General features: G+C 60.9%; 41 protein-coding genes (1 of these 41 running past the window's edge). 25 read left to right on the forward strand and 16 right to left on the reverse strand.

The features are described from left to right. Positions 1 to 203: 203 nt before the first annotated feature. The 3 genes from nfuA to K0H47_RS27390 form a co-directional block, all read right to left on the reverse strand. Entirely contained in the window at positions 204 to 788 is a 585-nt protein-coding gene (gene nfuA / locus K0H47_RS27380; RefSeq protein WP_003210817.1) for a Fe-S biogenesis protein NfuA, read from the reverse strand. Positions 789 to 847: 59 nt separating this feature from the next. Further along, on the reverse strand, positions 848 to 1870 hold the full coding sequence (locus K0H47_RS27385; RefSeq protein ID WP_177026419.1) for an acyltransferase: 1023 nt from the start codon (positions 1868 to 1870) through the stop codon (positions 848 to 850). Positions 1871 to 1951: 81 nt separating this feature from the next. Then, the gene (locus K0H47_RS27390; RefSeq protein WP_219273927.1) at positions 1952 to 4243 is read right to left on the reverse strand and encodes a fatty acid cis/trans isomerase; all 2292 of its coding nucleotides are present in this window, start codon (positions 4241 to 4243) and stop codon (positions 1952 to 1954) included. A 164-nt stretch (positions 4244 to 4407) separates the two neighbouring features. On the opposite strand from K0H47_RS27390, the gene metH reads away from it, so the two are divergent. Continuing rightward, positions 4408 to 8118, forward strand: coding sequence for a methionine synthase (gene metH, locus K0H47_RS27395; protein WP_219273928.1), 3711 nt, complete (start codon positions 4408 to 4410; stop codon positions 8116 to 8118). 39 nt (positions 8119 to 8157) lie between these two features. Here the strand turns inward: metH and K0H47_RS27400 are convergent, their stop codons facing one another. Further along, positions 8158 to 14790 carry an NEL-type E3 ubiquitin ligase domain-containing protein gene (locus K0H47_RS27400; protein WP_257626756.1) on the reverse strand — a complete coding sequence of 2211 codons (6633 nt, stop codon included), beginning with the start codon at positions 14788 to 14790 and terminating at the stop codon, positions 8158 to 8160. 141 nt (positions 14791 to 14931) lie between these two features. Here K0H47_RS27400 and K0H47_RS27405 point away from each other — a divergent pair, with 141 nt between their 5' ends. Continuing rightward, the gene (locus K0H47_RS27405; RefSeq protein ID WP_008432997.1) at positions 14932 to 15147 is read left to right on the forward strand and encodes a DUF2970 domain-containing protein; all 216 of its coding nucleotides are present in this window, start codon (positions 14932 to 14934) and stop codon (positions 15145 to 15147) included. A 6-nt stretch (positions 15148 to 15153) separates the two neighbouring features. Here the strand turns inward: K0H47_RS27405 and K0H47_RS27410 are convergent, their stop codons facing one another. Further along, positions 15154 to 16233: an ABC transporter substrate-binding protein gene (locus tag K0H47_RS27410; RefSeq protein WP_093209220.1), complete on the reverse strand. Its 1080-nt coding sequence runs from the start codon at positions 16231 to 16233 to the stop codon at positions 15154 to 15156. Between the two features lie 450 nt (positions 16234 to 16683). Here K0H47_RS27410 and K0H47_RS27415 point away from each other — a divergent pair, with 450 nt between their 5' ends. Together K0H47_RS27415 and K0H47_RS27420 are read left to right on the forward strand one after the other, a co-directional pair. Beyond that, positions 16684 to 18342 carry a nitrite/sulfite reductase gene (locus K0H47_RS27415; protein ID WP_063029445.1) on the forward strand — a complete coding sequence of 553 codons (1659 nt, stop codon included), beginning with the start codon at positions 16684 to 16686 and terminating at the stop codon, positions 18340 to 18342. Continuing rightward, complete coding sequence (locus K0H47_RS27420; protein WP_063029443.1) at positions 18326 to 18820, forward strand: DUF934 domain-containing protein; 495 nt, start codon at positions 18326 to 18328, stop codon at positions 18818 to 18820. Before K0H47_RS27415 ends, K0H47_RS27420 begins: the two co-directional genes overlap by 17 nt. 45 nt (positions 18821 to 18865) lie before the next feature. On the opposite strand, the gene K0H47_RS27425 is transcribed toward K0H47_RS27420, so the two are convergent. The 3 genes from K0H47_RS27425 to K0H47_RS27435 all read right to left on the reverse strand — a co-directional run bounded on the left by K0H47_RS27425 (position 18866) and on the right by K0H47_RS27435 (position 22552). Then, entirely contained in the window at positions 18866 to 20500 is a 1635-nt protein-coding gene (locus K0H47_RS27425; protein ID WP_218263502.1) for a SulP family inorganic anion transporter, read from the reverse strand. Continuing rightward, entirely contained in the window at positions 20490 to 21107 is a 618-nt protein-coding gene (locus K0H47_RS27430) for a ParB-like protein (RefSeq protein WP_201140283.1), read from the reverse strand. Before K0H47_RS27430 ends, K0H47_RS27425 begins: the two co-directional genes overlap by 11 nt. A gap of 167 nt (positions 21108 to 21274) precedes the next feature. Next, a complete protein-coding gene (locus K0H47_RS27435; RefSeq protein ID WP_008433015.1) occupies positions 21275 to 22552 on the reverse strand; it encodes a serine/threonine transporter in 1278 nt (425 codons plus the stop codon). 253 nt (positions 22553 to 22805) lie between these two features. Here K0H47_RS27435 and K0H47_RS27440 point away from each other — a divergent pair, with 253 nt between their 5' ends. The 9 genes from K0H47_RS27440 (at position 22806) to K0H47_RS27480 (ending at position 31582) form a co-directional block, all read left to right on the forward strand. Next, a complete protein-coding gene (locus K0H47_RS27440) occupies positions 22806 to 23189 on the forward strand; it encodes a tautomerase family protein (RefSeq protein WP_063029436.1) in 384 nt (127 codons plus the stop codon). 52 nt (positions 23190 to 23241) lie between these two features. Beyond that, a complete protein-coding gene (locus tag K0H47_RS27445) occupies positions 23242 to 23838 on the forward strand; it encodes a TetR/AcrR family transcriptional regulator (RefSeq protein WP_219273929.1) in 597 nt (198 codons plus the stop codon). Positions 23839 to 24053: 215 nt separating this feature from the next. Beyond that, entirely contained in the window at positions 24054 to 24590 is a 537-nt protein-coding gene (locus K0H47_RS27450) for a cysteine hydrolase family protein (protein ID WP_063029432.1), read from the forward strand. A gap of 131 nt (positions 24591 to 24721) precedes the next feature. Beyond that, positions 24722 to 25672 carry a 2-hydroxyacid dehydrogenase gene (locus tag K0H47_RS27455; RefSeq protein WP_219273930.1) on the forward strand — a complete coding sequence of 317 codons (951 nt, stop codon included), beginning with the start codon at positions 24722 to 24724 and terminating at the stop codon, positions 25670 to 25672. A 90-nt stretch (positions 25673 to 25762) separates the two neighbouring features. After that, positions 25763 to 27619 (forward strand): pilus assembly protein TadG-related protein, encoded by a 1857-nt coding sequence (locus K0H47_RS27460; protein WP_219273931.1) that lies wholly within the window; start codon positions 25763 to 25765, stop codon positions 27617 to 27619. 130 nt (positions 27620 to 27749) lie between these two features. Beyond that, positions 27750 to 28817, forward strand: coding sequence for a phosphotransferase family protein (locus tag K0H47_RS27465; protein ID WP_177070986.1), 1068 nt, complete (start codon positions 27750 to 27752; stop codon positions 28815 to 28817). 19 nt (positions 28818 to 28836) lie between these two features. After that, positions 28837 to 29604: an SDR family oxidoreductase gene (locus K0H47_RS27470; RefSeq protein ID WP_093209187.1), complete on the forward strand. Its 768-nt coding sequence runs from the start codon at positions 28837 to 28839 to the stop codon at positions 29602 to 29604. Between the two features lie 59 nt (positions 29605 to 29663). Next, on the forward strand, positions 29664 to 31097 hold the full coding sequence (locus tag K0H47_RS27475; RefSeq protein ID WP_093209182.1) for a PLP-dependent aminotransferase family protein: 1434 nt from the start codon (positions 29664 to 29666) through the stop codon (positions 31095 to 31097). Positions 31098 to 31180: 83 nt separating this feature from the next. Further along, entirely contained in the window at positions 31181 to 31582 is a 402-nt protein-coding gene (locus K0H47_RS27480) for a cupin domain-containing protein (protein ID WP_003210770.1), read from the forward strand. Positions 31583 to 31655: 73 nt separating this feature from the next. Here the strand turns inward: K0H47_RS27480 and K0H47_RS27485 are convergent, their stop codons facing one another. Beyond that, positions 31656 to 32285 (reverse strand): DNA-3-methyladenine glycosylase I, encoded by a 630-nt coding sequence (locus tag K0H47_RS27485; RefSeq protein WP_093209177.1) that lies wholly within the window; start codon positions 32283 to 32285, stop codon positions 31656 to 31658. A gap of 232 nt (positions 32286 to 32517) precedes the next feature. Here K0H47_RS27485 and K0H47_RS27490 point away from each other — a divergent pair, with 232 nt between their 5' ends. The 3 genes from K0H47_RS27490 to K0H47_RS27500 all read left to right on the forward strand — a co-directional run bounded on the left by K0H47_RS27490 (position 32518) and on the right by K0H47_RS27500 (position 35392). Then, positions 32518 to 33828 (forward strand): C4-dicarboxylate transporter DctA, encoded by a 1311-nt coding sequence (locus tag K0H47_RS27490; protein WP_063029419.1) that lies wholly within the window; start codon positions 32518 to 32520, stop codon positions 33826 to 33828. A gap of 158 nt (positions 33829 to 33986) precedes the next feature. Then, positions 33987 to 34691, forward strand: coding sequence for a FadR/GntR family transcriptional regulator (locus K0H47_RS27495; protein ID WP_063029417.1), 705 nt, complete (start codon positions 33987 to 33989; stop codon positions 34689 to 34691). 17 nt (positions 34692 to 34708) lie between these two features. Next, positions 34709 to 35392, forward strand: coding sequence for a GntR family transcriptional regulator (locus K0H47_RS27500; RefSeq protein ID WP_219273932.1), 684 nt, complete (start codon positions 34709 to 34711; stop codon positions 35390 to 35392). A 172-nt stretch (positions 35393 to 35564) separates the two neighbouring features. On the opposite strand, the gene K0H47_RS27505 is transcribed toward K0H47_RS27500, so the two are convergent. After that, complete coding sequence (locus K0H47_RS27505; protein WP_063029413.1) at positions 35565 to 40424, reverse strand: NAD-glutamate dehydrogenase; 4860 nt, start codon at positions 40422 to 40424, stop codon at positions 35565 to 35567. Positions 40425 to 41443: 1019 nt separating this feature from the next. On the opposite strand from K0H47_RS27505, the gene K0H47_RS27510 reads away from it, so the two are divergent. The 9 genes from K0H47_RS27510 to K0H47_RS27550 all read left to right on the forward strand — a co-directional run bounded on the left by K0H47_RS27510 (position 41444) and on the right by K0H47_RS27550 (position 51883). Further along, positions 41444 to 42634: a YcaO-like family protein gene (locus K0H47_RS27510; RefSeq protein ID WP_235616454.1), complete on the forward strand. Its 1191-nt coding sequence runs from the start codon at positions 41444 to 41446 to the stop codon at positions 42632 to 42634. Between the two features lie 36 nt (positions 42635 to 42670). Continuing rightward, a complete protein-coding gene (locus K0H47_RS27515; RefSeq protein ID WP_257626757.1) occupies positions 42671 to 44389 on the forward strand; it encodes an ATP-binding cassette domain-containing protein in 1719 nt (572 codons plus the stop codon). Between the two features lie 83 nt (positions 44390 to 44472). Further along, positions 44473 to 44829 (forward strand): hypothetical protein, encoded by a 357-nt coding sequence (locus tag K0H47_RS27520; RefSeq protein WP_063029405.1) that lies wholly within the window; start codon positions 44473 to 44475, stop codon positions 44827 to 44829. Positions 44830 to 45037: 208 nt separating this feature from the next. Next, positions 45038 to 45997: a MoxR family ATPase gene (locus K0H47_RS27525; RefSeq protein ID WP_003218556.1), complete on the forward strand. Its 960-nt coding sequence runs from the start codon at positions 45038 to 45040 to the stop codon at positions 45995 to 45997. A 5-nt stretch (positions 45998 to 46002) separates the two neighbouring features. Next, positions 46003 to 46935 (forward strand): DUF58 domain-containing protein, encoded by a 933-nt coding sequence (locus K0H47_RS27530; RefSeq protein WP_003218540.1) that lies wholly within the window; start codon positions 46003 to 46005, stop codon positions 46933 to 46935. Beyond that, positions 46932 to 47426, forward strand: coding sequence for a DUF4381 domain-containing protein (locus K0H47_RS27535; protein WP_003218539.1), 495 nt, complete (start codon positions 46932 to 46934; stop codon positions 47424 to 47426). Before K0H47_RS27530 ends, K0H47_RS27535 begins: the two co-directional genes overlap by 4 nt. Continuing rightward, a complete protein-coding gene (locus tag K0H47_RS27540) occupies positions 47419 to 48507 on the forward strand; it encodes a VWA domain-containing protein (RefSeq protein WP_063029404.1) in 1089 nt (362 codons plus the stop codon). The genes K0H47_RS27535 and K0H47_RS27540 overlap by 8 nt, the downstream gene beginning before the upstream one ends. After that, positions 48504 to 50246 (forward strand): tetratricopeptide repeat protein, encoded by a 1743-nt coding sequence (locus K0H47_RS27545; protein ID WP_219273933.1) that lies wholly within the window; start codon positions 48504 to 48506, stop codon positions 50244 to 50246. Before K0H47_RS27540 ends, K0H47_RS27545 begins: the two co-directional genes overlap by 4 nt. Then, positions 50243 to 51883 (forward strand): BatD family protein, encoded by a 1641-nt coding sequence (locus K0H47_RS27550; RefSeq protein WP_063029402.1) that lies wholly within the window; start codon positions 50243 to 50245, stop codon positions 51881 to 51883. Before K0H47_RS27545 ends, K0H47_RS27550 begins: the two co-directional genes overlap by 4 nt. A gap of 173 nt (positions 51884 to 52056) precedes the next feature. Here the strand turns inward: K0H47_RS27550 and K0H47_RS27555 are convergent, their stop codons facing one another. The 6 genes in view from K0H47_RS27555 to K0H47_RS27580 are tightly spaced (at most 35 nt apart) and all read right to left on the reverse strand, a layout consistent with a single transcriptional unit that may run on beyond the window. Then, positions 52057 to 53799, reverse strand: a complete 1743-nt coding sequence (locus K0H47_RS27555; RefSeq protein WP_063029401.1) for an ABC transporter substrate-binding protein — start codon at positions 53797 to 53799, stop codon at positions 52057 to 52059. A 35-nt stretch (positions 53800 to 53834) separates the two neighbouring features. After that, entirely contained in the window at positions 53835 to 54107 is a 273-nt protein-coding gene (locus K0H47_RS27560) for a DUF2160 domain-containing protein (RefSeq protein WP_010173082.1), read from the reverse strand. Positions 54108 to 54117: 10 nt separating this feature from the next. After that, positions 54118 to 54918 (reverse strand): carbohydrate ABC transporter permease, encoded by an 801-nt coding sequence (locus K0H47_RS27565; RefSeq protein WP_003218530.1) that lies wholly within the window; start codon positions 54916 to 54918, stop codon positions 54118 to 54120. 10 nt (positions 54919 to 54928) lie between these two features. Further along, on the reverse strand, positions 54929 to 55795 hold the full coding sequence (locus K0H47_RS27570; protein ID WP_219273934.1) for a carbohydrate ABC transporter permease: 867 nt from the start codon (positions 55793 to 55795) through the stop codon (positions 54929 to 54931). After that, positions 55792 to 56889 carry an ABC transporter ATP-binding protein gene (locus tag K0H47_RS27575; protein ID WP_219273935.1) on the reverse strand — a complete coding sequence of 366 codons (1098 nt, stop codon included), beginning with the start codon at positions 56887 to 56889 and terminating at the stop codon, positions 55792 to 55794. The genes K0H47_RS27570 and K0H47_RS27575 overlap by 4 nt, the downstream gene beginning before the upstream one ends. Further along, on the reverse strand, positions 56889 to 57671 hold the 3' portion of the coding sequence (locus tag K0H47_RS27580) for an ABC transporter ATP-binding protein (RefSeq protein ID WP_003218524.1). The gene runs 312 nt beyond the window's last position; the window shows 783 of its 1095 coding nt (coding positions 313-1095); the start codon falls outside the window, past its right edge — the gene reads right to left on this strand; the stop codon is at positions 56889 to 56891. The genes K0H47_RS27575 and K0H47_RS27580 overlap by 1 nt, the downstream gene beginning before the upstream one ends.

Consider the following 57671-nt stretch of genomic DNA (forward strand, 5'->3'; position numbering starts at 1 on the left):
GGCAAAGACCTTTTGGTTACTTTTGGGGCGTTTGCCAAAAGTGACCCGCTGTAAGAGCGGAACCCTAAGTGGCCGTTACCGCAGCAACGGATATGTACACAAACCCCCAACCTAAAATCTCACAAACACCACGCAACCCGCTGATTCAAAATAAAAAACGGCGCTCACGAGGCGCCGTTTTCCCACATCCGCAACAAACACCCTTAGTAGTAGGCGTTTTCTTTCTGCGTATGGTCAGTCACATCCCGCACACCCTTGAGCTCCGGAACCCGCTCAAGCAGCGTACGCTCAATCCCCTCACGCAAGGTCACGTCCGCCTGGCCACAGCCCTGGCAACCGCCACCAAACTTCAACACAGCAATACCATCATCCACCACATCAATCAGGCTCACCTGACCACCGTGGCTGGCCAGCCCGGGATTGATCTCGGTCTGCAGGTAATAGTTGATACGCTCGTTAATCGGGCTATCCGCATTAACGTTCGGCACCTTGGCGTTCGGCGCCTTGATGGTCAGCTGGCCACCCATACGATCAGTGGCGTAATCAACCACCGCATCGTCAAGGAACGCTTCACTGAACGCATCGATATACGCCGTGAAGCTTTTCAGCCCCAACGCCGTATCTTCAGGTTTTTCTTCTCCCGGCTTGCAGTAGGCAATGCACGTCTCCGCGTACTGGGTGCCGGGCTGGGTGATAAAGACGCGGATCCCGATGCCCGGGGTGTTCTGCTTCGACAGCAGATCAGCCAGGTAATCGTGGGCGGCGTCGGTAATGGTAATAGCGGTCATGGAAACTCCTCGCAGGCTTGCCGGCAGTTTACGCCAAATTATTACCGAGGTACAAAGTCCTAGTATTTTTGTCGGGAAAGCACCAACCGTTCGTCGCCATCGAACCAGCCTTTGAGCCGACGATAACTGCCCTTTTCCAACCAGTGATAGCTGGCCAGCGACCCAAGGGCGATCAGCACCACGCATACGCCGAGCATCACGTAGGCATTCACCCCGTAACGCTGGGCGACAAAACCGCCGGCGGACAACACCAGCACGTGCATCAGATAGACCGAATAAGAACAATCCCCCATCACCTTGAGCAGGCGGCTGCGCTCGAAATAGCGTTCCATCGAGATACAGGCCACCACCAGCACCGCACTCGGCAAGCCCCAGGTCAGGGCGCGAGGTGATGCCGGCCAGTGATAAATCGCCAGCAACGCACCGGCAATACCCGCCAGGGGCAGCCACAGGCCGGGGCGAATCCAGCCCTTGCGATACAGCATGCCGATGCCAATCCCGAGCAAGAACTCGTACACGATGTCCGAACGATAGAAGTCGCTGATCCAGCCAAACGACGTCCACGCCTGGCACACCGCGAACAACAATGCGCCCACCACCAGTACCCGCCACTGCCGGCGAAACAGCAGCGCCCAGGCAAACAGCACGTAGAAGAGCATTTCGTAGTTCAGGGTCCAACCGACATTCAACGTCGGATACACCCCATAACCGCCGGGATTTTCGGAGGGTATGAACAGCAAGGACATCAACACATGGGCCGCATCGACACTCTGGTCCGGCAACACCGGCCGCGCAAACACCACCAGCAGCGCCATCAATAGCGTGTAGAACCAGTACGCCGGCACGATCCGCAATAAGCGATACACCAGGAATCGCCAGGGCGGCAGCTGTTTGTTCTCGGTGGAAAGGAAGATCACCAGACCACTAATCACGAAGAACACATCCACGCCCGCCGCGCCCTTGTCGACAAACAGATGCCCCAGCGCCGAATCAGCCTGGAAACCAAAGAAAATCTGCATGAAGTGATGACCCACCACGGTCCAGGCCGCCAGGGCGCGCAGTGCCTGTACTGAAATCAACATCGTCGACCCGCTCTCCCAACCCTCGACACCGGTTATTCAGGTGCCTATGGCTTGGGACAGCCGTCGACGGTCAAAGGTCGATCAAAGATTCTCGTAGCGATTCATGTCCAGCACGCCCTCTTCCAGCGGCGTGGTTTCGTGGAGGTACTGCGACAGGTCGTGGAAGTACTGCCAGAACTGCGGATGGCTGCGGCGGATGCCCCAACGGTCGACAATCTTCTCGAAGCGATTGGCGTCCTTGGCGTTCTCCATGGCAGCCACAAACGCCGGCACCTGCTCCGCCGGGATGTTGAACATGAAGTTCGGATAGCTGCTCAGCACCCCGGGGTAAATGGTCACGGTGTCCAGGCCCGGCTGATACCGATAGGCCTCACCGAGCATAAAGGCCACGTTGCTATGGGCGCGGTTGCGCAACAGGCTGTACATCTCACGTTTGCCGCTGCGGGTTTCGATGCGCAGCATGGTCGCTTCCGGCAACAGGTCGATCACCTTGAGCCCCGCCGCCGGGCGGTTGGTCAGGCGGCTCAGGGCCTGTTCGGCGTCCTGCAGCGCCGGGTCGATGCCGGGACGCGAGCAATAGGCGCTGATGCAACGGTTGATCGGGTCCGGGCTCGCGTTCAGGTCGCCATAACGGGCCAGCAACTGGTTGGCGAAGTCGCGCTTGGGGTCCTTTTCATCGAGCTTGAGGCCCGTGGGCTTGTCATCGTCGATGGCTTCATAGTCCATCCACAGCTTGACCTTGCCGCTGTTCTGGTACCAATCGTCGAGGAAGTCATCCCGCGAGTCCGCCGGCATCAAGCGCAGGAAGTTCTGTTCGGCGCCGTTGCGGATCAGGTCGAAATACAAGCGCGTCTGGGCTTGATGGGAAACGTTGCCGAACACATCGAAATTCACCGCCAACTGGTAATAGGTGCGCTCCAGCAGCGGATAGTCGAACAACCACATCGTTTGCGGTACTTCGCCAATCAACCCCTTGGTCACCGAGGCGCTGTCAAAGTGGCGGAAGATGCTCAGCAAGGCGTTATCGTTGCCCGCCCACAGGGAAGCCCAGCTCGGCGGCGGCAGGTCGGCATAGCTGTCTCGGCGCAGCGCTTCGTATTCGTTGCGCTTGTCGCGGTATTTAAGCCACAGGCTGAGCACGCTGCCCACATCATCAATCTGCCCCGGCATCGCCAGCAACGGCGTGGCCTGGCCGCGGTAGCGGGCATCGGTGATGTACAGGTCGTGGTCAGGGTCCTGGAACAGAGTCCAGAAGTTGTCGCGGATCACATCCGTGGCGATCTGGCCCCGGCAGACCGGCCCGCGAATAAAGGTACGCACGAAGTATTCGGCGTTATCCAGCATGAACTGGTAGCGCGCCTTGGCCGGAATCGCCTCGAAGGTCTCGAACGGGTTGGCCCGCCGGCCCGGTCCGTAGCCCGGCAACGCGTTCACCTGCCAGTCATCGGTGTAGAACAGCGACTTGATCCGGGCCATTTTCTCGGCGCTGAACGGATAGGTGATGTGGGTCTTGTGCACGATCACCCCCTGCACCGGCCAAAGGCGGTAATACACCTGGGTACCTGGGTCGTCGTTGGGGCGACGGGTGTTGATCAGGTCGATCGGCTGCCCGCTCGGGGTGCGCGAGCGTACCCACTGGAAGAAATGCCCCGGCTCGCCGCCTTCAAAGTAGATGTGGGCGAGGAACAGGTGCTCGAACAACCAGCGCGCCACCAGGCTTTCCCGGGCGCCGGGCTGATTGAACAGGTTTTCCCACTGCTGCACCTGCAAAGCTTCCTTGGCACTTGGGGCCAGGCCTTGTTCGTCGATAGGTGCGCCGGAGGCCAGCCAGCGTTGCAGGGTCTGGTACTGCTGGTCGGTCAGGCCGGTGACGGCCAGGGGCATGCCTTCCTTCGGGTGGTTACCTGCGTAGGCGTTGAACTCCCCCGGCATCGGGCAGGTGTTTTCGCGGTTCAGGCCCAGCACGATGTCGTCGGGCAGCTTGGCGTTGGGCGCAAGCGGCGCGGTATGTCCCAGTTCCAGCATGCGCGCCATCAGTGCGGCCTGGCTGCCCTGGGCATCGAGTACCGAGTAGAAACCCTTTTGCTGCCAGGCGGCCTTGCCGGAGGCGTCATAAAACAAACGCGTCGGTTGGCTGGCCTGGCTGCGTTCGCCGTCATATACCGGCACTTTGGTCGCGCCACGTGCGGCGCCTTCGGCACTGCCCAGGTTGAGCTGGCAGGCCGAGTCATAGCAGGCGTGGCAGGCCACGCACTTCTCGGTGAAGATCGGCTGAATATCACGGGTATAAGAGATCGCCGAGGCGGGACCTTCTGCCTGTGCGGTAATAGCGACCAGCGAAAAAACGGCGCTGACGATGAGGCGAAGTGACATGTTCCCGGTCCCGATTCAATGCGTACGGTGAAAAACCTGGCGATTCTACCGATGTAACACCCCCGACAACATGAGCGATATTCATGCAAACCCGGCACATGCTCTAAAAGCGCACAGGTTTGTTATGATCTTCGCCCTCCGTAATACCTGACCAGAGTAGTCCCATGCCCGATCGTAGCGCTCGTCTGCAAGCCCTCCACCAAGCCCTCAAGGAACGCATCCTGATCCTCGACGGCGGCATGGGCACGATGATCCAGAGCTATAAGCTGGAAGAGCAAGACTACCGTGGCAAACGCTTCGCCGACTGGCCGAGCGACGTCAAGGGCAATAACGACCTGCTGGTGATCACCCGTCCGGACGTGATCGGCGGCATCGAAAAAGCCTACCTGGATGCCGGCGCCGACATCCTGGAAACCAACACCTTCAACGCCACGCGCATTTCCATGGCCGATTACGGCATGGAAGACCTGGCCTACGAATTAAACGTAGAAGGCGCGCGCCTGGCGCGCAAGATCGCCGACGCCAAGACCCTGGAAAACCCGGCCAAGCCGCGTTTCGTCGCCGGCGTGCTCGGCCCGACCAGCCGTACCTGCTCGCTGTCGCCCGATGTGAACAACCCCGGCTACCGCAACGTGACCTTCGATGAGCTGGTGGAAAACTACACCGAAGCCACCAAGGGCCTGATCGAGGGCGGCGCCGACCTGATCCTGATCGAAACCATTTTCGACACCCTCAACGCCAAGGCTGCGATCTTCGCCGTACAGGGCGTGTTCGAGGAACTGAACGTCGAACTGCCGATCATGATCTCCGGCACCATCACCGACGCCTCCGGCCGTACCCTGTCGGGCCAGACCACCGAAGCGTTCTGGAACTCGGTCAGCCACGCCAAGCCGCTGTCCGTGGGCCTGAACTGCGCACTGGGTGCGAGCGAGTTGCGTCCGTACCTGGAAGAGCTGTCGAACAAGGCCAACACCCACGTTTCCGCGCACCCGAACGCCGGCCTGCCCAACGAATTCGGCGAGTATGACGAACTGCCGTCGGAAACGGCGAAGGTCATCGAAGAATTCGCCCAGAGCGGCTTCCTGAACATCGTCGGTGGTTGCTGCGGCACCACGCCGGGCCACATTGAGGCCATCGCCAAGGCCGTGGCCGGTTACGCACCGCGCCCGATCCCGGACATTCCGAAGGCCTGCCGCCTGTCGGGCCTGGAACCGTTCACCATCGATCGCAGCTCGTTGTTCGTCAACGTCGGCGAACGCACCAACATCACCGGTTCCGCCCGCTTCGCCCGTTTGATCCGTGAAGACAACTACACCGAAGCCCTGGAAGTCGCCCTGCAGCAGGTGGAAGCCGGCGCCCAGGTGATCGACATCAACATGGACGAAGGCATGCTGGATTCGAAGAAGGCCATGGTGACCTTCCTCAACCTGATTGCCGGCGAGCCGGACATCTCCCGCGTACCGATCATGATCGACTCCTCCAAGTGGGAAGTGATCGAGGCCGGCCTCAAGTGCATCCAGGGCAAGGGCATCGTCAACTCCATCAGCATGAAGGAAGGCGTGGAGCAGTTCATTCACCACGCCAAGCTGTGCAAGCGTTACGGCGCGGCGGTGGTGGTGATGGCGTTCGACGAAGCCGGTCAGGCCGACACCGAAGCGCGCAAGAAAGAAATCTGCAAACGCTCCTACGACATCCTGGTGAATGAAGTCGGCTTCCCGCCGGAAGACATCATCTTCGACCCGAACATCTTCGCGGTCGCCACCGGTATCGAAGAGCACAACAACTACGCCGTCGACTTCATCAATGCCTGTGCCTACATCCGCGACGAGCTGCCGTATGCGCTGACTTCCGGCGGCGTGTCCAACGTGTCGTTCTCGTTCCGTGGCAACAACCCGGTGCGTGAAGCGATCCACTCGGTGTTCCTGCTGTACGCGATCCGCAACGGCCTGACGATGGGTATCGTCAACGCCGGCCAGCTGGAGATCTACGACCAGATCCCAGCCGAGCTGCGTGACGCGGTAGAAGACGTGGTGCTTAACCGCACTCCGGAAGGCACCGACGCCCTCCTCGCCATTGCCGACAAGTACAAGGGCGACGGCAGCGTCAAGGAAGCCGAGACTGAAGAGTGGCGCGGCTGGCCGGTGAACAAGCGCCTGGAACACGCGCTGGTCAAGGGCATCACCACCCACATCGTCGAAGACACCGAGGAATCCCGGCAGTCGTTCGCGCGCCCGATCGAGGTGATCGAAGGCCCGCTGATGTCCGGCATGAACATCGTCGGCGACCTGTTTGGCGCCGGCAAAATGTTCCTGCCCCAGGTGGTGAAATCCGCCCGGGTGATGAAGCAAGCCGTGGCCCACTTGATTCCGTTCATCGAGCTGGAAAAAGGCGACAAGCCGGAAGCCAAGGGCAAGATCCTGATGGCCACGGTGAAGGGCGACGTGCACGACATCGGCAAGAACATTGTCGGCGTGGTGCTGGGTTGCAACGGCTATGACATCGTCGACCTGGGCGTGATGGTCCCGGCCGAGAAAATCCTGCAAGTGGCCAAGGAACAGAAGTGCGACATCATCGGCCTGTCCGGGCTGATCACCCCGTCCCTGGACGAGATGGTGCACGTCGCCCGCGAGATGCAGCGCCAGGATTTCCACCTGCCGCTGATGATCGGTGGCGCCACCACTTCCAAGGCCCACACGGCGGTGAAGATCGAGCCCAAATACAGCAATGACGCGGTGATCTACGTCACCGACGCCTCCCGCGCCGTGGGCGTGGCGACGCAGTTGCTGTCCAAGGAATTGAAGCCGGCGTTCGTCGAGAAAACCCGCCTGGAATACATCGACGTGCGCGAGCGCACCTCCAACCGCAGCGCCCGCACCGAGCGCCTGAGCTACCCGGCCGCCATCGCCAAGAAGCCACAGTTCGACTGGAGTACCTACGCCCCGGTCAAGCCGACGTTTACCGGCGCCAAGGTGCTGGACAATATCGACCTCAACGTCCTGGCCGAGTACATCGACTGGACACCGTTCTTTATTTCCTGGGACCTGGCCGGCAAATTTCCGCGCATCCTCACTGACGAAGTGGTGGGTGAAGCGGCGACGGCGCTGTACGCCGACGCACAGGAAATGCTCAAGAAGCTGATCGATGAAAAACTCATCAGCGCCCGCGCCGTGTTCGGTTTCTGGCCGACCAACCAGGTGCAGGACGATGACCTGGAAGTCTACGGCGACGATGGCCAGCCGATTGCCAAGCTGCACCACCTGCGCCAGCAGATCATCAAGACCGACGGCAAGCCGAACTTCTCCCTGGCCGACTTCGTCGCGCCTAAAGACAGCGGCGTGACCGACTACATCGGTGGCTTCATTACCACCGCCGGCATCGGCGCTGAAGAAGTGGCGAAGGCTTATCAGGACGCCGGCGACGACTACAACTCGATCATGGTCAAGGCCCTGGCCGACCGCCTGGCCGAGGCTTGCGCCGAGTGGCTGCACCAGCAGGTGCGTAAAGAGCACTGGGGCTACGCCAAGGACGAAGTGCTGGATAACGACGCGCTGATCAAGGAGCTGTACAGCGGCATCCGCCCTGCCCCGGGTTACCCGGCGTGCCCGGATCACACCGAGAAAGCCCAGTTGTTCCAATTGCTGGACCCTGAAGCCCGCGAGATGCACGCGGGCCGCAGCGGCGTGTTCCTGACCGAGCACTACGCGATGTTCCCTGCAGCGGCCGTCAGCGGCTGGTACTTCGCTCACCCGCAGGCGCAGTACTTCGCGGTGGGCAAGATCGACAAGGACCAAGTCGCCAGCTACACCGCCCGCAAGGACCAGGACCTGAGCGTGACCGAACGCTGGCTGGCGCCGAACCTGGGTTACGACAACTGATACGCGGCAGGCCCGCTTCCGGGCCTGCCACGCTGCGTCTTATAGCCCCAGCGTCGCTCTCTCCTGTACGGACAGGCGAATCAGCAGGGCCTGGCGTTGATCAGTCCTTTGCCTGGCCAATACCACGGCTTCTGCCTCGTACTGCGCACCAAACTCCGGATAACGATCCTCAAGGGCTTCAGCCTTGAGGGCCTGGGCTTGTGCCAGCGTCGTAAAGTCGGTCGCGTATTGCTTCTGCAAGTAATCGACCCAGTACTGGCGCGCGATCAGATCGTCGGTGAACGCCTCGGTCACCTCCCTCGCGATGATGCTGGCGTAGGCCTGGTCGATATCGGCCTGTTTCACTTGGGAAAGGTTGCGGTACAGCATGCCGGACGGCTGGCGCGGCAACTCCAGGCGTTGGGCCAGGCCGATGCGATAGGCCAGGCGAATTTCCGCCGGGTCAACACTGGGCTTGAGGCTGATCACGCGGCTGGCGGTGGCTTCAGTCTGTTCCAGGCGGATCATGCTTCTGGCCAGCTTGAACAGCGCCGCGCCTTCTTTCCCGGGCTCCACGGTTTCCAGGGCCTTGAACTCATAGGCACTGACTTCAAGGTCGCTGAACAGCAGGATCCAGCCGTCACCGCAGGTCGCATTGATCCGCATGCCGCGAGCCTTGCCGAACAGTTGCTCGCGCAACGCCGGACGTTGCTCGGCAGCCTCCAGCACCTCCCATACCCGGCGCGTCAACTCAGGGCGGTCGGTGATGAAGTCCTGGGCGTTTTTCAGCTGGGAAATGATGTAGAAGAAATCCTCACTGTCGTCAGCGCTCTTGAGCGACTCCCAGACCGCGTGTTTGCTGGAATCGGCCGCCACGCCAGAAAACCATTGGGCTTTCTGTGCCTCGGGCGTCAGCAGCTCCGGATGCAGCTCACCGCTCAGCTCCGCTTCCTCGCGACTGGCATTGCGCAGGAAGACATCGAGTTGGTCATTAATTTGCTCCCGGGTATAACCCAGGCCAAAACCCGTTTCATCCAGGAACTCGCTCAACCGCTCGAACGCGCGCTCTTCCAGCCCGTTGTCCGTCACGTTGGTGTTGCTCATCAGGAGGTTGTGCCGAGGCAACAGGGCATCGTCCGGGATGGTCTCGATCTGGTTATTGCTGAGATCGAGTGTGCGCAGTCGGGGCAGTTCCAATACCCCCGTCGGCCACTCCTCCAGGACGTTATTGTGCAGGTCCAGGTTTGTCAGCCCGTGCAGGCCGCTGACGTCCAGGTTGGCCAGGGTGTTCTCGCCAAGGTCGAGCCATTCCAGTGCAGTTAACGGACCAAGCAGTGTCTGTAGCTCCACGGCGTCGCGCAAATCATTGTAGGTGGCTTCGAGGTGAGTCAGCGCCGTGTATCGGTTGATCACCTCCGGCAGGTGCGCCAGGCCGTTTTTATTGAGCATAAGCCAACGCAGGTGAGGAAAACTGCCCAGGAACCCATTGGAACCCTGCTCCGTCAGCTTCACCTCAGTGAGGTCGAGCACGCTGACGTGGCTCATTGACGCAGGCAACGCCGGCAGGTCGCCCACATACAGCCCGGACAGGTCCAGTACCTCGCGCCCGTCCACCGGCGGCAACTCGGGCCGGGCACGCAAGTTGTGGCGCCAGCTCTGAAGAATCCTGTCGGCCGCGCGCCGACGGTTGATGGCACTGACCCAGCCACCACTTTCGCGATAACCCTCGATGTCGATCCAACTGTTCAACGCCCTGCTCAAGCGCTGATGTTCGCTGTGTAGCTGCACCAGGCGCGTGTCGATGGCGGTGGCGCCGAGCCCGGCGGCTTGCCATTCCACGATGCGCTCCACCGCCTCGGCACTGCCAAGTGAAGGGTCCAACTGTTGCAGGCGTGCTGCCGGGGTGAGGCGCGCTTGCGCGCCGACGTTCTCGACCTGCAGCGGCAACAGCAACTGGCCGGGGTCGTCCGTCACCCGGACCGGGAAATATTCCGGATCGCCGCCGGTCCTGCCGATGCTCAACTGCGTTTGAGGAATGCCCAATGGCTTGTGCAGGTAGATATTCGGCCCCACCAGCGGCAGTAACTCAACGTCAACCCCCAATGGGTTTTCACGGAACGTGCGTTGCGCAAAGACCTGGATGTCGGCGCAAGTTCTTGGGGTAAGTCGGCAACCCCGCAGGTTGCTCTTGAGCATCAGTGCGTCGTGGCCGGTGAGTGCCTGGGGCGGCACGCGGGTGATTGCGCTGTAGCTCAGGTCAAGGCTTTCCAGCACGGGCAAGTCCAGCACGCCCAGTGGCCAGTCCGTGATACCGGTGTGGCTGAGGTTCAAGCGGCGCAAGGCGTTGAGGCCACGCACATCCAGGCTCATCACGCGATTGTATTGCAAGTCCAGCGTTTCAAGGGTGGTCAGGCGGCTCAAGCGTTGCTGGATGGCCGGGGTGACGTTCAGTTGGTTGTGGGAAAGATCCAACTGACGCAGGGCGGTGAAGTCATCCAGCGCCGAAGGCAACTGCGCCAGGTTGCCGCTACTGAGGTTCAACTCTTCAATGGCGCGGAATGCACCGAGAAAGTCGTTCAGCGTCTCAATGGAAATCTGGGTGCCACTCAGGTTTACCTGCTTCACATGGGCGAACGCCGGCGCCGGTAATCTCGGCAAGTCGCCGAGCACGCCACCTGACAGGTTCAGCGTGGTATTCGAAAGATTGGAACGGGCCGATCGGCCCGACAGCGCAAAACGCGGCCCCAGGCCTTCGCGCCAACAATCCAGGAGCCGCTCGGCGGCGCGCTGGCGGTAAAAAGCGTCCACCTGTCGCCGGTCAACCCGCAGTTCCCGGGCTGCCCAAGCCTCCAGGTCCTGGCTCAAGGAAAGCTGTTCGTCCAGCAACTGATGGGTGCGGGCCAGCATCTGCTCAACGCTCATGCCCTGCTGCCGTAACTGCAACACGACGTCTACGCCAAATCCCCAGCGCACATTTTTCAGCCGGTCCATCACACCCTCACAGTACCCCTCCGCCAGGGTTTGTTCATTGAGCAGGTGCGCCGGATTACCCCGCACATGTTCGTACACCGCCATAAATTCCCGGCGCTCAAACGCGGCCCACCTGAGGTTCAAACCGCGCCACAGGCGGTCATGCCCGGCGAGCATCGAGGTGGGCACCGAGCGAATGTTTGTTCGCCACAGGTCGAGCCTCTCAAGGTGCTCAAGTGACGTCACCCCCTGTGGCCACTCCTGCACCGAGCCCTCCATGCGCAGCACGCGCAAGTGCGTGAGGGCGCTGACGTCCAGGCTTTGCGAAACGCCCTCGATTGTCAGGTTCTGCAAACGCTCCATTCCCCCCAGGCGCTGCATGAACGCCGCGGGATAGGCCATATCCCGGCCGCTTAATGTCAACTGGGTAAGCCCGGTAAAGCGGTTCAGTCCGCCGACCAACTCAATGCCTGGCGTTGCCTCAAGGAGCACATCAAGGCGTTGCACGCGGGAAAACTGCTCAGCCAGCCTTGCACCCTGCTCACCCGATAACACCTCGGCTCGCACACTCAGCGAGTGCACATGGGAAAAGTCTGCGCTCAGCCGCGGAAGGTCCGTCACGCTGCCCAGCGACAGGGTGCTCAGGGGAGGCAGCTCGCGGTAAATGCCCTGGCGCCAGCAACCGATGATGTCGGCCGCTGCCCGTTGTTGCTGGCTGGCCCCGCCCGCCTGCCCGGCAGCAGCGGCGGTCCACTGATCAAGTTCTTCCTGCAACAGGTCAAACTCACGTTGGCGGTTTCCCAACAGGGTGAAGACCTGCTGGGCGCTTTCACCGGCCTGCAATCGGCTCAGGACGAACTGGCTGGCCTGTCCGCCGTTGAGGTTGGGATAGAGCGCCTGCACCCTCGCCGTCAGCGATGCATCCACTTCAAAGCCTTTGCCCCGACCGCTCAAAGGGTAACCCAGGACGCCCCCCGCCCCCGTCAACACGGGTCGCGAACGCGGTGCGCGCAGGCCGAGCACATTGAACATTTGGCTACGGCGGCGGGTGGCATAACCGGCCACCGCTTGTTGCAGTTCCCGGTCCAGGGTCGGCAAGGGCATCCCCAAGCCAGGTCGTGCCGCAGCGGGGATCGCATGCACGACCGATTGGAAGAAATTGCGCCGTCCAGTGGTCCGGCTGTTCAGCGCGACACCGCGCTCGTCGTAGGCCTGGAAGGTTTCGCCCTGCTTGACCAGGTATCTGCGCAGCGGGGCATCTTGCGGACCAATGCTGTCCAGCAATGGACCTTCGATAGCTTGAAACCGCACTTCCAGGCGCAGGTTAGTCGGCCATCCCGGCAAGTGTTGCAGGCAGTGCAGGGCCAGGCGGTCAGTGTCGACGCCAGCGTCAGCCTGACGATGCAACCCCCTCAGGGCACGGCTCAGGCGACCTTGTTGCACCGCACGGCGAGCGGCGTTATCCAGGCGCGCCGAGGTCCCGCGCTGACTGCGCAGTTGCAAGCGCTCCTGTTCGCTGGCGGTATCAAGGATTTCCCGGATGGCTCGCCTCGACAACCCGGGGAAGCGCCGTTGCAGCACCGCCTCTTCGCCAGCCAGCGGCGCCGTATCCGCCACTGGCTGGCTGCGGAACTGCTCAAGGGTATCGGCCAGCAAGGCGGGCAGCGGCCTGCCTTCGATATACGTCTTGCGTAACACGTGATCCTGGACCCCACTGATATCCCCGATAATACCCAGGGTCGTATCAGAGAATTCTTCAGTGGCAGGCCCCAGTCGTCGTAACAGGGTCAGGCGGTCCCATTTGAAAGGCTGCTCATGCGCATGCCGCCAGGCACCGGCGTTGTTGTGTTCAAGGATCGGTTGATAAGCCTCGGGATTATCCGGGTGTTTGATCCGCCACTTGCGGATTCGGCTGTCGAAGCCTTTTTCATGCAGGTTTTCACCGATACGCACGTAAATCTTGCCGCCTGTCTCGTACTGGCCCTGGGCATTGGGCTTGAGGGCCGGGTCCAGCACGACTTCGCTGCGGTACGGCGCCAGGTCCGGCTTCCAGAGGCGGGCCTCACCGCTGGGCAGTTTGACCGGTACCAGGCCATCCACCCATCGGGACACCTGGATCTTCGGCGCGCGGCTGGCCAGGGCCGTCGATCCGCCGAGGGCGGCCATGAATGCCACGTTCAGCGCCACCGATTCCAAATGCCCCCAGGCGGCATCCATGTCGCCTTCCTTCCACGACTCGATGCCATGGTAGACCTCCAGGCCCAGCTGCACCGCCGTGACCGCCAGCATCACCTCCCCCAGGCCAGGCACGACAAAGGCCGCCACGTTCAACACATTCAAACCAATACTCAGCCAATGTTCGTGGCGTTCCTGGGCAGCCTTGCGATCCGCCTCGGCGGTGGGTACGGCGAGCGTTCTGGCGTTATCTTTCAGACGTTGCAGGTGGTTGTCATAGAGCGCTCCGAACAGCTCGCCACTGATCAAGGTTTCGCGGCGGTTCAGGTCGATGTGCGTGTCGTAGACCTGCTCCTTGTAACCTCTGGAATTCCACTTATAGGTAAACAGCTTGGTTTTCAGCCGCTGCAGGAAAGCAGGCGCCTCGCCTTGCGGCACCAAGCTGGCGAACAGCCGTTGATAGGCTGGCGAGCGCAGTTGAGTTGCCAGGTCCGCCTCGAACGCCTTCATCGACGGGTATTCCTTGAGCGGGTACAACGGCGCACCGGGGATCCAGGCCACCAGCCGTTGGTCGGCCGCGGCAGGGACCAGCAAGTCCCCGAGCGAGGCGCCGGGCAACAATGCGGTGGCCAGGCCCAACTGCTGCCGCGCCTCTGCGATCGCGCCGACGCCCGGCCCGATCAGCACGACTTCACCCACCTTGCAGCCGAGAATCGCCAATTGGCTGCAGGCGACAGGCTTGCCATCCCACTGCGGCCGTTCGGTACCGGCCAGCAAGGCGTTGAGCATGGCATAGGCACTGTCGCTGATTTCGCTCTTCATCCGCGCCGTGTGCAGCCTGACGGCCAGCAGTTTCTTTTGCGCGTCGATCATCCGCTCCCGCACCACGGCCTTGGTGCCCGCGTCCTCGAACACTTGTTGCAAATGCGCCTGGTATTGCTGGCCCAGGTTCAGCTGGCGGCAGAGTGCGGCAAACTGGTCCGGGGTGATGGCGAGCTTTTCACGGTAGCGATAGCGGGCGCGGCGTGAATGGTCGGGCAATATTTCACCGTAGTACTCGGTGAACAAAGCCCCTTCGGGGGCCAGCGCGCTGGTTTGCTCAAGGGCAATATCGGCAAAGTCTTCATTGCCTTCAAAGTTGAGCAATGCCGCCTGCAACAGCGAATGCTGTTGCGGCACCTCGCGGTAGCGCAGGTAGTGCAACTGGTGTTGGTGGACGTCCGGTACCTCACCGAACCGGTTGCGCCAGGCCTCTTCCAGCAGCGGCTGGGCGAACTCGGTGATGCCCTTGAGGCCGTCGAGAGTCTTGGCCAGTCGTTCATGGGCGCGTCGACTGGCCAGCTGGCTGTCGGCGAATGCCTGGCGCAGCCCCGCAGGCGCGTTACTGAGCCAGGCAGGTGGTGCATCCTCGGAGACGCGCCCGGGCAGCAGGCCCGGCTTCAAGCGCCGGATGTCCGCAGCCGCGCTGCGGGCAATCCAGCCGGGCAAGCTGTTCTTGATCAATGCGGTGTGTAGCCCCTGTTCTGCCGGGGCGGGTAAGGTAGGCATGCGCTCGTTCCTGATGACTCTGTTAAGGAGTCCCAGTACAGCGAACGGGCCAACCGCCAGGGCGGTAGATAGCTACAGCCGATGTTTTGCGGGAACTTGGCTATCCTCATCCATGGGTTTGATCCCTACCGCGAGGCCTTTATGGACGATTCCAACAACAAGCCGCCGACTTTCTGGCAGATGCTTCACAGCGTGATGGCAGCCGCCTTCGGGGTGCAGAGCGGGAAGAATCGCGCCCGCGACTTTACCCATGGCAAGCCCAGCCACTTTGTCATCCTGGGTATTGTGTTTACCGCTGTGTTTGCCTTGACCCTGTTTGGCATCGTCAAGCTGGTGCTGCACTTGGCCGGTGTTTGAACCCGGTCAAGGCATCAGCAGTTGCAGGCTGAACGGGTAGCGATAGGTGGCGGGCTTGCCCTGGGCTGACAGCGCGCGAAAATCGACGCCGTAGTCCTCGCGCCCCTGCATCTCTAAAAGGCGCGTGGCTTGTGGCGGATCAATCAATCGAAAGAGCCCGAGCTTACGCTCGCGCCCACCGTACTGCGCCATGCCCAGCCCCCGGGCATCGTCATGCAGCACCACCATCGCCCAACCGCCAAGGGTGAAATGCCCGGCCACCAGCACACTCAGGCGTCCCTCAAGGCGTGCCTGCAACGCTTCTGGCGAACTGTTGACCGCGCTGAACAACACGTCCGTGCCCGGCGTGCGGCCACTGCCTGTGAGTGCATCCATTGCCCCCAGCGCCATTTCATCGTTGGCCGACCACACCAGTGCGGTCTGCGGGTAGCGTTTGAATAACTGCGTGGCCTGGTCGAAAGCGCGCTGGCGGCTCCACTCGCCATACACCAACTGGCGCAGGCGCACCTCTGGATGATCCGCCAGGGCGCGCTGCAAACCTTGCTCGCGCAGTTGGGCGGCGGGAGTGGTCTTGGCTCCGGAGAACGCGATCAGGTCGAGGGTTTGGTCGGGGGCGACAGGCCCATGCAGGCGCAACAACTGGGTGAGCATCAAGTAGCCCGCCTGCTCGTCGTCGGCGACCATGCTGCCGATCCAGTTGGGGTATTTGCCCGCGTCCAGCAGTTGAGTCTGATCCGCGGTCAGCGCGTTGTTGACGATCAGCAGCTTGACCCCGCTGCCTTGGGACAGGCGCAAGATCTGTGGGGCGATGTACTGCTCGTTGACCAGCACCAGGTAGTCCGGACGCTCGCTGCCTTGCAGGGCTTCACGAGCCTGCACCAGCGTGGCCTCAGGGTTGCGCTCGGAATAGCGCACACGCAAATCCAGGCCGAGGTCCCTGGCGGCGGCCTGCATGAATTGCGCGTAGCTGACCCAGAAGGTCTCGGTCGAATTGCCAGGGTTGAGAAACACCACCGACGTCGCCTGGGCGATGGCCCAGAACGGCATGCTCAGCACCAGCAAGCACTTGCAGAGAACCTTCAACATTGTTGCCTGAGCCCTTCGGAATGACGACCCATGATAATGGCATGGGGCCGCTCAATCTCGGTTAATTGCCGATTGTCGGACAACTCAGCTCGGGTAACACCCTTTATTGATGACTGACCCAGAACACGGCAGTGGAAACCACCAGAATAATCAAGAACAGAATGGCCCAGGCATCGACACTGCTGTCACTTTTGCGGGCTTTGGTCGGATTGCTCATAGCATCGCCTCTTGTCGGTTTTATAGGTGATTGCACAAAGACACGAGCACAGTAAAGATCATGATTGCCCGCATGACAAATGTGGGTATCACGATAACCGTTCTCATTAGGCGATTTGGTTATTTGCATATACTCAAACATCACTTTTGCGCATAAACGCAAACTGGTATCGTGCGCCGGCTCCGTTGGGAGTGCGCGGCCGTGCGCGCAGATTTGCCGAGAACAGGACCTATATGTACGTATACGACGAATACGATCAGCGCATCATCGAGGACCGCGTCAAGCAGTTCCGTGATCAGACCCGACGCTATCTGGCAGGTGAACTGAGCGAAGAAGAGTTCCGCCCTCTGCGCCTGCAAAATGGCCTTTATGTTCAGCGCTTTGCGCCGATGCTGCGGGTTGCCGTGCCTTATGGCCAACTGACTTCCCGTCAGACGCGCATGATGGCCAAGATTGCCCGCGACTTCGACAAGGGCTACGCCCACATCAGTACCCGCCAGAACGTGCAGTTCAACTGGCCGGCCCTGGAAGACGTGCCGGACATCCTGGCTGAATTGGCCACCGTGCAGATGCACGCCATTCAGACCAGTGGTAACTGCCTGCGCAACGTGACCACCGACCAATTCGCCGGCGTTGCCGCTGACGAGCTGATCGACCCGCGCCCATGGTGTGAGATCGTCCGTCAATGGACCACCTTCCACCCGGAATTCGCCTACCTGCCGCGCAAGTTCAAGATCGCCATCAATGGCTCGACCTCGGACCGCGCCGCCATCGAAGTGCACGATATCGGCCTGGAGCCAGTGCATAACGCCGCTGGCGAGTTGGGCTTCCGTGTGCTCGTCGGCGGTGGCCTCGGCCGTACGCCGGTGGTCGGCGCGTTCATCAACGAATTCCTGCCGTGGCAGGACCTGTTGAGCTACCTCGACGCGATCCTGCGGGTCTACAACCGTTATGGCCGTCGTGACAACAAGTACAAGGCCCGGATCAAGATCCTGGTAAAAGCGCTGACCCCTGAGGTGTTTGCCCAGAAGGTCGACGCCGAGATGGAACACCTGCGCGGCGGCCAGACCACCCTGACCGAAGCCGAAGTACACCGCGTTGCCAAACACTTCGTCGACCCGGACTACAAGGTCCTGAGCAATCAGGACGCCGCGTTGGCCGAGCTTGACCAGCAGCACCCGGGTTTCGCCCGCTGGCGCACCCGCAACACCCTGGCCCACAAAAAGCCGGGCTATGTGGCCGTGACCCTGTCGCTGAAACCTACCGGTGTTGCACCGGGTGACATCACCGACAAACAACTGGATGGCGTCGCCGACCTCGCCGAGCGCTACAGCTTCGGCCAACTGCGCACCTCCCACGAGCAGAACATCATCCTCGCCGACGTTGAACAGTCCCAACTGTTCACCCTGTGGGGCGAGCTGCGCGAGCAGGGTTTTGCCACGCCGAACATCGGCCTGCTGACCGACATCATCTGCTGCCCGGGCGGCGATTTCTGCTCCCTGGCCAACGCCAAGTCGATCCCGATTGCCGAATCGATCCAGCGCCGTTTCGACGACCTGGATTACCTGTTCGACATCGGCGAACTGGACCTGAACATCTCCGGTTGCATGAACGCCTGTGGTCACCACCACGTCGGCCACATCGGCATCCTGGGCGTGGACAAGAAAGGCGAAGAATTCTACCAAGTGTCCCTGGGCGGCAGCGCCAGCCGCGATGCGAGCCTGGGCAAGATCCTCGGCCCGTCCTTCGCCCAGGAAGCCATGCCTGACGTGATCGGCAAGCTGATCGACGTATACGTTGAACAGCGCACCGAAGATGAGCGTTTCATCGACACCTACCAGCGCATCGGCATTGACCTGTTCAAGGAGCGCGTCTATGCAGCGAATCATTAAGAACAACGAAGTCGTCGACGAAACCTGGCACCTGCTGCCCAAGGACGCGAGCTTCGATGGCATCTCCAACTGCGACGACCTGATCGTGCCGCTGGCCCTGTGGCGCGAGCACGCTCACGCCCTCAAGGCCCGCGACGGCGGCCTGGGCGTGTGGCTGGACGCCGATGAAGAAGCCGAAGAGATCGGTGAGGACGTGGAGCACTTCCAGGTCATTGCCCTGAACTTCCCGGCCTTCACCGACGGTCGCAACTACTCCAACGCCCGCCTGCTGCGTGACCGTTATGGTTACAAAGGCGAGCTGCGGGCGATTGGCGATGTGCTGCGCGACCAGTTGTTCTACCTGCGCCGCTGCGGGTTCGATGCCTTCGCCTTGCGCGCAGACAAAGACCCGTATGAAGCGCTGGAAAGCCTCAAGGATTTCTCGGTGACGTACCAGGCCGCGACGGATGAACCGTTGCCATTGTTCCGCCGCCGTTAAGCCTCGCGCCAATAAAAAGCCCCGACCCGTCGGGGCTTTTTGCATTCAGGCGGCGGGCTGCAATGCGAGTTGCACCGCACCATCAACACTCAACCCACTGATCAGCACCTGCGGTGCACACGCCTCTGGCAATGTCTGCAACACCTCCTGCGCCTCATGGCGTACGCGGGCCAGCACCAGGCACTTGCCCTCCCCTTGCACTTGTACGAAAAACGCCTGCAATGCCTCGATACTGGTGCCGTCCAGGTCCGGTGATTCTTCCAGGCTGAGCACCACCGTGTGCACCGGTAACGTAGCGTGCCGCATCAGGCTCAACACCGCCCCCAGCACCCGCTCGGCATTCGCGAAGAACAGCGCCTCACTGGGTCGAACGATCAGCACACCGGAAATCCGTTCGGCGCTCGGGTGATGCAGCAAGTCGACAAAATCATGCCCACCGTCAATGCGCCCCAACTCGCGGACATCCGCCGACGACATCTGGCGCAACATCAACACCACGCTGATCCCGACCGCCACCAGCAGGCCATCCAGCACGCCGAGCACCAACACCGCCGCTACCGCGCAAATCACTAGCAACCGGTCGCGCCGCCAGGAGAAATAGCGGCCCAGGGGCTGCAGGCTCAAGCCACGGCCCAAGGCATAAATGACGATGGCGGCAAGCACCGGCTCCGGCGTCAATGCCACCAGGGGCAGCACTGTCAGTACGATCGCCAACACCACCAATGCCGCCACGGCGCCCGCCAGCCGGGAGTTGGCTCCCGCCGCCTCGTTGGCCGACGTCGCGGAATAACCGGCGCCAGTGGGCATGCCCTGGAACAGCCCGGACAACAGGTTGGCCGTCCCCAGCGCCAGCAAGTCACGGTTGGATGACACGCGATCACCGTGCTTGAGGGCGAACGAGCTGATGGAGCCGTAGGACTCGGCGTAAAGAATCATCACCATGGCAAACGCCAATTCCCCCAGGCGCAGCCAGTCGGCGAACGGCAACACCGGAAGGTGCGCGAACTCCAGGCGCAGGTCGATCACACCGATCAACGCCACGCCATGGGCCTGCAGATCCAGCCACTGGCCGGCGGCAATCCCGAGGATCACCACCAGTAGTCCGCCCGGCAGACGCTTGATTCGCGCGCATAGCCAGAGCAGGAGCAACGCGACACCCGCTACGGCAGCGGCGGCCCAGTTCCAGCGCGGCAGTTGCTCCAGGAGTTGGGGCAGAAAGCGAATCAGGTTGTTATCGGTCAGGTGCACCCCCACCACGCTGGCCAACTGCTTGAGGATGATGGTCAGCGCCAGGCCAAAGGCAAAGCCACGCAACACGGGCTTGGCGATAAACGAGGTCAACCCGCCCAGCTTGAGCAACCCGGCCAACAGGAAAAACGCCCCGGTCACCAATACCAGGCCCATTGCCAGGCTCAGCCTGAGTGCCGGGTCGCCCCCGGCCAACGTCGCCGTAGCGGCCGCCAGCACCGCCGCCGAGGATGACGTGGCGGAGACAATCGCGAAGCGGCTGGTGCCGAACAGGCCGTAGCACAGCAACCCGGCGAACAAGGCGATCACCCCTGCCTGGGGCGGCAATGCCGCGATGCTGGAATAGGCCACGGCCTCGGGCAGCAGCAAGCCGGCGATAGACAGGCCGGCCAACAAATCCTGGACGCGGTTCTGTCGGGTTTCAGTGGTCAATCGGGCCTACCCATCCTGGCAAGTAACGGGCTTCCTGGCTGCGGGCCAGGGTCATGGCCTTGCCCATCAACTTGGGGCTCAGGTCGCCGATCAGGTCGCTGCCAATGCGGCTGCGGAAAAAGTCGGCCCAGAGAAACTCGCTGAAAGGCGCGGCGTCCTTGGCGTAGCCGCCAGCGGTACGCAGCAGGCCCGCAAGGCTGCGGTAGGGATCGTCCTGCAGTTCCGTAATCCGTCGGGGAATCGCGTCGTAGGAGCGACGAATACCCCGCGCATCATAAGGATGTACCCATTGGTTGAAGGTCATGACGTTCCAGAACGTAGTGCGCTCGACAAACGACAGGTCCTTGAGCACCAGCAACGACACGCTCTTGACCTCTTCCTGCAACAACGCCAGGCCGAAGTGATGATGGTCGGTGATGTAGTAACGCTCGTCCGGCCCAATCACACAGGGAAACCAGTGCTGGTCGAGTGCAGCCGCGCGCTCCTTGCGCTTGAGCTTTTTCCAGGCGTCGCGCTTGGTCGCGACCTCGGCGAGGCCCACCGTCAATTGGGTGGGGTGCAGCTTTTCCAGCTTGCCGGTGATCAACTGCGGGCGGGCGCGAGCCATGACAACCTCCAGGTAAGAATTCGACGTGCCCTGTCAGACACCCGCGACAAGCTTAGCCGTGATTGCCTGCCTGGCGTTGATACTTATCAGCCCCTTAGGGTTTGCAGGCACAAAAAAGGCCGACTCACCTGATGGGCGAGTCGGCCTTGCTCACAACGACCTGCGTATCAGGACATCAGCGAGTAAATCAACGCGGTGATCGCCACCAGGCCGACCGCCGTCACAAACACGTTGGACGCCTGGCCACGGTACTTGGCCATCGCCGGCACCTTGCGGATCGCGTACATCGGCATCAGGAACAGGATCGACGCAATGATCGGCCCGCCCAGGGTCTCGATCATGCCGAGGATGCTCGGGTTAAGGGTAGCGACGATCCAGCACACCACCAGCATGAAGGCGGCCGTCATGCGGTCCAGGGTCTTGGCAGCCGGGCGGCGACCGCTTTTGAGCACCAGGCCCTTGAGGCCTTCGCTGGCGCCGATGTAGTGGCCCAGGAACGACTTGGCAATCGCCACAAACGCAATCAGCGGCGCGGCGAATTCGATGGTCGGGTTGCTGAAGTGGTTCGCCAGGTACGACAGGATCGACAGGTTCTGCGCCTTGGCTTCGGCCAGTTGGGCCGGCGACAGGGTCAGGACGCAGCTGAACACGAAGAACAGCACCATCACCACCATCAGGATGTGCGCCCGCGACAGGATCTGCGAGCTGCGTTCCTCGGCGTGTTCACCGTACTGGCGCTTCTGGTCCACCGCAAAGGCCGAGATGATCGGCGAGTGGTTGAACGAGAACACCATCACCGGAATCGCCAGCCACAGGGTGTGCAGCAGCGCCGACGGGGCCGGCACGGTACTCGCGGTGCTGAGGATGCCGCCGTTCCAGTGCGGCACCAGGTACACGGCGAGGAACAGCAAGGCAACGATAAACGGATACACCATCAGGCTCATGGCCTTGACGATCACCTGCTCGCCGCAACGCACCACGGCCAGCAGGCCGAGGATCAGCACCAGCGACAGGATCGCCCGCGGCGGCGGCGCGATGTGCAGTTGATGCTCCATGAAGCTGCCGACGGTGTTGGTCAGCGCCACGCTGTAGATCAGCAGGATCGGGAAGATCGCGAAGAAGTACAGCAAGGTGATCGCGGCACCGGCCTTGAGGCCGAAGTGTTCCTCGACCACGTCGGTGATGTCCGAGCCTTCACGGCCCGAGAGTACAAAGCGGGTCAGGCCACGGTGCGCGAAAAACGTCATCGGGAACGCCAGCAGCGCGAGGATCACCAACGGCCAGAAACCGCCAAGGCCCGCGTTGATCGGCAGGAACAAGGTGCCGGCGCCGATGGCCGTACCGAACAGGCCGAGCATCCAGGTGGTGTCCTGGCGGCTCCAGCTTGTGAGGGTTGCAGGTGTCGTTGCGTAGCGTTCGTCGACGCTATTGGCCTGATCATTCATCCGTTCGGATCTCCGCATTCACTCAGTCGGGACGAGTCAGAAAAACCTGACAGGCAGCGCCACGACCGAAACAGGGGCGCGATTGTCCGGGATTCGCTTGAAGAAGCAAAGACTTAGCTGAGGAATGGTTGTGCGCAGCAGATGATTGGAGAGGTTTGATGAGCAGTATTTTTTAGATTTCGTTAAAAATCTATTTTATAAATTCCGGCTGTCATGTATTTTCAATGCCACGCCCCTCACTGGAATCACCGCCATGCCCATCGTGCGCATCGACCTTCGGAAAAACCCCGACGTCACCTACGCCAAGCGCGTCGGCGTGCTGATCTACAACGCCATGCACACGGCCATTGGCGTGCCTGAACACGACAATTTCCAGATCCTCACCGAGCACGATGAACACCACTTCATCTATGACCCCGAGTACCTGGGCATCCAGCGCAGTGACAACCTGGTGATTATCCAGATCACCCTGAACGAAGGCCGCAGCACCGAGCAGAAAAAGCTGTTGTACAAGACCATCGCCGAGAGCTTGAACCGTGAACTGGCGGTGCGCCTAGAGGACGTGTTTATCAGCCTGGTGGAGGTCAAGAAGGAAAACTGGTCGTTCGGCAACGGGATAGCGCAGTACGCCAGTTAAACGTTTTATGATGCCGCCCATCCCTGCCACCACCTGATCCAGAGAGTCATCGATGCCACGCGTGTCCCGCAAACAAGCCGAACTCAATCGCGAAATCATCGTCGAGGCCGCCACGCGGCTGTTTCGTGAGCGGGGCATCCATGGCATCAGCGTGTCGGACGTGATGGCGGCTGCCGGGCTGACCCATGGCGGTTTCTACGGGCACTTCGAGTCCCGCGAGGCGCTGGCCACCGAAGCCTGCAACCGAGCGTTCGAACAGTCGCGCCTGCGCTGGCAGGCCAGGGTCGAGCAAAGTCCGGATCCCGAGACCGCCCGCCTGGCATTGATTGATCCCTACCTCACGGCAGCCAATCGTGATAACCCCGGAGACAGTTGCCCGGTGGCGGCCTTCGCCGGGGAAATGTGCCACGAAGCTGCCGACAGCGCATTGCAGCGCACTTTCATCCGCGGTCTCGAAGAGTCGATGGGGATCCTGGGCGCCACCCAGGCCACCGGGAGCCCCGAAGGTGACCGGCAGGCTGCCATGGCCCAGTACGCAATGATGGTCGGTGCCATCACCCTGGCCCGTGCGACTAAAGGCAGCGGCCTGTCTGATGAATTCCTGGAAGCTGCCAGAAATCTGCTGATCCCGGAAAAAAACCTCGGCTGACGCGTTGACAGCCAAACGCCACCGCCAGCATGATCGGCCCATGAACATTTTTCAGCTGGCCCTCACCCGCACCACCACCACGACCGCTTCCGGCGGGTCGTGTGGTAGCTGTGAGTGGCGCACAAACTAAGCCACCCGGTTTTACCCAAGGCCCCGCCAGTAATGGACGGGGCCTTTTTATTGCTCCGCCCATGGCAACCACAAGGAGCAGTAACATGCCTGACATCAAGCGCCCCGCCCTGCTGGTCATCGACATGCAGACCGGTCTCTACGACGGCCCGGAAAAACCCTACGAGCGACAGCGCGTACTCGACAGCATCAACCAATTAATTCAGCGCGCCAGGCACGCTGGCGTGCCGATTTTCGCTGCACGTCACACCGGCCCTGCGGGCTCGCCCATCGAGGTGGGCAGCCCGCTCTGGCAGCTATGGCCAGCGCTGGAGGTTGATGGGGCTCGCGACACGGTTTTCAACAAAACCCGGCCCAGCTGTTTTCTCGGCACCGAGCTGGCGCAGCAACTGGCGGCGGCGCAGGTGAATGAGCTGGTGATCGTCGGGATGAAAACCCAGTACTGCATCGACACAACCTGCCGGGTGGCCGTCGAACTGGGGTTCTCGGTGCTGCTGCCGGAGGATGCCCATACTTGCATGGACACTCCGGCGTTATCGGCCGCATCGATTATCGAGCACCACAACGCGACCTTGGCCGGGGCATTTGTGCGGCGCGTGAAGGCGGAAGATATCGGCTTTTAACCTCCCACTTGGAACGCCCGCCGGAGTATCAATCCCCGGCGGGCGTCGGATTTTTCTTCGCCTGACGCGGGATTCATTCGGAAAAAATGTCGCATACTGAAGCCATCAAACCCTTCAGGAAGAGCCCTCGCATGCCCGTTACCGTTCTGGTCCTGGTTGAAACCATCAACGACTACCTGCCGATCATCGAAGGCAATGGCTTTCATGTGATTCTCGCGCCGACCCCGGCCGAACGCGCCAAGGCCATCAAGACCCATGGCGGGCAGATCCAGGCGGTGCTGACCCGTGGCCCGCTGGGCCTGTACGCCGAGGAAATCGCCGCGCTGCCGCAACTGGAGATCATCTGCGTGATCGGCGCCGGGTATGAACACGTGGACCTGCAAGCCGCCAGCAACCGTGGAATCGTGGTCACCAATGGCGCCGGGGTGAATGCACCGTCGGTGGCGGACCATGCCATGGCCCTGCTGCTGTCCCTGGTGCGGGACATTCCCCGAGCAGACGCGGCAATACGGCGCAGCGAATGGCCCAAGATCATGCGCCCTTCCCTGGCCGGTAAACAGCTGGGCATTCTTGGCCTGGGGGCCGTCGGCCTGGAGATCGCCAAGCGCGCGGCCCTGGGTTTCGGCATGGAGGTGAGTTACCACAATCGCCAGCCCCGCGATGATGTGGACTACACCTACTGCGCCACCGCCGTGGAACTGGCGCGGGCCTCGGACTTCCTGATCCTCGCAACGCCAGGCGGCGCCAGCACGCGGCATTTGATCGACCGCCAGGCCCTCGACGCACTGGGGCCCAACGGTTTCCTGGTGAACATCGGCCGTGGCAGCGTGGTGGTCACCGCCGACCTGATTGCCGCCCTGGAACAACGGCGCATCGGCGGCGCGGCACTGGATGTGTTCGACGATGAACCCAACGTGCCCGATGCGCTCAAGCGCCTCAGCAACACCGTACTCACGCCCCACGTCGCCGGCCTGTCGCCGGAAGCCGCCCACGACACCGTGCAGCGCGTGGCGGACAACCTGCTGGAATACTTCGCCGGCCGCCCTGTACTGACACCCGTGACATTGCCACCCAAAAAATAGTAGCCAATAGCCAGCAACCATCCAAATCCTGACTACACTGCTTGCGGGGATGCTCAGGACGTCGGCACTGGACCGGCAAAGGAACGCAGGATGGTTTGCCACGGACTCGGCCCGGCCCGGCAACGCGGCGCAATAGGACTGATGGGCGCGATGACCCTCGGCATCGCCCTGCTGTTTATGTTGTTGGTAGTCGATAGCGGCCGGCTGTACCTGGAGAAGCGCAAGCTGCAACGGGTTGCCGACACCGCGGCACTGGAAGTGGTGACCCGCGGCGGCGCCTGCGTCTCCCCGAACACCAACGCCGTGCAATTCGCGATTCAAAGCGCGACCCGCAATGACTTCCCGATCGACGACAACCGCACCCTGGCCACCGCCTGTGGCACCCTGGTCACCGGGGCTGACTTCATACGCTCCTTCAGCCCCAACCCCTCCAAGGCCGATGCGATCCAGGTCATCGCCACCCATCGCGTTGTCACCAGTATCGCCAACGGCCTGTTCATGCTGTTCTCCCCTGGCCCTTTCGAACCGACCATCCGGTTGCAGGCCGTGGCCGTGGCCGCCGTCCCCGCACCACCGGTGGCAACGCTGACCATTCGCAGCACGCTGTTGACCGTGGACAGCACCAAGTCCGCAGCGCTCAACGCGCTGATCGGCGGCCTGCTGGGGGGCAAATTGCAACTCAACGCGGTGGGCTGGGAGGGGTTGATCAACACCAACATCAGCCTGCTCAGTTATCTGGACGCCCTGGCCATCCGGCTGAATGTCAGCGCCGGCAATTACGACGAACTGCTCAAGACCGACGCCAGCGTCGGCGACTTGATCCAGGCCGCGATTGACGTACTCAAGCTGGGGAGCGATGCGGTCAAGGTGGTGATCAACAACCTGGAGGCGATCAAGCTGATTGCACCCGGCACCAAGATCCTGCACCTGGGGGACCTGTTGACCATCCAGAACGGCACCGACAAGAGCGCCCTCGACGTCAAGCTGCAACTGTTCAACCTGATCCAGGGGTTTGTGCAACTGTCGAACAAGTACAACGCCGTGGCGGTGGAGCTGCCGGTGGATGTACTGGGATTACTGAACATCACGGTCAAGACCAAGGTCATTGAACCGGCGCAGATATCCGCCATCGGCAACCCGAAGCTGATCGCCACCCAGCCGATCTACGTCAGGACCGCACAAGTCAGGACCCTGATCTCCGTGAACTTGCCCGTGGTCGGCGTGCTGAACGATGTGGTGGGCGGGGTGACAGGCCTGCTGGGGTTATTGCTCGGCAGCTCCCTGGACGCGAAAATCGGCACCCAACTCGACGTGGCCCTGGAAGCGGCCAGTGGCAGTAGCGAGGTGACCGGCTTTCGCTGCAACGGGCCGACGGACAAATCGTTGTCGGTGGTGGGTACCACTTCGGCCGTGCGGTTGATGGTCGGCCAGATCGATCCGAAAAACCTGTTTTCCTCCACCGCCCCGCTGAGCGTCGACGAGTTTCCATTGCTCGACCTGGGCATACAAACCTGCAGCAAGGGCGCTTGTGACCCTCGGCAACCCTACGCCGTCGGCGGCATCAGCCTGCGAGTCGACAGCAGCGTGGCCAAGACCACCAGGAACCACACCTATATGTCGCCGCCCGAGGTGAAGCAGCCCCCTGACTACTTCAGCTTCAGTTCCAGTAACGTGGTAGGCAGCTTGAGCAACACCCTCAGTGGCATCCAGTTGATCAACCATCCACCCACACAAGGCGGGCTCTTGGGGTTGGTGCTGAATTTGGTGGTCGGCCTGGTGACGGGTGTTCTCAATCTCCTCACCAGCATTATCTCCGGCGTGCTCAGCCCGCTCCTCGACCCATTGGTCAACAACCTGCTGACCGGCCTGGGCGTGGACCTGGCAAAAGTTGAAATCGGTGCCAACCTGTCCTGCAACCCCAGCGGGCGCGCAATTCTGGTGATCTGAGCACATCAAGCCCGCTGATCATCGGCCAACACGCTAACCTATTAAGCCGCCCCAACCTTGTGGCTGGGCGGCCGCGCACATTAGATTAGCCAATAGTCCAAGGCCTTAAGAATAAGCAGAAGGGATAAGCATGGCGCTTAATGACCAATCGACCCAGATTCGCCCCGGCGAAGAACTTGATGCCAGCCTCATCGATCCCTACCTCAAGGCCCATATCCCGGGCTTGAGCGGCAACGTCAAAATCAGCCAGTTCCCGGGTGGTGCCTCGAACCTGACGTACCTGCTGGAATACCCCGGCCAGGAATTCGTGCTGCGTCGCCCGCCCTTTGGCCACAAGGCCAAGTCCGCCCACGACATGGGCCGCGAATACCGGATTCTCAACCAGCTCAAGGACGGTTTCCCGTATTGCCCCAAGGCCTACGTGCATTGCACCGACGAGTCGGTGATCGGTGCCGAGTTCTACGTGATGGAGCGGGTCAACGGGATCATCCTGCGCTCGGACCTGCCGCCGGAACTGGGCCTGGACGCGACGAAAACCGAAGCCTTGTGCAAAAGCTTTATCGACAAATTCGTCGAGCTGCATCAGGTCGACTACACCGCCTGCGGCCTGGCCGACCTGGGCAAGCCTGAAGGTTATGTGGAGCGGCAGATTCGCGGCTGGAGCGACCGTTACGAAAAGGCCCTGACCCCTGACGCGCCGAGCTGGGAAGCCGTGCGTGCCTGGCTCAACGACAAGATGCCTGCCGACCACCCCACCTCGAGCATCGTCCACAACGACTACCGCTTCGACAACGTGATCCTCGACCCGCATAACCCGATGCAGATCATCGGCGTGCTGGACTGGGAGCTGACCACCCTCGGCGACCCGCTGATGGACCTGGGCAACACCCTCGCCTACTGGATCGAAGCGGCCGACCCGGCGCCGGTGCAACTGATGCGCCGCCAGCCGAGCAACGCCCCTGGCATGCTCACCCGCCGCCAGTTCGTCGACTACTACGCCGAACGCTCCGGAATCCAGATAGACAATTTCGACTTCTACTACACCTATGGCCTGTTCCGCCTGGCCGGCATCGTGCAGCAGATCTACTACCGCTTCTTCCATGGCCAGACCCAGGACAAACGCTTTGCGCAGTTCATTCACATGAACAAGCTGCTGGAGCAGATGAGCCTGAACGTCATCAAACAGTCTTCCCTCTGACCCTCTTCAAGGAAAAACCATGTCCAAGACCCAACTGTTCGACCTCGACGGCAAGATCGCTTTCGTTTCCGGCGCCAGCCGCGGTATCGGTGAAGCCATCGCCAAGTTGCTGGCCCAGCAAGGCGCCCACGTGATCGTGTCGAGCCGCAAGCTCGACGGCTGCCAGCACGTGGCCGACGCGATCATCGCCGACGGCGGCAAGGCCACCGCCATTGCTTGCCATATCGGCGAAATGGAACAGATCACGAACGTGTTTGCCGCGATCCGCGAACAGTTCGGTCGCCTGGATATCCTGGTCAACAACGCCGCCACCAACCCGCAATTCTGCAACGTGCTGGACACCGACCTGGGCGCGTTCCAGAAGACCGTCGACGTGAACATTCGCGGCTACTTCTTCATGTCCGTGGAAGCCGGCAAGCTGATGCGCGAAAACGGCGGCGGCAGCATCATCAACGTGGCGTCGATCAACGGGATTTCGCCGGGCGTGTTCCAGGGCATCTACTCGGTGACCAAGGCCGCCGTGATCAACATGACCAAAGTCTTCGCCAAGGAATGCGCGCCGTTCGGCATTCGCTGCAACGCACTGCTGCCGGGCCTGACCGACACCAAATTCGCCTCGGCGCTGGTGAAGAACGACTCGATCCTGAAAATGGCCCTGGCGCAGATCCCCCTCAAGCGCGTGGCCGACCCGAGCGAGATGGCCGGCGCGGTGCTGTACCTGGCCAGCGATGCGTCGAGCTACACCACCGGTGTGTCGTTGAATGTGGACGGTGGTTTCCTGTCCTGATTCGGCTGGCGGGTGACTTGCGGTAATCTTGCGGGTGATTGCTTGCCTCTGGATGAAACATGGAACTGCACGTCGTTATCAAGGGCCGCAAGGACCTGGCCGAACAGCTTTACCAGCAACTGCGCACGGCCATTGAGTCGGGACAACTGGTGGCCGGGTCGCAATTGCCTCCCAGCCGCCTGCTGGCCCTGCAACTGGGCGTGTCGCGCAAGACAGTCTCAGACACCTACGCGGCGCTGACCTACGAAGGGTTGTTGGTCGGCAAGATCGGCCGTGGCACGTTCGTCAACGCCTGGGCCACGCGCCGCGAACACCTGCAAAGTGCCGCCGACCTGGCCTGCGCCGCCAACCTCGCCAAATGGCAGGCCCTTCCCGCGCCCATGGGTCACCCCAACCGTGAAACCCGCCCGAGCCGGGACTTTATCGGCGGCGCCACGGCCCGCAGCCAGTTCCCCCAGGATGAATGGCGGCGCTGCACCCTCGACGCCTTGCGCCGTATCTCGCAGGACAGCGGCTTCTACAGCCGGCCGGAAGGCTTGCCGGCCCTGCGCAGTGCAATCGCCGGGCATATCGCATTTTCCCGTGGGGTCAGGTGCAGTGAAGACGACATCGTAGTCACCAACGGCGCCCAGCAGGCGCTCGACCTGATCGCCCGCGTGGTGCTGGAACCGGGCACCGTCGTCGCCATGGAAGACCCCGGCTACCCCCCGGTGCGACTGATGTTCGACGCCATGGGGGCGACCGTGGTGGGCGTGCCGGTGGACGAGCACGGCCTGCGGGTCGACTTGATTCCCGACGGCACGCGGCTGATCTACGTGACCCCGTCCCATCAATTCCCCCTGGGCATGCCCATGAGCGTGCCGCGCCGTGAGGCGTTGCTGGCACGTGCGCTGGCGCTGGGCGCCATCGTGATCGAGGATGACTACGACAGCGAATTCCGCTATGAGGGCCGCCCCACCGACTCTTTGCAAAGCATGGACACCCGCGGCGTGGTCGCCTACGTCGGGACCTTCTCGAAAACCCTGCTGCCGGAGTTGCGCCTGGGCTACACGGTGTTGCCGCCGGCGATTTTCGGCGCGGTGCTCAAGGCCAAGCAACTGACCGACCAGCACAGCTCCACCCTGCCGCAATGGGCCCTGGCCAAGTTCATCAGCGAAGGCTACCTGCTCAAGCACATTCGGCGCTGCCATGGGGTGTATACCGGACGCCGGGAACGGATTCTGCAGCGCCTGGCGGGGGACCTCTCGCCGTGGTTCAACGTGGTCCCCACCGTGGCCGGGTTCCATCTGGCCGCACTGTGCAAGGTGCCGGTGAATATTCCACAGCTCATCCAACGGGCGAGGGAGGCCGACGTGGGACTCTATCCGCTGAGCGTGTTTTTCCACGACACACCGGTACGCGAGGGGCTGAAGATCGGGTTTGGCGCGATCGAAACCCTGGACATTGACCCGGCGCTGGACGTGATGCGGGATATCCTGCGACAGATTGGCTGAGGGAATTTCCGCCGGATTGGCTATTGGTCAAATCCGGATCGGGGCCTAGGGTGAACGGGTCTCGACTCACTCGGAGCCTCACCATGAAAGTACTGCTCGGCACCACCCTGCTGCTGGCCTCGTTAAGCGCTTTTGCCCACGACCCGGTGTACAACCAGGAAAAGATCAACGTGTTGCAGGAACACGCCCTGGCCAACGTCCCCGGCAAGAAAACCGTGATGCTCACCGTGGATTATGCGCCGGGCCAGGCCACCGTGCCCCACAGCCACACCGGCACTGCCGTGGCCTACGTACTGGAAGGTGCAATCACCTCGCGGGTCAACGATGAGAAGGCGATCACCTACAAGGTCGGCCAATCGTTCTACGAACCCGCTGGCTCGCGGCACTTTGAATCGAGCAATGCCAGCCAGACCCAACCGGCCAAATTGCTGGTGGTGATGGTGATGGACGACAAGGCCGACGTACTCACGCCGCTGCCACACTAACCCGCGCCACCGCCCTCTCCTGTGGGAGCTGGTTTGCCTGCTCCCACAGTTTTAACCGCGCACAGTCAGTGGCTCAGGGTCGTTTGAAGTGGTGGCGCAGGTGTTCGATTCGAAGCCGGCAGGCACAGCCTTCAAGATGATCGTTGACCATGCCCATCGCCTGCATGAACGCATACATGGTGGTCGGCCCCACGTAGCTCCAGCCGCGTTTTTTCAGGGCCTTGGACAAGCGTGTTGAAGCGGCCGAGGTCGGGTTGGCCGTCCAGTATGCCAGGTCGACCTGCGCCGGGCGCTCGTCGGCGGACGGTTCAAACGACCACAGCCACGCCGCCAGCGATCCGGTTTCATCCACCAGCTCACAGGCCCGCCGGGCGTTGTTGATGGTGGAGACGATCTTGGCGCGATTACGCACAATGCCCGGGTCGGCCATCAAGCGGTCGATATCCTGTTCGGTGTACTGCGCCACCCGGCGAAAATCAAAGCCCTCGAACGCCCGGCGAAACGCCTCGCGCTTGCGCAGGATGGTGATCCACGCCATGCCCGCCTGAAAACCCTCCAGGCAAATCTTCTCGTACAGCGCAATGTCATCAGCCACCGGCACGCCCCATTCATGGTCGTGGTAATCGGGGTATTCCGCTGCTGCCGTGCGCCATGTGCAGCGCGTCAGGCCGTTCTCATCCGTCGTCAGTCCCGGGATATCCATAGCTCACCTGTTTGCCCAAGCTGCGGATGATAAGCGAAAAAAATTTCCCGCCGCCAACCGCTCAAGCACAGACCTTACATACCCACTGGTCAGACCGGGACCGGCGATCCACGTAATATTTACTTGCGACTTGAAAAAATCCGAGCGTAGACTGGCCCCGCACTGGACATACCGGTCAGACCACAACAATTAAGCCCTGGACCCACCAGGGCACCGAATAGAGATCCTTCCCATGCTCAGATGGTGCTCGCGTTCGATTTTCCTGCAAGTCGTGATTGGCCTGGTGATCGGCATAATCTGCGGCCTCACCCTCCCCGAATTCTCCTCGCAACTCAAACCCCTGGGTGACGGCTTTATCAAGCTAATCAAAATGCTGATTGGCCTGATCGTATTCTGCGTGGTGGTCAGCGGTATTTCCGGCGCCGGCGACTTGAAGAAAGTCGGACGCATCGGCCTCAAGTCGGTGATCTACTTCGAAGCACTGACCACCGTGGCCCTGGTGATCGGCCTGATCATGGCCTTCAGCACCGGGATCGGCACGGGCGCCAATATCCACCTGGAACAACTGTCATCTGCCGGCTTGAATGAACTGGCCGACAAAGGCCAGCACATCAAGGGCACCAGCCAGTTCCTGATGGACCTGATCCCCAACTCGGTGATCGGCGCCTTCGCGGACAACAACGTGTTGCAAGTGCTGTTGTTCTCCGTGTTGTTCGGCAGCGCACTGAACCTGGTGGGCGAAGCTGCTTCCGGGATCTCACGGTTGATCAACGAGTTGAGCCACGTGATCTTCCGCATCATGGGCATGATCGTGCGCCTCGCGCCCATCGGCGTGTTCGGCGCCATCGCCTTCACCACCAGCACTTATGGCCTGGACTCCCTGCAACACCTGGGCAGCCTGGTGGGCCTGTTCTACCTCACCTGCTTCCTGTTCGTCGCGGTGATTCTCGGCCTGGTGATGCGCCTGTCGGGCCTGCGGATGCTGCCGCTGCTCAAGTACCTGCGGGAAGAACTGTTGATCGTGATGGGCACCGCCTCCTCCGATGCAGTGTTGCCCCAGATCATGCGTAAACTGGAGCACCTCGGGATTGGCAGCTCCACCGTGGGCCTGGTGATTCCGACGGGGTACTCGTTCAACCTCGACGGTTTCTCGATCTACCTGACCCTGGCCATCGTGTTTATCGCCAACGCCACCGGCACACCGCTGTCGATGACCGACCTGCTGACCATCCTGCTGGTGTCGCTGATCACCTCCAAGGGCGCCCACGGGATTCCGGGCTCGGCACTGGTGATTCTGGCGGCGACACTGACCGCAATCCCGGCCATTCCCGTGGTGGGCCTGGTGCTGGTGTTGGCGGTGGACTGGTTCATGGGCATTGGCCGGGCGCTGACCAACCTGATCGGCAACTGCGTCGCCACCGTGGCCATCGCCCGCTGGGAGAAAGACATCGATATCCAGCGCGCCAACAAGGTGCTGGACGGGCAACAAGGGTATGCCTTCCAGGCCAAGAAGCCGGTCTTGCCGGCGCACCAGGAGTTCTAAGACAACACAAATCCAATGTGGGAGCTGGCTTGCCTGCGATGGCGGTGTATCAGTACATGATGGGGTGGCTGACACATCGCCATCGCAGGCAAGCCAGCTCCCACAATAGACCTTCGCTGGATTCACTACCGTATTTGCAACTTCAAGGAGACGTAGACGTGATCAGCACCTCAACCGTCGTCAATTCAGTGGTAGAAAAACTGCGCGCCGCCCTGGCGAGGGGTCAGTGGCGGCGCGGCGAGATGCTGCCCGGCCAGCGTGAACTGGCCGAGCAAATGGGCATCAGCCGCCCAAGCCTGCGCGAAGCAGTGATCGTGCTCGAAACCCTCGGCCTGGTGCGCTCCATGCCCGGCAAGGGCGTGGTGGTGCTGGAAACCACCCTCAGCGAATCCCAGGCCCAGGACAGCGGCGTGGCCGATGCCAGCCTCGAAGACATCCTGCAACTGCGATACACCCTCGAGCCGTTTATCGTAGGTTTAGTGGCGCAATCCATCAGCAGCAAGGAAGTCGGGCAACTACGCCTGACCCTGATGGACATGCGCGAAGCCCTCGACGCCGGCGACAGCGAAGCCGGGATGAACGCCTACATCGCGTTCCACGAAGAACTGTTCGCCCTGACCTCCAACCCGATCTTCCAGAACGTGGTGCAACAGACCAGCAACGCCCTCAAGCAAAGCGCTCAGGTGCTGCGCAATTCCCCTGAACACCTGGCGGAACGCTTGCAGGAAAACGACGCCGTGGTGCGCGCGATCCGCAACAAAAACAGCGCCCTGGCCAGCGCCGAAATGCGCCGGCACATCCTGCAGGAAGGCTTGCGCATGGGCATTCGCTTGAACATCCCGGATGACCATCTGGGTAGCTGACTTCCAGGAGACCGCGCATGACCGCTCACGCCCTGCACACCCCTTTCCCCTTTACGCCGTTGCGCCTGGTGGGCAAGCCGAAACTCTCGGTGGACGACATCTACCCGGCGTTGTTCGACGCCATCCTCGAGCAACGCATCGCCCCCGCCAGCCGTTTTACCGAGGAGAGCCTCGGGCAAAGTTTTGGCGTCAGCCGCAGCGTGATTCGCCGAGTGCTGGCGCGGCTTTCGCACCAGCAAGTGATCATCCTGCGGCCCAACCATCGGGCCCAGGTGGCGGCACCGGATGCACAACAGACCCAGCAGATTCTCGAGGCGCGACGCCTGACGGAAATCACCGTGGTGCAGTTGGCGTGTGCCCAGGCGAAACCGGCGCAGATTCGCCAACTGCGGGAGTTGATCGCACGGGAGCGCGACTGCATCGAGCGTGACGAACGTGGCCCGGCGATTCGCCTTTCCGGGGAATTTCACCTGCAACTGGCGGCGATTGCGGGTAACGCGCCGCTGGCACAGTTTCTCAACAGCCTGGTGCCGCTCACCTCATTGGCGATTGCGCAGTTTGAGGCCAAGGCTTGCACGTATTGCGCATGGCAGGAACATAGGGCGATTGTGGATGCGGTGGAGCAAGGCGATACCGGCAAAGCCGCAGCCTTAATGACTCAACATCTGGACCATCTGGAAGCCAAGCTCCTTATCACGTAGCAGCTGTCGAGCCTTGGCGAGGCTGCGTCGGCGGTGTGTCTGATACACCGCAAACGCAGCCTCGCCAAGGCTCGACAGCTGCTACGCAGAGCCAACCCTGTAAATGGCGCACACAAAAAAGCCCGGTATCTTTCGATACCGGGCTTTTTGTTTTAACGCTCAATCAGACCCATTACAGCACCGACTGGCCGCTCATCGCCAGGTCCAGCAACTCACGGTTGGCTACCGCGTACATGGCGTAGTCCGTACCGACCGCAGCACGAATCTCCACCATCATCGCGCGCCAGCGCTCCACCATGCTCGCGTTCTGCTCAAGCCATAGCGCCACGCGGGCTTCCATGTCTTCTGGCGCATCGGCCATTTGCAGAACCTTGATGGTGATCGCCCGTTGCTGCCAGTCCACGTCGTCGCGGAAGGCTTCACGAGCCTGGGCCTGCCAGTTGTTGCCCACCGGCAGATCGCTGATCTGCTGCAGGTACCACGGCAAGTCCAGGGCGCTGCCCACGGCGAAGTACGCCTTGGCCACGTCCGCCGCGCTCTGACCGGTCACGTCAGCGGCTTCGATGATCGGCAGCAAGGTGTACAGGTGGGTAGTGCCTGCCACCATTCGCGCCAACAGCTCCGGCACACCGGCTTCGACATAGGCCTGGTAACGGTTCTGCCAGCCTTCGCGGGTCGGACCTTCCAGCAGTTCGTCGAGCTTGAGGCCCAACGCCGCCAGGTGCGGACCGAAGTGCGCGACGTCACGGGCAGCATCCTGCTCGTTGCGACGGCTGCGCAGGAACCAGCGTGTGGCACGGCGGCCCAAGCGCATCAGTTCGTCCATCAACGCCAGTTGCACTTCAGCCGAAACCTGGTGGTCCAGGGCTTCGATCTGACGGAACCAGTGCGGGAGGTGGAAGATGTCACGCACGATCACGTAAGCACCGGCCACGTTCGCCGGGCTCATGCCGGTGGACTCTTTCAACCGCTGAACAAAGGTGATGCCCATGTGGTTGACCAGGTCGTTGGCGATCTGGGTGCTGACGATCTCGCGCTTCAGACGATGGCGACGCATGGCTTCGGAGAACTTCGCCACCAGGCTCGGCGGGAACGCGGTCTCCATGTCGCGGGTCAGGTAGTCGTCATCCGGTACCAGAGACTTGAGCAACGCTTCCTTGAGGTCGATCTTGCTGTAGGAGATCAGTACCGACAGCTCCGGACGGGTCAGGCCCTTGCCGGTGGCGGCACGCTCGGTCAGTTGATCTTCCGAAGGCAGGTACTCGATGGCGCGGTCCAGCTTGCCACGGCTTTCCAGGTCGCTCATCAGGCGCTTGTACTCGGCCGCTCGCTCGAAGGCTTTGCGGGCAGCGAGGGAAAGGGCCTGGGTTTGCTTGTAGTTGTTGCCCAACACCAGGCTGCCGACTTCGTCGGTCATGCTCGCCAGCAACTGGTTGCGCTGCTTGTCGGTCATGTCGCCGGCCTGCACCACTTCGTTGAGCAGGATCTTGATGTTCACTTCGTGGTCGGAGCAATCCACACCACCGGCGTTGTCGATGAAGTCGGTGTTGGAACCGCCGCCATTGAGGCCGAATTCCACACGACCCAATTGGGTCATGCCGAGGTTACCGCCCTCGCCCACCACCTTGCAGCGCAACTCGTTGCCGTTGACGCGCAGGGCGTCGTTGGCCTTGTCGCCCACATCGGCGTGGCTTTCGGTGCTGGCCTTGACGTAAGTACCGATACCGCCGTTCCACAACAGGTCCACCGGCGCCTTGAGCAAGGCGTTCAGCAGTTCGGTCGGGGTCAGCTTGTCAGCCTGGATGTCGAAGCGTTCTTTCATCTGCGGCGAGATGGCAATGCTCTTCGCGCTGCGCGAGAAGATACCGCCACCTTCCGACATGATGCTGGTGTCGTAGTCGGTCCAGGCCGAACGCGGCAGGTCGAACAGGCGCTGACGTTCAGCGAAACTGTTGGCCGGGGTCGGGTTTGGATCGATGAAAATGTGCAGGTGGTTGAAGGCCGCAACCAGTTGCAGCTTGTCGGACATTAACAGGCCGTTGCCGAACACGTCGCCGGCCATGTCGCCCACGCCCACCACGGTGATGCTGTCTTGCTGGACGTTGATGCCGCGCTCACGGAAGTGACGCTGCACACCCACCCACGCGCCCTTGGCGGTGATGCCCATTTTCTTGTGGTCGTAACCGGCAGAACCGCCGGAAGCGAACGCGTCACCCAGCCAGAAGCCATAGTCGATGGCGATGCCGTTGGCGATGTCGGAGAAGGTCGCTGTGCCCTTGTCCGCTGCTACTACCAGGTACGGGTCATCGTTGTCGTGGCGCACCACGTTCAACGGAGGCACCAGGACGCCGTCTTTCAGGTTGTCGGTGATGTCCAGCAGGCCGGAAATGAAGATGCGGTAGCAGGCGATGCCCTCGGCCGCGATCTCGTCCCGGCTGCCGCCCAATGGCAGACGACGCGGAAGGAAGCCGCCCTTGGCGCCCACCGGCACGATCACCGAGTTTTTCACTTGCTGGGCTTTTACCAGGCCCAATACTTCAGTGCGGAAGTCTTCTTCACGGTCGGACCAGCGCAGGCCACCGCGAGCGACGTTACCAAAGCGCAGGTGCACGCCTTCAACCCGTGGCGAGTAAACGAAGATTTCAAACTTCGGCACCGGCTTCGGCAATTCTGGAATGGCGTGCGGGTTGAACTTGAAGCTGAAGTACGACTTGTTCTGACCGTTGGCATCCGCCTGGTAGAAGTTGGTCCGCAAGGTAGCCTTGATCAGGTCCAGGTAGCGACGCAGGATGCGGTCTTCGTTGAGCACCTGAACGTCGTCCAGGGCCGTGAGAATCGCTTGCTCCAGACGTTGCTGCTTGTCTTCCAGGTCTTCGGCCGTCAGCTTGCGCGCCAGGTAGAAGCGGGTCTTGAACAACCGGGTCAACTCGCGGGCGATGTCGGTGTGGTTGTTCAGGGTGCTGGCGATGTAACCCAGGTCGAAGCCCAGGCGAATCTGCTTCAGGTAACGGGCGTAGGCTCGCAGCAGCGCCACATCGCGCCAAGGCAGGCCGGCGGTCAGCACCAGGCGGTTGAACGCATCGTTCTCGGCATCGCCGTTGACGATGTGCACGAACGCGTCCTGCAGGGTGTCGTTGAGCTGCTGGATATCGAGGTTCAGGCCTTCGGCGGCGGTGAACGCGAAATCGTGAATCCAGAACTCGCGGCCATTGGCATGACGCAGGCGGTACGGGAACTCACCCAGTACACGCAGGCCGAGGTTTTCCAGGATCGGCAGTACGTCGGACAGTGCCAGTGGGGTGTCGGCGTGATACAGCTTGCAGTGCAACTCGCGCTGACCGGAAACCTGGCCCAATGGCTGGTAGAAGCTCATCACCAGCGGGTTGGCTTCGGTGAGGCTGAGCAAGTGCTGCATGTCGACCACGGCCGAATGCGCCGCAAAACGCTCGCGATAGCCGGCCGGGAAGCCTTTCGGGAAGTCCGCCAGCACGTTGGTGCCGTGGGCTTCGCCGAAGCTTTCCACCACCAGGCTGGAGTAGTCGTCCTGCCAGCTGCGGCAGGCCTGCACCACTTCTTTTTCCAGTTGCAGCGGGTCGATGTCCAAGCGGTTCTTCGGGTCTACCCGCAGGATCAGCTGTACACGAGCCAGTACGGACTCGGAGAAGAAGGTCCAGAACTCGCAGTCCGAAGCTTTCAGGCGGTCCATCAGGACTTGCTGAATCTTCTGGCGCACTTCGGTGGAATAGATATCCCGCGGCACGTAGGCCAGGCAGTAGCAGAAGCGACCGTACGGGTCTTTGCGCAGGAACACGCGGATCTTGTTGCGTTCCTGGATCTGCACGATCGACATCACGGTGCTGAACAGCTCGTCCACCGGGGTCTGGAACAGGTCATCACGGGGCAGCACCTCGACCACCTGGGCCAGTTCCTTGCCCAAGTGCGCCTTGGCCTGGAAGCCCGAACGACGTTCGATTTCCGCAACCTTGCGACGGATGTAAGGAATCACTCGCACGCTTTCGCCGTACACCGAGGAGGTGTAGAGGCCCATGAAGCGGCATTCCTTGACGACCTTGCCGTCGGCATCGATCTGGCGGATCGACACGTAGTCCGGGTAGGCCGGACGGTGTACGCGGCTTGGGTGAGCAGCCTTGGCGAACGACAGCACAGCCGGCTCACGCAGGTAGTTCACTGCGTAGTCTTCGATGCGCAGGTCATCGGCCGTCAGGCCCGGGCGCAGCAGCTTGGTCAGACCGAGGAACGAGTGGGTGTCATATTCGATATGACCGCCATCCGCCTCGTCACGTACCACAAACTCTTCATAGCCGAGGAAGGTGAAGTGGTTGCCTACTAACCACTCCAGGAAGCTTTTGATCTCGGCTTTCTCTTCGCCGTCGATCACATAAGAGCTGGCGTCGATACCGGCCAGCAGCTCCTGGACCTTGGCTTTCATCGGTTCGAAATCGGCGACTGCAACGCGCACTTCGCCCAGTACCTGCTCAAGCTCCTTGCTCAGGACACTCAGCTCGGCGGCGTTGGCGCAACGGTCGATTTCCAGGTACATCAGCGATTCTTGCTGAACGTCTTCGCCCTGGGTGCCTTTCGGCAGGATTTCCAGCAACTCGCCCTTCTTGCCACGACGCACGCTGAGCACGGTGGTTTGCAGGGTATGGATGCTGTAGCCACGGCGGTTCAGCTCGGTACGTACCGAGTCCACCAGGAATGGCAGGTCGTGGTGCAGCACTTCGACCGCGGTGTGGGTCGATTGCCAGCCATGACGTTCGTAATCGGGGTTGTAGACCCGCACTTGCGGTTGGTTGTGATCAAAGCGCTCAAGCAGGCGCCAGGCAGACAGGGTGCAACCGGCCAGGTCGGACAAGCGACGCTGGGTCAGTTCATCCAGGGAAATAATGCCGAAAAATTGTTCAGCGAACAGCGCCACTTGTGGCAGTGCCTGTTCACTGATGTGCTGCGCCAGTGCCGCTTGCAGTTGGTGCTGGAAGTCGGCTTTGCTGGCTGCGGTGAAGAACGCCATCTGTGGTACTCCGCTTGGGCTTGTTATTGATGGAAGCGTCGCGTGTTATCCCCTTGCGGGGAGACCGTCAGCTCTGTTCGCGGTCTACAGTAACGAATTCAGAGTGACAGGTGGGTGAAGCTGGACAAGACAATGAGGTCACATTCAACTTCCATAAGATGCGCACCTTGCCAGGTGACGGTACGACGGGCAGGTCAGACTCCCGGCAGGGCACATCCGTTGCGCAGCTTAACGAGTGTAGGAAGCAGGCTGCTTGCGACGCTGCGACATATTCGGTCATCGGCACGCTGCTGGCGGGTTGCGACTTGGGCAACCGGGTGTTTTTCAGAGAAATCCCGGGGCGCCGAGTATCGGAAATGACTGATGTAGCCCGCCAGGTCATGCCAAAAGGTCTGACACACGATGCAGCACAAAATTCGCAGGATTTTCGCAGCATGCCGCGCGCCTCCTGAGAAAGTGAATCATCAGGGTAAATTCTCGGTGGTCCCCCCTTCTCAATAGAGAGGCTGAACTCCCAATCACATCAAAAGCTAAATGAGTGATTTGTCGAACCGCTCTTAGTTTGCCTACCTTTCACAAAACCATAAACATCACAAACCATTGAAACAGCTGCGTACAACCGCAGCTAAGCCAAAGAATCAAACATAGACAACTATCATCCCACGCCCCGACGAGATAATTCCTACACAAACACAGGACGCTCGCGCCTTCACACCAATTGAATCGAGGTAGGGCCACTGCTATTAATTGATCACTTGCGAAATTACGCGCAAGTGGGGAACTCACTATCGAGTGCCTCTAATTCAAAATAGAAACGAGGTGATTGAAATGGGTAATAAACGCTCCGAAATAACCATCCCGACTGGCTTTCCGCAAAACGCAGGCGCATCCGAAATCTTACTAGCGACCGAGGTCCACTTCTTCGCCACACTCACAAACTGACATTCCATACAAATGAAGCACCCGCTAAAAAATGCCGAAAGGAGATCCTTTCGGCATTCAAAAATAACGAGGTAAGCATGTCAGAACGAGAACTAAGCCCAACCAATGCTCTATCAAAAATAAAAGAGACCATTCATAGTCTTGGCCTAACTGCGATTACGCAGTATGCAAACAAAGAAAACCTAGTAGCGACGACGGAACTGTACGACGCAAATAGCCAACTAGTCGCATCGGGCGCAGGCAAAGGACCCGAATCACTTATTGGAGCACTCGCTGAAAGCTTAGAACACCTTGTCGCGGGCCAACCAATCGTCCTTGGTATTACGACGTGTCACTGCAAGGTAATTGCTGCACAAGCGCCGGCAAAATTCGACGGTTTACTCTTCAACTGCTCTCAAATCAAGGAGCCTCTTGAATGCTTAACGCTCACAACCCTTGATAAAAAGGAAAAATTATTAGTCCCACACGCGCTCCTCTGCCCAGCCATCGCCAAATACAAACGTCCCAAAGGAAACTCACACTTAAATTTTCTAGCCCGTTACTCATCCAATTCAGGTATGGCATTCGGATGTACGGAAGACGAGGCCCTCTTGCACGGCATTCTCGAAGTCATTGAGCGGCACATTCTATCGCTTTTTTATATGGCAATTTGCAAAATCGGCCCACCCATAAATTTATACTCCCCGTCCGCATCCCTCCTTGCGATGGCACTACATAACAATCCGTATGCAATAAAATCTGCCCAACGTCTCCAGATCGTGGTCATTAAAGATTTTTTAGGCGTTTATTTTGCAGCAGCTTTCCCCAGAGCAGGCGCAGGCGATCTACATATTGCATCTGTTGGCTCAGGTTGCTCGCTGGACGTTAACGTAGCTTTGCAGCGAGCGGTGACGGAGCAATTCCAAGCAAACGAACTGTATGACTCTGCAGGAGAAGAGCTGGACAAGAAAACCCTGGAGCTGCTGTCTAGCTCAGAAAAGCTCAAACATCTCATTGAGTTCTCCTCAATAAAGAACTTGAGACTGCCCCTCATCAAACATCAACACAAACAATTCTCAGCAAGCGTTCCGCATCAGCTGCAAATATTACAAAACAGCCTTTCCAATGACGGAAAGAAAATATTCTTCAGAACACTCACCAAGTTTGCCAACGGCTGTAGCGTTATACAAATCTACATCCCCAGCCTTGAGCGCTTCAACATTATTAGAAGTGGAAACTTGGTAGCACCCCAGCACACTCTACTCAGCTGCCCCACCCCTACACTATAAGTATGAATGCAGCTAAGAATGCCTATAGGCGACCAAATGCAAACACTTGTTAAAATAGCATGCAAACAGCATACAGCTCTGCTTACGTCTACCATCCTTACCACAATAGGGCTTAAACTTATAGCGCTCGCACCACCTTTACTGCTAGGAAAAGTCGTAGACGCACTTAGCAACAACCAGCCAACAATGAACACCTTATTCATACTGATTGCAGGCTTCATTCTGGCCGGATGCATTCAGGCCTTAGTAAACCCTGCGCAAATATTCCTATTATCCAAACTAATCCAACAAATCGTAAGAGATGCTTCAATCAATTGGATCGGGCAATTACTGCACAAAGACTTTCATCACTTTAGCTCATGGCGCATTGGCCACTTCATAAAGTCTGTGGAACGCGGAATCACGGCTCATGAAAAATTGCTTACGTTTTTCGTCACTGTCGCGTTTCCTATGTGCCTGGAGTTGCTAATTGTTGGGGGAGCCTTTTTGTATATGGGTGGTAGCGGAGTGTTCCTCGCTGTGATCGGCCTGAGTGCTATCTATCTTTTTACAGCCCACAAAATTATAAGATGGCGGAGAAAACACATTGACAGGATCAACGAACAAGAAGATGAGCTGGGTGCCATTCTGTTCAACACTTTAAACTCGGGGAAGTCTATAAAACTGGAAGGAGCAGAACACACTGCCACACACCCTTTGAAGGAAGCTTTCACCCAATACGCCAATGCCGCGGTAACGGTTACAAGCTCCGGCGGTTTTTTAAACGGTATAAAGATCCTATTCATCAGCCTTGCCACCGGAGGGCTACTTGGCTGGGGGGTATTGGATCAGCTTTCAGGACAACCCATTATTAGTCTTGGGCAATTAGTTGCGACATTCTCAATCGCTGGCAGCTTCTTAATCAACATTACTGCGCTTACAGAAGGCTACCGGGTACTGGATCAATTTCTCGCAGACCAGCGCCGACTCCTGCACCTACTGTCGTTACCAAATTTTGGCGACGACAACGGCCAACTCGAAATACCCCTACAGCCCAAATCAACGTTAATACTTAATCCCTGCATCGTGACTGGCACCAGCTCCATCCGCTTGACCATCAAGACAGCCATCGAATTTACCCAAAGTCAGTCAGTTGCCATCACTGGGCCAAGTGGAGCGGGGAAATCTACCTTGCTGGAAGTGCTGGCAGGCTTGAACCCCTCACTGACAAGCAGGTTGCTTATCGACGACAAGCCCATTTGCGAACTGAGTGCCCAAGCGCATTTGAGGTACCTGAGGTATTGCCCCCAGTCGCCCCAGTTCCTGGAAGGCTACTTTGATCACTCCGTACTGTTTGGAATCCCCCCCTCGCCACACTTGAACCACGCAATTGAGCAACTGAACCTGGAAGAAATCGTTTTAAACCGCAGCCTCAGCGAAAACGCGTCCAATATTTCAGGAGGCGAAGCAAAGCGTCTGTCCCTGCTGCGCCTCGTCAACAGGCCCGGGGAATTCAATTTATTCGATGAACCCAGCGCGTCCATCGAACAAAAACTGGCCACGCCTGTGTGGGATCTGCTGTTCGATACCTTCGGCAAACGCGGATTGATATGCGTCACACATGATGTCCGCCACCTGCACCGTTTTGATCAGGTTATTGTCATGTCAAACGGAGCAATCATTGATCAAGGCCCTTGGAGCGAGTTGGCTAACAAAACGTCGATCTTGACGCTGTTAAGTGACTTTGATCTGGAAAACCAAACCGGCAACAGCTAGGAACCCCTCATACACGATGCAGCACAAAATTCGCCGCAATGGCACAATTGCCCTGCTTCGCCCTCCCCCAGACAGGATTAACCATGCCATTGCAACTCACCACCGCCCACCTGATCGTCAACCCGTGCGATGACGAAGAAGACAACATGGCCATGCTCTGCTGCCACGGCGACAAGGGCGAGATGTTCATGGTGACCCGTTATCCGGATGAGGGCGAGGTGGAGATCACTTGGGATTACGAGCCGTCGACCCTGGACGGGTTGAAGATCACCCTGAGTGCCACGACGTTGCTCGTGGAGATTGGCGCAGCGGATGCCGATGCGTTGGGCGGCAGCGATCATCTGGAAATCAGCCACGGCACCGCAGAGTCGGACCTGGCCGAAGTGGAAGAAACCTTGCAGAACATTCTCAAGGGCACCGGGACCTATATCCGGGCCTAGCTGCCAAACCCGCACAATGTGGCGAGGGAGCTTGCTCCCTCGCCACAAAGGCAGGCGTCTATCGGAAAAAACCTCGGAAATTTCCCACATTTCCCAAAAAATACCCCCCGCGCCGTTAGTCGCCACCCCCTCCGATGCATTAAAGTAACGCCCCCAGGCCTGGCATTTTTCGCAATGCCCAGTCTCACCCCTCCAGGAACCGTCATCGATGGAACATCGTGAAGCGCTGCTTGCGCTGCGAACCTTTCTTTCAACGCAGATTCTCGGCCAGGAAAAACTCATCGAGCGCTTGCTCATTGCCCTGCTCGCCGATGGCCATATGCTGGTTGAAGGCGCTCCCGGCCTGGCCAAGACCAAGGCTATCAAGGAGCTTGCCGAAGGGATCGAGGCACAGTTCCATCGCATCCAGTTCACCCCCGACCTGCTGCCCGCCGACATCACCGGCACCGAGATCTATCGCCCGGAAACCGGCAGTTTCGTGTTCCAGCAAGGTCCGATCTTCCACAACCTGGTGCTGGCGGACGAAATCAACCGGGCCCCGGCCAAGGTGCAGTCGGCATTGCTCGAAGCCATGGCCGAGCGCCAGGTCAGCGTGGGGCGCAGCACTTACGAGTTGTCGCCGTTGTTCCTGGTGATGGCCACGCAAAACCCCATCGAGCAGGAAGGCACCTACCCGCTGCCTGAAGCCCAGCTCGACCGGTTCCTGATGCACGTGAAAATCGGCTTCCCGGACGCCGCTGTCGAGCGCCGCATCCTGCAGCAGGCCCGTGGCGAAGCGCTAAACGGCGAGACCAAGCCCGAGCGCCGGGTCAGCCAGCAGGCGATTTTCGCCGCGCGCAAGGAAATCCTCGGCCTGTACATGGCTGACGCGGTGGAGGAATACCTGGTGCAACTGGTGATGGCCACCCGCACCCCGGCCAAGTTCGACCCGGAAATGGCCGAGTGGATTGCCTATGGCGCCAGCCCCCGCGGCTCGATTGCCCTGGACCGCTGCGCCCGGGCCCACGCCTGGTTGGCCGGTCGCGATTTCGTCAGCCCGGAAGACATCCAGGCGGTGCTGTTCGACGTGCTGCGTCACCGCATCATCCTGTCGTTCGAAGCTGAAGCCGCCGGCATCGACCAGGACCGCGTGGTGCAACGCATTCTCGACGTCGTTGCCGTCGCTTGACGCCCATGAACGCTGGCGATGGAACCCGTGTCACCTTGAGCGAATTGATCGAGATGCGCCATCGCGTCCGAGAAGTGCAGTTGTTTTCCACGCCGAGCCAGCGCAGCCCGCTGATCGGCCTGCACCACTCGAAACTGCGCGGGCGCGGGGTCGACTTCGATCAGGTGCGGGTCTACCAGGCCGGCGACGATGTACGCACCATCGACTGGCGCGTCACCGCACGCACCCAGGAGCCCCACACCAAACTGTTCCATGAAGAGCGCGAACGACCGATCTTCATCATGGTGGAGCAAAGCTGCCGGCTGTTTTTCGGCTCGGGGCAGATGTTCAAGTCGGTGCTGGCGGCCCAGGCCGCGAGCCTGATTGGCTGGGCGGCACTGGGCCACAATGACCGGGTCGGCGGGCTGGTGTTCGGTGACAGCGAGCACTACGAAATCAAACCCCGGCGCAGCAAGCAAAGCCTGCTGCAACTGCTCAACCGTCTGGTGCGGGTCAACCAGAGCCTCAACACCGAACGCCGCCCCGAAGCCGACGCCCTCGGCATGGCCTTGCGCCGTGCCCGGGAAGTGCTACGCCCAGGCAGTCTGGTGATAGTAATCTGCGACGAGCGCGCCCTGACTGAAGGCGCCGAGCAACAGCTGAGCCTGTTGTCGCGGCATTGCGACCTGCTGCTGTTGCCGGTGTCCGACCCGCTGGACCACGCCCTGCCCGCCGCCGGGCTGCTGCGCTTCGCCGAGCGCGGCGCCCAGCTGGAACTGGACACCCTGAATTTCGACCTGCGCCAAGCCTACAAAGCCCAGGCCGAAGCCCGCAGCGCACGCTGGGAATTGCTCGCGCAAAAACTGCGGGTGCTGTTGATGCCCTTGAGTACCCAGGGTGAAATGGTCGAGCAACTGCGCGAATACCTGAACCCGCAACGCCCGGTTAAAAAGCAATGAGCAGCCTCGACCAACTGCAACCCCTGATCGCCCCGCCGGTGATCGGCTTCTGGCCGCCGGCGCCGGGCTGGTGGCTGTTGCTGCTGATCATCCCGCTGGCGGGTTGGGGCCTGTGGTGGCTGCGCCGCTTCCTGCCGGCCAAGCGCCCGCTGGCCCGTGCCGAGCAGCCCCTGGACCCGCTGCGCATCGCCGCCCTCGCCGAACTGGCCCTGATGCCCAAGCCGTACGACGGCGCGCCGGCCGGTGCCTGGCTGCAACAACTCAACGGCCTGCTCAAACGCCTGTGCCGCAATGACTACCCCTACAGCCAGAGCCACACCCTCAACGGCCGCAAGTGGCTGGCGTTCCTCGACAACCGCTGCCCCGCTGCCGGACTGACCCGCTGGATGGTGCTGGTGGAAGGCGCCTACAAGCCCGAATGCAAACTCGACGACAAGGCCATCGCCGGGCTGACCCAAGCGGTCGACACCTGGATTCGCAAACATGTTTGAGTTCGCCTGGCCGTGGATCTTTGCCCTGTTGCCACTGCCGTGGTTGCTGCGTCTCATCCTGCCGGTGGCCGACAGTGGCGAACCGGCGCTGAAAGTCAGCTTTCTCAGCGACCTCGAAGGCCTGGCCCGCCGCCGCGCGCGGGTCAACCTGCCGGGATGGCGCCAGCAAGCACCGTTCGTGTTCCTGTGGCTGCTGCTGTTGACCGCCGCCGCGCGCCCGGAATGGCTGGGCGAGCCGCTGCCCATTGCTGCCAGCGGCCGTGATTTGCTGGTGGCCGTGGACGTCTCTGGCTCGATGGACTTCCCCGATATGCAGTGGCAAGACGAAGACGTCAGTCGCCTGAGCCTGGTCAAGCACCTGCTGGGGGATTTTCTGGAAGGCCGCGAAGGTGACCGCGTGGGACTTATCCTGTTCGGCAGCCAGGCTTATCTGCAAGCGCCGCTGACCTTTGACCGACGCACCGTACGCACCTGGCTGGATGAAGCACGAATCGGCATCGCCGGCAAAAACACCGCGATTGGCGACGCCATCGGCCTGGCCCTCAAGCGCCTGCGCCAGCGTCCGGCCCAAAGCCGGGTGCTGATCCTGGTCACCGACGGCGCCAACAATGCCGGCGAAATCGACCCGCTGACCGCCGCCCGCCTGGCCGCTGAAGAAGGCGTGAAAATCTATCCGATCGGCATCGGCGCTGACCCCGAGGAAACCGGGTCCCTGGGCGTCCTCGGCGTCAACCCGAGCCTGGATCTTGACGAACCGGCCCTCAAGGCCATCGCCGAGGCCACCGGTGGCCGCTACTTCCGCGCCCGCGACGGCAACGAACTGCTGAAGGTCAAGGAAACCCTCGACCAGCTTGAGCCCGTGGCCCAGCAACCGACTCAGGCGCGCCCCGCCCAGGCGTTGTATAGCGCGCCACTGGCCTTGGCGCTGATCCTCAGCATGCTGCTGGTGATCCAGGAACGCTGGCCCGATAACGCCTTGCAACGGCTGTTCAACAAACTGTCCAGCAAGGGCCGTTTCCTGCAGCCCAATCCTGAATGGCGCGAACGCCTGAAACGCCTGCGTTTGCGGAGGCGTCGATGATCGCCTTGTGGCCGCACTGGTTCCGCCCCTGGTGGCTGTTGCTGTTGCCGCTGCTCGGCTGGTTGCTGTGGCAGTTGTGGCACCGCCAGAAACGCGCCGGGCGCTGGCAGATGATTCTGCCGCCGGCGTTCCATGCCGCCTTGCTCAGCGGCGGCAGTGGCCGCGAAAGCAAGTCGCCATGGGTGGTGCTCGGCATCGCCTGGCTGCTGGCCGTGCTGGCGTTGCTCGGCCCGAGCTGGCAGCGCGTCGAGCAGCCCAGCCAGAAACCTGCCGACCCGCTGGTGGTGCTGCTGGAACTGACCCCGGAAATGCTCGCCACCGACAGCCCGCCCAGCCGCCTCGAACAGGCGCGGCGCAAGCTGTTCGACTTGCTCCAGGCCCGCAGCGATGCGCAGACCGCCATCGTGGTCTACGCCGGCAGCGCGCACACGCTGGTGCCGCTGTCCGACGACCTGGCCACCAGCCATAACCTGCTGGAAGCCCTGCGCCCCTCGATCATGCCCGAGCCCGGCCACCGCGCAGACCTGGCGGTGGAAAAAGCCCTGAGTCTGCTCAAGCATGGCGGCCTCGGCCAGGGCCGACTGCTGCTGATCGGCTCGTCGCTGTCCAAGCAGGAGCGCCAGGGCATTCGCCTGCAGTTGCAAAGCAACCAGGCGCCGAGCTTGTCGATCCTCGGCATCGGCAGCCGTGAAGGCACCCCGGTGACCCAGGAAAGCGGCGAATTCCTCAAGGACGCCCAAGGCGCAATTCTCGTACCGCGTCTCGACAGCCCGACCCTCAAGGCCTTCGCCAGCGAAATGGGCGGCCTCTACCGCCAGGCACGCCTGGACGACAAGGACCTGCGCCACCTCGGGATGCTGGACGGCCCGCAAAGCCTGCGCAATGACGGCCAACTGCTGCACCTCGACACCTGGGCCGATCAGGGTTACTGGCTGCTCTTGCCGCTGTTGCTGCTGGCCGCCTGCGCCGGGCGCCGTGGCTGGCTGTTCTTCTTGCCGCTGCTGCTGTTGGGCGCGCCGCAGCCCAGCTATGCCTTCGACTTCCAGGACCTGTGGTTGCGCCCCGACCAACAGGGCCAACTGCTGCTGAAGAAAAAACGCCCGGCCGAAGCGGCCGAACATTTCGAAGACCCGCAATGGCAAGGCGTCGCACTGTATGAAGCGGGCAACTATGCCGAAGCCGCCAAACGGTTTGCCGAGGGCAGCGACGCCTATTCCCACTACAATCGAGGCAATGCCCTGGCCAAAAGCGGCGAGCTGGAAGCGGCGATCGACGCCTACGAACAAGCCCTCGAAGCCCAGCCCGACTTGCAGCCGGCGCTGAAGAACAAAGCGCTGGTGGAAAGCCTGATGCAGCAGGAACCGGAAAAAACCGAGCCGGCCAAACCGGCAAAAAACGAGGATGACGAAACCACGCAACCCGGCCAGACTGCGCAACCGGGCGCCAGCAGCCAGACCGCCACCGGTGGCGAGCAGACGTCCCAAGGCCAGGGCCAGCCCGGCGCGACCGACACGCAAACCGGGGCCACGCCCCACGCCGGCAGTAACGAGGTACCCGGCAGCGAGTTGGGTGATGAGCAAACCACCACCCCGCCCCTGCGCCCCGCAAACGGCACCCTTGAAGGCGAACAGCGCCAGGCCCTGGAACAATGGCTGCGGCAGATCCCGGACAACCCCGGCGAGCTGCTGCGACGCAAATTCTGGTACGAACAGCAACAACATCAGGACAAGACTCGATGAACCGCTGCACCGCCCTTCTTCTCACCCTCGCGTTGTGGGCCAGCCAGGCCCAGGCAGCCGGCCTGGTGGCCAGTGTCGACCGCAGCCGCATCAATTCCGGGGAGACGGTGGAACTGACGGTGGAGTCCAACGACGTCACACTGTTCGGCAAACCGGACCTGGCGCCCCTGGACCCGCTGTTTGAAGTGAGCGGCACACGCCAGATCAACCAGCTCACCACCCTGGGCGGCGACAACCACGCCACCACCCGCTGGATCATCACCCTGCTGCCCAAAGAGAACGGCACCGTGGTGATTCCGCCCTTGCAGATCGGCGAACTCAAGACCCAGCCGATCACCCTGCAAGTGGTGGAGACCGTCAGCCAGAACACCGAGGCCCAACTGGCCCCGGTGTTCATCGAAACCAACCTCGACCAGGACAGTGTCTACGTCCAGGCCCAGGCGCTGCTGACCGTGCGCGTCTACCACTCAGTGTCGCTGTATGACGACAGCAGCCTTACGCCGTTGCAGGTGGACGATACACGCATCGAACAATTGGGCGAATCGCGCACCTACGAGAAAGTCATCAACGGCATACGCCATGGCGTGATCGAAACCCGCTATGCGATCTACCCGCAGCACAGCGGCACGTTGACTATTCCGGCGCAGACATTCAGTGCCACCCTGGTGGAGCCACGGCCCGCCCAGGACAACAACCCCCAAGGCTCCAAACCCGGCAAATTGATCCACGTCAGCTCGCCGGAGCTGTCGCTGACCGTCAAGGCCAAGCCGGCAATGTACCCGGCAGATGCGCCCTGGTTACCGGCGCGCAGCCTGACCCTCACGGAAAGCTGGAACCCCGAGCCCGATCACGTACAAGTCGGCGACTCCCTGACCCGCAGCCTGACGTTGAAAGCCGAAGGCCTGGCCGGCGCACAACTGCCGCCGCTGGCGCTGAGCGACATCCCCGGCCTGCGCCGCTACCCCGACCAGCCGGTGCTGAGCAACCAGAACAACGACCGTGGCCTGATCGGCAGCCGTGAAGACCGCGAAGCCCTGGTGCCCAACCGTGTCGGCGCACTCGAACTGCCCGCGGTGGAAGTGGTGTGGTGGAACACCCACGAAGACCACCTGGAACGCACCAGCCTGCCGGCGCGCACCCTGCAAGTGGCGACCAACCCGAGCCTGATCGTGGACACGCCGGCCAGCCCAACGGTGATCACCGCGCCGGACAATGACAGCCTGTGGATCTGGCAACTGACCAGCCTGATCCTGGCCTGCACCACCCTGCTGGGCTTCGGTTTGTGGTGGCGTGCGCGCTGGCAGCCGGCAATCCTGCGGGCCGCGCAAACCGGCCCGAGCCCGCGCACCTTGCTGGACGACCTCAAGCGGGCGAGCCAGGCCAATGACCCGCAGGCCACGCGCCAGGCGCTGGATGCGTGGGCGCGGCAGCAACCGGAAACCCTGGCGGACATGGCCGCGCGGTTTGTGCCGCTGTCGGATGCGCTGGATGGGTTGAACGGCGCGTTGTACAGCGAGAGTGGGCAGTATTGGCAGGGTGAAGAGTTGTGGCGGGCGGTGAAGGCGATTCCGATGGCGGAGCGCGAGCAGGACCCTGCAGGGGATAGCACCAGCTTGCCGCCGCTGTATCCCAAGTAGCCCCCCCTTTTACAAACACCCTAAAACCAAAGTTGGAACCGGGCTTATGTGGGAGCTGGCTTGCCTGCGATGGCATCACCGCGGTCTGACTGACAGACCGAGGTGCCTGCATCGCGGGCAAGCCCGGCTCCCACACAAACCGGGTTCCCACCTTTTGATCTGCTGCGTCTGGGTTACTTGCGCGCCGCCTCCCACGACTTCAGCAACTCGTTATAGCTGACGGTTTCGCCCTGTGGCTTCTCATTCGCCAACTTAGGCTTCGGCGCACCCGGCTGGTCGAACCAGTACTGCGCATCCCGCTCTTCGTTCATTTTCGGCCCGCAAATCGGCTGCACCTTGGAGCGTTCCAGGCGCGTCATGATCGCGTCCTGATCCTTGGCCAAGCCATCCAGCGCCTGTTGCGGGGTCTTCTCTCCGCTGGCCGCCTCCGAAATATGGCTCCACCACAATTGCGCCAACCGTGGATAGTCCGGCACGTTGGTGCCGGTCGGGGTCCACTCCACCCGTGCCGGGCTGCGGTAGAACTCCACCAACCCGCCGAGTTTCGGCGCCAGGTCGGTCATGGCCTGGGAGTTGATGTCGGACTCACGAATCGGTGTCAGGCCCACGATGGTTTTCTTCAGCGACACGGTTTTCGAGGTCACGAACTGCGCGTACAGCCAAGCCGCCAGTTTCTGCTTCTCGGGCGTCGACTTGAGGAAGGTCCAGGAACCCACGTCCTGATACCCCTTCTTCATGCCCTTTTCCCAATAAGGCCCGACGGGTGATGGCGCCATGCGCCACTTCGGCGTGCCATCGGCGTTCACCACCGGCAGGCCCGGCTTGGTCATGTCGGCGGTAAACGCGGTGTACCAGAAGATCTGCTGGGCGATGTTGCCCTGGGACGGCACGGGGCCGGACTCGGAGAAGGTCATGCCCGCCGCTTCCGGTGGCGCGTAGGCCTTCATCCAGTCCACGTATTTCTGCGTGGCAAAGACCGCCGCCGGGCCGTTGGTGTCGCCCCCACGGGTCACACTGGAGCCCACCGGATGGCAGTCCTCCACGCGAATGCCCCACTCGTCCACCGGCAAGCCGTTGGGCAGGCCTTTGTCGCCGCCACCGGCCATGGAGAACCAGGCATCGGTGAAACGCCAGCCCAGGGACGGGTCTTTCTTGCCGTAGTCCATGTGCCCGTAGACGCGTTTGCCGTCGATTTCCTTGACGTCTTCGCTGAAGAATTTGGCGATGTCTTCATAGGCTGACCAGTTCACCGGCACGCCCAGTTCATAGCCGTATTTTTCCTTGAACTTGGCTTTCAGGTCCGCCCGCTCAAACCAGTCGGCGCGGAACCAGTACAGGTTGGCGAACTGCTGGTCGGGCAATTGGTAGATCTTGCCGTCCGGCGCGGTGGTGAACGAGAGACCGATGAAGTCCTTGATGTCCAGGGTCGGCGAAGTGAAGTTCTTGCCTTCGTTGGCCATCAGGTCGGTGATGGATTCTGTCTTGCCGTAGCGAAAGTGCGTACCGATCAAGTCGGAATCGTTGACCCAACCGTCATAGATATTCTTGTCGGACTGCATCTGGGTTTGCAGCTTCTCCACCACGTCGCCTTCCTGCAGCAGGTCGTGGGTCAGCTTGATCCCGGTAATTTCGCTGAAGGCCTTGGCCAGCACCTTGGACTCGTATTCGTGGGTGGTGAGGGTTTCCGACACCACGTTGATCTTCATCCCACGAAACGGCTCCGCGGCCTTGATAAACCACTTCAGCTCTTCGAGTTGCTGGGCTTCGGTGAGGGTCGACGGTTTGAACTCACTGCCGATCCATTTTTTCGCAGCGTCTTCATAAGCATCCGCCCAGGCCGCAGCACTGAGCCCGCTGAGCGCCAGCACGGCCGCCAATGAAATGCTATGTCGCAGCTTATTGTTTTTATCGAACATAGAGACCTCCTGGTTTTGGGGTTCAAAAGGGGCAGCTAGCCCCAACGCATCACAGACAACAGCCACACCAGAGACAGCGCGGACGCCACCCAGATGCTCCAGCCGGTTACGCCGATCACCAACAAATGCAGGTAGGCGCTGCCGAGAAGACCGATAAACAAGCGATCACCACGGGTGGTGCTGATCGGTAACAAACCGCGCCGGGGGATACTCGGCGAACGCAATTCCCAGGTCGTCATGCCCACCAGCAGCAGGCCGATCGCGGCAAAGAACAGTGCAGTCGGGGTGGTCCAGGCCATCCATTCCATCATCGACTCCTCAGACCCGGCCCAGGGCGAAGCCCTTGGCCACGTGGTTGCGAACAAACCAGATCACCAGCATGCCCGGCAGGATGGTCAACACCCCCGCCGCTGCCAGTACACCCCAGTCGATGCCAGAGGCCGACACCGTCCGGGTCATTACCGCCGCAATCGGCTTGGCGTTCACCGAGGTCAGCGTGCGCGCCAGCAGGAGTTCGACCCAGGAAAACATGAAGCAGAAAAACGCGGTGACGCCGATCCCCGAGCCAATCAGCGGGATGAAGATCTTCACGAAAAACTTGGGGAAGCTGTACCCATCGATGTAGGCCGTTTCGTCGATTTCCTTGGGTACGCCAGACATGAAGCCTTCGAGAATCCACACCGCCAGCGGCACGTTGAACAGGCAATGGGCCAGGGCTACCGCGATGTGCGTATCGAACAAGCCAATGGAGGAATACAGCTGGAAAAACGGCAGCAAAAACACCGCCGGCGGCGCCATGCGGTTGGTCAGCAACCAGAAGAACAGGTGCTTGTCGCCCAGGAAGCGGTAGCGCGAGAACGCGTAGGCCGCCGGCAGCGCCACACTCAGGGAAATCACCGTGTTGAGGCTGACGTAGTACAGCGAGTTGAGGTAGCCGGTGTACCAGCTCGGGTCAGTGAAAATCACCTTGTAGTTGGCAAAGGTAAAGTCCTGGGGAAACAGGGTCAGGCCGCCGAGGATTTCGGTGTTGCTCTTGAAGGACATGTTCAGCAGCCAGTAGATCGGCACCAGCAGGAACAGGATGTAGACCAGCAGCGGGATCAGCTTGCGCTTGCTCATGTTGGCGGCCTCAGCGGTTGGCGTCGGAGTGGGTCATGGCGGTGTAGAACAGCCAGGACACCAACAGGATGATCAGGAAGTACACCAGGGAGAACGCCGCCGCCGGGCCCAGGTCGAATTGGCCTACGGCCATCTGGGTAAGCGTCTGACTGAGGAAGGTGGTGGCATTCCCCGGCCCGCCGCCCGTCAGCACAAACGGCTCGGTGTAGATCATGAAACTGTCCATGAAGCGCAGCATCACCGCGATCAGCAGCACGCTTTTCAGCTTTGGCAGCTGGATATGTCGGAATACCGCCCAACTTGACGCCCGATCAATCCGCGCCGCCTGGTAGTACACATCCGGGATCGCCCGCAGCCCCGAGAAACACAGCAGCGCCACCAGGGACGTCCAGTGCCACACGTCCATCACCAGCACCGTGACCCAGGCGTCCATGGTATTGGCGGCGTAGTTGTAGCTGATGCCCATCGCGTTGAGCGTGGAACCCATCAGGCCAATGTCGGCACGCCCAAAGATCTGCCAGATGGTACCGACCACGTTCCATGGGATCAGCAGTGGAATCGCCATCACGATCAACACCAGCGACGACCAGCGGCCCTTGGTGGGCATGGTCAGGGCGATGGCGATGCCCAGCGGAATCTCGATCAACAGCACACAGGCGGAGTAGATGAACTGACGCAGCAGCGAGTCATGCAGGCGTGGGTCCTGCAGCACCTGTTTGTACCAGTCAGCGCCGACGAAGTAGCGACTGGATTGGTCGAAGATGTCCTGCACCGAGTAGTTGACCACGGTCATCATCGGGATCACCGCGCTGAAGGCCACCAGCAGGAACACCGGCAATACCAGCCACCAGGCCTTGTTGTTTTGCACCTTGTTCATGGCTGCACCTCCAGCAAGTAGTCGTCGGCATACACCATCAGCCACTGCCCCGGAAAGCTGATGGACGCCTGGCCTTCGGGCACTGGTTTGTCTTCGGCCAGGCGCACTTTCAACGGGGCGCCGTCGAGGTTGAGGGTCATGATCTTGTAGGTGCCGAGGTCTTCGACATAGGTGACTTGCGCCTGTAGCGCGTCGGGATTGTGCTCATCCCACACATGGATAAATTCCGGGCGGATGCCGACCTGCAGCTTCTTGTAAGGCGTTTCGCCAATGCGCTGCTGTAACGCCTCGGACAACGCCAGGTGTGTCCCGGCAAAGCGCACACCGCCCGCCTCTGCCTGCACCTCAATCAGATTCATCCCCGGGCTGCCGATGAAATAGCCAACAAAGGTGTGGCTGGGCCGCTCGAACAACTCCCGGGGCGTACCGAACTGCACGATCTGCCCGCCGTACATCACCGCGATCTTGTCGGCGAAGGTCGAGGCTTCCAGTTGGTCGTGGGTCACGTAGACCATGGTGATATTGAACTGCTCGTGGATCTGCTTGAGCTTGCGCCGCAGCTTCCACTTCAGGTGCGGGTCGATCACCGTCAGCGGTTCGTCGAACAGGATCGCCGAAACGTCATCCCGCACCAGCCCGCGGCCCATGGAGACTTTCTGTTTTTCATCGGCGGTGAGATTGCGGGCTTTTTTACCCAGCAGGTTCTGCAGGTCGAGCACCTCGGCAATTTCCTGCACCTTGCTGTGAATCTTCGCCTCGGCCATGCCCTGGTTTCGCAAGGGAAAGGCCAGGTTATCGAACACGGTCATGGTGTCGTACACCACCGGGAACTGGAACACCTGGGCGATGTTGCGCTTTTCCGGGGTCAGCTCGTTGACCACCTTGGTGTCGAACAGCACCTGGCCTTCGGACGGGCTGAGCAGGCCGGAGATGATGTTGAGCAAGGTCGACTTGCCGCAGCCCGACGGCCCGAGCAAGGCATAGGCGCCACCCTGCTCCCAGACGTGGTTCATCTCGCGAATCGCGTAGTCCTCGGGGCCGTTTGGCTTGGAGCTGTAGCTGTGGGCCAGGTTCTGCAAATGGATCTCGGCCATCAGGCAACCCTCGCGACACGTCGGCCGGGGGCCTGAACCAAACGTCCCTGGCCATCGAACACAAACAATTTGTGGGTAGGGATATAGATGCGGATCGGCGCGTCGACGTCGTACTCGTGCACCCCGGGCAAGTGCAGCACCAGCAGGAAGTGTTCGCTGCGCACGTGCAGGAAGGTTTCCGAGCCGCTGATCTCGGCGACTTCCACGGTCACTGCCAGCTCCAGGTCATCGTCGTTGCTCGGTACCAGGCTGATATGGCTGGGACGCACGCCAAAGCGAAACTCGCCTTCACCGATGGGTCGCAAGTCGACGTTCAGCGGGAAGTGCACGAAGTTGGCGAAGCTCACTTCATTGCCGCTGATACGCCCGGGCATCAGGTTGATCGGCGGCTCGGAAAACAGCTCGGCCGCCAGCACGGTTTGCGGCTGGTGATAGACCTCGGCCGCCTTGCCGCTCTGGATCACCCGGCCCTCATGCAGAATCGTGGTGGTGCCGCCCAGGGCCAAGGCTTCGTTGGGTTCGGTGGTGGCGTAGATCGCGATGGTGTGGCGCGCCTTGAACAGCTCACGCATTTCCTGGCGCAGTTCTTCCCGCAGTTTGTAGTCCAGGTTCACCAGGGGTTCATCGAACAGAATCAGCTCGGCGTCCTTGACCAGCGCCCGGGCCATGGCGGTGCGTTGCTGCTGGCCGCCGGAGAGTTCCAGGGGGTGACGCTGGAGGAATTTCTCGATGCGCAGCATTTTTGCGGTTTCAAGGACTTTGCTCTGGATCTGCTCGGCAGA

This window comes from Pseudomonas sp. Xaverov 83, assembly GCF_019352905.1.
Taxonomy (GTDB): Bacteria; Pseudomonadota; Gammaproteobacteria; order Pseudomonadales; family Pseudomonadaceae; genus Aquipseudomonas; species Aquipseudomonas yamanorum.

What these genes read in the sequence shown, in the direction of transcription:
- K0H47_RS27510 (WP_235616454.1), top strand. Translation starts at nt 41,444, where the DNA reads ATGTCAGAACGAGAACTAAGCCCAACCAATGCTCTATCAAAAATAAAA.
- K0H47_RS27525 (WP_003218556.1), top strand. Translation starts at nt 45,038, where the DNA reads ATGGAACATCGTGAAGCGCTGCTTGCGCTGCGAACCTTTCTTTCAACG.
- K0H47_RS27430 (WP_201140283.1), bottom strand. Translation starts at nt 21,107, where the DNA reads ATGGCTCGCGCCCGCCCGCAGTTGATCACCGGCAAGCTGGAAAAGCTG.
- K0H47_RS27475 (WP_093209182.1), top strand. Translation starts at nt 29,664, where the DNA reads ATGGAACTGCACGTCGTTATCAAGGGCCGCAAGGACCTGGCCGAACAG.
- K0H47_RS27540 (WP_063029404.1), top strand. Translation starts at nt 47,419, where the DNA reads ATGTTTGAGTTCGCCTGGCCGTGGATCTTTGCCCTGTTGCCACTGCCG.
- K0H47_RS27545 (WP_219273933.1), top strand. Translation starts at nt 48,504, where the DNA reads ATGATCGCCTTGTGGCCGCACTGGTTCCGCCCCTGGTGGCTGTTGCTG.
- K0H47_RS27455 (WP_219273930.1), top strand. Translation starts at nt 24,722, where the DNA reads ATGCCCGTTACCGTTCTGGTCCTGGTTGAAACCATCAACGACTACCTG.
- metH (WP_219273928.1), top strand. Translation starts at nt 4,408, where the DNA reads ATGCCCGATCGTAGCGCTCGTCTGCAAGCCCTCCACCAAGCCCTCAAG.
- K0H47_RS27470 (WP_093209187.1), top strand. Translation starts at nt 28,837, where the DNA reads ATGTCCAAGACCCAACTGTTCGACCTCGACGGCAAGATCGCTTTCGTT.
- K0H47_RS27400 (WP_257626756.1), bottom strand. Translation starts at nt 14,790, where the DNA reads ATGCCTACCTTACCCGCCCCGGCAGAACAGGGGCTACACACCGCATTG.
- K0H47_RS27390 (WP_219273927.1), bottom strand. Translation starts at nt 4,243, where the DNA reads ATGTCACTTCGCCTCATCGTCAGCGCCGTTTTTTCGCTGGTCGCTATT.
- K0H47_RS27420 (WP_063029443.1), top strand. Translation starts at nt 18,326, where the DNA reads ATGCAGCGAATCATTAAGAACAACGAAGTCGTCGACGAAACCTGGCAC.
- K0H47_RS27415 (WP_063029445.1), top strand. Translation starts at nt 16,684, where the DNA reads ATGTACGTATACGACGAATACGATCAGCGCATCATCGAGGACCGCGTC.
- K0H47_RS27500 (WP_219273932.1), top strand. Translation starts at nt 34,709, where the DNA reads ATGACCGCTCACGCCCTGCACACCCCTTTCCCCTTTACGCCGTTGCGC.
- K0H47_RS27485 (WP_093209177.1), bottom strand. Translation starts at nt 32,285, where the DNA reads ATGGATATCCCGGGACTGACGACGGATGAGAACGGCCTGACGCGCTGC.
- K0H47_RS27570 (WP_219273934.1), bottom strand. Translation starts at nt 55,795, where the DNA reads ATGAACAAGGTGCAAAACAACAAGGCCTGGTGGCTGGTATTGCCGGTG.
- K0H47_RS27460 (WP_219273931.1), top strand. Translation starts at nt 25,763, where the DNA reads ATGGTTTGCCACGGACTCGGCCCGGCCCGGCAACGCGGCGCAATAGGA.
- K0H47_RS27385 (WP_177026419.1), bottom strand. Translation starts at nt 1,870, where the DNA reads ATGTTGATTTCAGTACAGGCACTGCGCGCCCTGGCGGCCTGGACCGTG.
- K0H47_RS27505 (WP_063029413.1), bottom strand. Translation starts at nt 40,424, where the DNA reads ATGGCGTTCTTCACCGCAGCCAGCAAAGCCGACTTCCAGCACCAACTG.
- K0H47_RS27435 (WP_008433015.1), bottom strand. Translation starts at nt 22,552, where the DNA reads ATGAATGATCAGGCCAATAGCGTCGACGAACGCTACGCAACGACACCT.
- K0H47_RS27480 (WP_003210770.1), top strand. Translation starts at nt 31,181, where the DNA reads ATGAAAGTACTGCTCGGCACCACCCTGCTGCTGGCCTCGTTAAGCGCT.
- K0H47_RS27530 (WP_003218540.1), top strand. Translation starts at nt 46,003, where the DNA reads ATGAACGCTGGCGATGGAACCCGTGTCACCTTGAGCGAATTGATCGAG.
- K0H47_RS27520 (WP_063029405.1), top strand. Translation starts at nt 44,473, where the DNA reads ATGCCATTGCAACTCACCACCGCCCACCTGATCGTCAACCCGTGCGAT.
- K0H47_RS27450 (WP_063029432.1), top strand. Translation starts at nt 24,054, where the DNA reads ATGCCTGACATCAAGCGCCCCGCCCTGCTGGTCATCGACATGCAGACC.
- nfuA (WP_003210817.1), bottom strand. Translation starts at nt 788, where the DNA reads ATGACCGCTATTACCATTACCGACGCCGCCCACGATTACCTGGCTGAT.
- K0H47_RS27575 (WP_219273935.1), bottom strand. Translation starts at nt 56,889, where the DNA reads ATGGCCGAGATCCATTTGCAGAACCTGGCCCACAGCTACAGCTCCAAG.
- K0H47_RS27555 (WP_063029401.1), bottom strand. Translation starts at nt 53,799, where the DNA reads ATGTTCGATAAAAACAATAAGCTGCGACATAGCATTTCATTGGCGGCC.
- K0H47_RS27405 (WP_008432997.1), top strand. Translation starts at nt 14,932, where the DNA reads ATGGACGATTCCAACAACAAGCCGCCGACTTTCTGGCAGATGCTTCAC.
- K0H47_RS27410 (WP_093209220.1), bottom strand. Translation starts at nt 16,233, where the DNA reads ATGTTGAAGGTTCTCTGCAAGTGCTTGCTGGTGCTGAGCATGCCGTTC.
- K0H47_RS27515 (WP_257626757.1), top strand. Translation starts at nt 42,671, where the DNA reads ATGCAAACACTTGTTAAAATAGCATGCAAACAGCATACAGCTCTGCTT.
- K0H47_RS27440 (WP_063029436.1), top strand. Translation starts at nt 22,806, where the DNA reads ATGCCCATCGTGCGCATCGACCTTCGGAAAAACCCCGACGTCACCTAC.
- K0H47_RS27550 (WP_063029402.1), top strand. Translation starts at nt 50,243, where the DNA reads ATGAACCGCTGCACCGCCCTTCTTCTCACCCTCGCGTTGTGGGCCAGC.
- K0H47_RS27565 (WP_003218530.1), bottom strand. Translation starts at nt 54,918, where the DNA reads ATGAGCAAGCGCAAGCTGATCCCGCTGCTGGTCTACATCCTGTTCCTG.
- K0H47_RS27560 (WP_010173082.1), bottom strand. Translation starts at nt 54,107, where the DNA reads ATGGAATGGATGGCCTGGACCACCCCGACTGCACTGTTCTTTGCCGCG.
- K0H47_RS27445 (WP_219273929.1), top strand. Translation starts at nt 23,242, where the DNA reads ATGCCACGCGTGTCCCGCAAACAAGCCGAACTCAATCGCGAAATCATC.
- K0H47_RS27465 (WP_177070986.1), top strand. Translation starts at nt 27,750, where the DNA reads ATGGCGCTTAATGACCAATCGACCCAGATTCGCCCCGGCGAAGAACTT.
- K0H47_RS27490 (WP_063029419.1), top strand. Translation starts at nt 32,518, where the DNA reads ATGCTCAGATGGTGCTCGCGTTCGATTTTCCTGCAAGTCGTGATTGGC.
- K0H47_RS27535 (WP_003218539.1), top strand. Translation starts at nt 46,932, where the DNA reads ATGAGCAGCCTCGACCAACTGCAACCCCTGATCGCCCCGCCGGTGATC.